This window comes from Desulfosediminicola flagellatus (genome assembly GCF_005116655.2).
Lineage (GTDB): Bacteria > Desulfobacterota > Desulfobulbia > Desulfobulbales > Desulfocapsaceae > Desulfopila > Desulfopila flagellata.
The window spans coordinates 230,687-288,357 of record NZ_CP050698.1; the positions used below are offsets into that span (position 1 = coordinate 230,687).

The 57,671-nt window shown below is 42.6% G+C and carries 50 protein-coding genes and 1 pseudogene (1 of these 51 cut by a window edge); 23 read left to right on the forward strand and 28 right to left on the reverse strand.

Going from position 1 to position 57,671, the window contains the following annotated elements; all coding sequences use genetic code 11:
* Nucleotides 1-1,717, reverse strand: partial view of a PKD domain-containing protein gene (locus FCL46_RS00905; protein WP_176371577.1) — the 5' end (the start) only. 3,563 nt of this gene lie to the left of the window's left edge; the window shows 1,717 of its 5,280 coding nt (coding positions 1-1,717); it begins with the start codon at nt 1,715-1,717; its stop codon lies beyond the left edge, outside the window.
* A 189-nt stretch (nt 1,718-1,906) separates the two neighbouring features.
* On the opposite strand from FCL46_RS00905, the gene FCL46_RS28640 reads away from it, so the two are divergent.
* From FCL46_RS28640 to FCL46_RS28660, 6 genes and pseudogenes are all read left to right on the forward strand, one after another.
* Nucleotides 1,907-2,158, forward strand: a complete 252-nt coding sequence (locus tag FCL46_RS28640) for a hypothetical protein (protein ID WP_136809834.1) — start codon at nt 1,907-1,909, stop codon at nt 2,156-2,158.
* An 89-nt stretch (nt 2,159-2,247) separates the two neighbouring features.
* On the forward strand, nt 2,248-2,526 hold the full coding sequence (gene tnpA, locus FCL46_RS28645) for an IS66 family insertion sequence element accessory protein TnpA (protein WP_420811252.1): 279 nt from the start codon (nt 2,248-2,250) through the stop codon (nt 2,524-2,526).
* A gap of 403 nt (nt 2,527-2,929) precedes the next feature.
* Nucleotides 2,930-3,067, forward strand: coding sequence for a hypothetical protein (locus tag FCL46_RS28650; protein WP_420811253.1), 138 nt, complete (start codon nt 2,930-2,932; stop codon nt 3,065-3,067).
* Between the two features lie 62 nt (nt 3,068-3,129).
* A complete protein-coding gene (locus tag FCL46_RS00915) occupies nt 3,130-3,447 on the forward strand; it encodes an IS66 family transposase (RefSeq protein WP_167506029.1) in 318 nt (105 codons plus the stop codon).
* 173 nt (nt 3,448-3,620) lie between these two features.
* Nucleotides 3,621-3,848 (forward strand): annotated as a pseudogene (locus tag FCL46_RS28655) (IS66 family transposase); the annotation flags it as partial.
* A 33-nt stretch (nt 3,849-3,881) separates the two neighbouring features.
* Entirely contained in the window at nt 3,882-3,971 is a 90-nt protein-coding gene (locus FCL46_RS28660; protein WP_420811258.1) for a transposase domain-containing protein, read from the forward strand.
* Nucleotides 3,972-4,296: 325 nt separating this feature from the next.
* Here the strand turns inward: FCL46_RS28660 and FCL46_RS00930 are convergent, their stop codons facing one another.
* The 17 genes from FCL46_RS00930 to FCL46_RS01005 form a co-directional block, all read right to left on the reverse strand.
* Entirely contained in the window at nt 4,297-5,499 is a 1,203-nt protein-coding gene (locus FCL46_RS00930; protein WP_136809831.1) for a glycosyltransferase family 4 protein, read from the reverse strand.
* A gap of 45 nt (nt 5,500-5,544) precedes the next feature.
* Nucleotides 5,545-6,564, reverse strand: a complete 1,020-nt coding sequence (locus FCL46_RS00935) for a sulfotransferase family protein (RefSeq protein WP_136809830.1) — start codon at nt 6,562-6,564, stop codon at nt 5,545-5,547.
* A gap of 95 nt (nt 6,565-6,659) precedes the next feature.
* Nucleotides 6,660-7,334 (reverse strand): sulfotransferase family 2 domain-containing protein, encoded by a 675-nt coding sequence (locus tag FCL46_RS00940; protein ID WP_167506026.1) that lies wholly within the window; start codon nt 7,332-7,334, stop codon nt 6,660-6,662.
* Nucleotides 7,335-7,544: 210 nt separating this feature from the next.
* Entirely contained in the window at nt 7,545-8,684 is a 1,140-nt protein-coding gene (locus FCL46_RS00945; protein WP_136809828.1) for a glycosyltransferase family 4 protein, read from the reverse strand.
* A 140-nt stretch (nt 8,685-8,824) separates the two neighbouring features.
* On the reverse strand, nt 8,825-10,042 hold the full coding sequence (locus FCL46_RS00950; RefSeq protein WP_136809827.1) for a glycosyltransferase family 4 protein: 1,218 nt from the start codon (nt 10,040-10,042) through the stop codon (nt 8,825-8,827).
* A 653-nt stretch (nt 10,043-10,695) separates the two neighbouring features.
* The gene (locus FCL46_RS28665; RefSeq protein WP_136809826.1) at nt 10,696-10,866 is read right to left on the reverse strand and encodes a sulfotransferase; all 171 of its coding nucleotides are present in this window, start codon (nt 10,864-10,866) and stop codon (nt 10,696-10,698) included.
* Nucleotides 10,867-11,085: 219 nt separating this feature from the next.
* A complete protein-coding gene (locus tag FCL46_RS00960; RefSeq protein WP_167506025.1) occupies nt 11,086-12,201 on the reverse strand; it encodes a glycosyltransferase family 4 protein in 1,116 nt (371 codons plus the stop codon).
* Between the two features lie 12 nt (nt 12,202-12,213).
* Nucleotides 12,214-13,170, reverse strand: coding sequence for an SPASM domain-containing protein (locus FCL46_RS00965; protein ID WP_267313663.1), 957 nt, complete (start codon nt 13,168-13,170; stop codon nt 12,214-12,216).
* Between the two features lie 627 nt (nt 13,171-13,797).
* A complete protein-coding gene (locus FCL46_RS00970) occupies nt 13,798-15,234 on the reverse strand; it encodes a sugar transferase (protein WP_136809825.1) in 1,437 nt (478 codons plus the stop codon).
* Nucleotides 15,235-15,508: 274 nt separating this feature from the next.
* The gene (locus FCL46_RS28395; RefSeq protein ID WP_267313664.1) at nt 15,509-15,634 is read right to left on the reverse strand and encodes a hypothetical protein; all 126 of its coding nucleotides are present in this window, start codon (nt 15,632-15,634) and stop codon (nt 15,509-15,511) included.
* A gap of 50 nt (nt 15,635-15,684) precedes the next feature.
* Complete coding sequence (locus FCL46_RS00975) at nt 15,685-15,909, reverse strand: hypothetical protein (protein WP_136809824.1); 225 nt, start codon at nt 15,907-15,909, stop codon at nt 15,685-15,687.
* A gap of 790 nt (nt 15,910-16,699) precedes the next feature.
* Entirely contained in the window at nt 16,700-18,847 is a 2,148-nt protein-coding gene (locus FCL46_RS00980) for a GumC family protein (RefSeq protein ID WP_136809823.1), read from the reverse strand.
* The gene (locus tag FCL46_RS00985; RefSeq protein WP_167506023.1) at nt 18,847-19,080 is read right to left on the reverse strand and encodes an SLBB domain-containing protein; all 234 of its coding nucleotides are present in this window, start codon (nt 19,078-19,080) and stop codon (nt 18,847-18,849) included. Before FCL46_RS00985 ends, FCL46_RS00980 begins: the two co-directional genes overlap by 1 nt.
* 146 nt (nt 19,081-19,226) lie before the next feature.
* Nucleotides 19,227-20,024, reverse strand: a complete 798-nt coding sequence (locus FCL46_RS00990; protein ID WP_228723304.1) for an SLBB domain-containing protein — start codon at nt 20,022-20,024, stop codon at nt 19,227-19,229.
* Nucleotides 20,025-21,752: 1,728 nt separating this feature from the next.
* A complete protein-coding gene (locus FCL46_RS00995) occupies nt 21,753-23,285 on the reverse strand; it encodes a right-handed parallel beta-helix repeat-containing protein (protein ID WP_136809821.1) in 1,533 nt (510 codons plus the stop codon).
* 29 nt (nt 23,286-23,314) lie between these two features.
* Nucleotides 23,315-23,683, reverse strand: a complete 369-nt coding sequence (locus FCL46_RS01000) for a hypothetical protein (protein ID WP_136809820.1) — start codon at nt 23,681-23,683, stop codon at nt 23,315-23,317.
* 173 nt (nt 23,684-23,856) lie between these two features.
* Nucleotides 23,857-25,308 (reverse strand): PKD domain-containing protein, encoded by a 1,452-nt coding sequence (locus FCL46_RS01005; protein ID WP_136809819.1) that lies wholly within the window; start codon nt 25,306-25,308, stop codon nt 23,857-23,859.
* A 776-nt stretch (nt 25,309-26,084) separates the two neighbouring features.
* Between FCL46_RS01005 and FCL46_RS01010 the strand changes: the two genes are divergently transcribed.
* The 4 genes from FCL46_RS01010 to FCL46_RS01025 all read left to right on the forward strand — a co-directional run bounded on the left by FCL46_RS01010 (nt 26,085) and on the right by FCL46_RS01025 (nt 29,419).
* The gene (locus FCL46_RS01010) at nt 26,085-26,309 is read left to right on the forward strand and encodes a hypothetical protein (RefSeq protein ID WP_136809818.1); all 225 of its coding nucleotides are present in this window, start codon (nt 26,085-26,087) and stop codon (nt 26,307-26,309) included.
* Nucleotides 26,310-26,598: 289 nt separating this feature from the next.
* A complete protein-coding gene (locus tag FCL46_RS01015) occupies nt 26,599-26,790 on the forward strand; it encodes a hypothetical protein (RefSeq protein ID WP_136809817.1) in 192 nt (63 codons plus the stop codon).
* Between the two features lie 21 nt (nt 26,791-26,811).
* Nucleotides 26,812-27,171: a biosynthetic peptidoglycan transglycosylase gene (locus FCL46_RS01020; RefSeq protein WP_136809816.1), complete on the forward strand. Its 360-nt coding sequence runs from the start codon at nt 26,812-26,814 to the stop codon at nt 27,169-27,171.
* Between the two features lie 577 nt (nt 27,172-27,748).
* Nucleotides 27,749-29,419: a bifunctional sulfate adenylyltransferase/adenylylsulfate kinase gene (locus tag FCL46_RS01025; RefSeq protein WP_136809841.1), complete on the forward strand. Its 1,671-nt coding sequence runs from the start codon at nt 27,749-27,751 to the stop codon at nt 29,417-29,419.
* Nucleotides 29,420-29,632: 213 nt separating this feature from the next.
* On the opposite strand, the gene FCL46_RS01030 is transcribed toward FCL46_RS01025, so the two are convergent.
* Nucleotides 29,633-30,478: a DNA ligase gene (locus FCL46_RS01030; RefSeq protein ID WP_217909543.1), complete on the reverse strand. Its 846-nt coding sequence runs from the start codon at nt 30,476-30,478 to the stop codon at nt 29,633-29,635.
* A 604-nt stretch (nt 30,479-31,082) separates the two neighbouring features.
* Here FCL46_RS01030 and FCL46_RS01035 point away from each other — a divergent pair.
* Both FCL46_RS01035 and FCL46_RS01040 read left to right on the forward strand, forming a co-directional pair.
* Nucleotides 31,083-31,346 (forward strand): hypothetical protein, encoded by a 264-nt coding sequence (locus FCL46_RS01035; RefSeq protein WP_136809814.1) that lies wholly within the window; start codon nt 31,083-31,085, stop codon nt 31,344-31,346.
* The gene (locus FCL46_RS01040) at nt 31,343-32,029 is read left to right on the forward strand and encodes a CPBP family glutamic-type intramembrane protease (protein ID WP_136809813.1); all 687 of its coding nucleotides are present in this window, start codon (nt 31,343-31,345) and stop codon (nt 32,027-32,029) included. The genes FCL46_RS01035 and FCL46_RS01040 overlap by 4 nt, the downstream gene beginning before the upstream one ends.
* Nucleotides 32,030-32,071: 42 nt before the next feature.
* Here the strand turns inward: FCL46_RS01040 and FCL46_RS01045 are convergent, their stop codons facing one another.
* From FCL46_RS01045 to pspA, 5 genes are all read right to left on the reverse strand, one after another.
* The gene (locus tag FCL46_RS01045; RefSeq protein WP_136809812.1) at nt 32,072-33,163 is read right to left on the reverse strand and encodes a saccharopine dehydrogenase family protein; all 1,092 of its coding nucleotides are present in this window, start codon (nt 33,161-33,163) and stop codon (nt 32,072-32,074) included.
* A gap of 170 nt (nt 33,164-33,333) precedes the next feature.
* The gene (locus FCL46_RS01050) at nt 33,334-34,167 is read right to left on the reverse strand and encodes an HAD-IIB family hydrolase (RefSeq protein WP_136809811.1); all 834 of its coding nucleotides are present in this window, start codon (nt 34,165-34,167) and stop codon (nt 33,334-33,336) included.
* 239 nt (nt 34,168-34,406) lie between these two features.
* Entirely contained in the window at nt 34,407-34,784 is a 378-nt protein-coding gene (gene pspC / locus FCL46_RS01055; protein WP_136809810.1) for an envelope stress response membrane protein PspC, read from the reverse strand.
* Between the two features lie 71 nt (nt 34,785-34,855).
* Nucleotides 34,856-35,092 (reverse strand): hypothetical protein, encoded by a 237-nt coding sequence (locus tag FCL46_RS01060; protein WP_136809809.1) that lies wholly within the window; start codon nt 35,090-35,092, stop codon nt 34,856-34,858.
* Nucleotides 35,093-35,132: 40 nt separating this feature from the next.
* Complete coding sequence (pspA, locus tag FCL46_RS01065) at nt 35,133-35,804, reverse strand: phage shock protein PspA (protein WP_136809808.1); 672 nt, start codon at nt 35,802-35,804, stop codon at nt 35,133-35,135.
* A 184-nt stretch (nt 35,805-35,988) separates the two neighbouring features.
* Here pspA and pspF point away from each other — a divergent pair, with 184 nt between their 5' ends.
* Entirely contained in the window at nt 35,989-37,041 is a 1,053-nt protein-coding gene (pspF, locus tag FCL46_RS01070; protein ID WP_136809840.1) for a phage shock protein operon transcriptional activator, read from the forward strand.
* Between the two features lie 48 nt (nt 37,042-37,089).
* Here pspF and FCL46_RS01075 read toward each other — a convergent pair whose 3' ends face one another.
* Nucleotides 37,090-39,732, reverse strand: coding sequence for a hybrid sensor histidine kinase/response regulator (locus FCL46_RS01075; protein WP_136809807.1), 2,643 nt, complete (start codon nt 39,730-39,732; stop codon nt 37,090-37,092).
* A gap of 15 nt (nt 39,733-39,747) precedes the next feature.
* Complete coding sequence (locus FCL46_RS01080) at nt 39,748-41,049, reverse strand: ABC transporter substrate-binding protein (protein WP_136809806.1); 1,302 nt, start codon at nt 41,047-41,049, stop codon at nt 39,748-39,750.
* 251 nt (nt 41,050-41,300) lie between these two features.
* Here FCL46_RS01080 and FCL46_RS01085 point away from each other — a divergent pair, with 251 nt between their 5' ends.
* The 8 genes from FCL46_RS01085 (at nt 41,301) to FCL46_RS01120 (ending at nt 54,217) form a co-directional block, all read left to right on the forward strand.
* The gene (locus tag FCL46_RS01085) at nt 41,301-41,711 is read left to right on the forward strand and encodes an iron-sulfur cluster assembly scaffold protein (RefSeq protein ID WP_136809805.1); all 411 of its coding nucleotides are present in this window, start codon (nt 41,301-41,303) and stop codon (nt 41,709-41,711) included.
* Nucleotides 41,712-41,847: 136 nt separating this feature from the next.
* Nucleotides 41,848-42,789: a UDP-N-acetylmuramate dehydrogenase gene (gene murB / locus FCL46_RS01090; RefSeq protein WP_136809804.1), complete on the forward strand. Its 942-nt coding sequence runs from the start codon at nt 41,848-41,850 to the stop codon at nt 42,787-42,789.
* Between the two features lie 125 nt (nt 42,790-42,914).
* Nucleotides 42,915-44,675, forward strand: coding sequence for a cytochrome c (locus FCL46_RS01095; protein WP_136809803.1), 1,761 nt, complete (start codon nt 42,915-42,917; stop codon nt 44,673-44,675).
* Nucleotides 44,675-45,739 carry a hypothetical protein gene (locus tag FCL46_RS01100; protein WP_136809802.1) on the forward strand — a complete coding sequence of 355 codons (1,065 nt, stop codon included), beginning with the start codon at nt 44,675-44,677 and terminating at the stop codon, nt 45,737-45,739. The genes FCL46_RS01095 and FCL46_RS01100 overlap by 1 nt, the downstream gene beginning before the upstream one ends.
* Nucleotides 45,740-46,047: 308 nt before the next feature.
* Nucleotides 46,048-48,705: a pyruvate dehydrogenase (acetyl-transferring), homodimeric type gene (gene aceE / locus FCL46_RS01105; protein WP_136809801.1), complete on the forward strand. Its 2,658-nt coding sequence runs from the start codon at nt 46,048-46,050 to the stop codon at nt 48,703-48,705.
* 29 nt (nt 48,706-48,734) lie between these two features.
* Nucleotides 48,735-50,063 (forward strand): 2-oxo acid dehydrogenase subunit E2, encoded by a 1,329-nt coding sequence (locus FCL46_RS01110; protein ID WP_136809800.1) that lies wholly within the window; start codon nt 48,735-48,737, stop codon nt 50,061-50,063.
* 311 nt (nt 50,064-50,374) lie between these two features.
* On the forward strand, nt 50,375-51,784 hold the full coding sequence (gene lpdA / locus FCL46_RS01115) for a dihydrolipoyl dehydrogenase (protein WP_136809799.1): 1,410 nt from the start codon (nt 50,375-50,377) through the stop codon (nt 51,782-51,784).
* A gap of 123 nt (nt 51,785-51,907) precedes the next feature.
* Nucleotides 51,908-54,217 carry an ATP-dependent helicase gene (locus FCL46_RS01120; RefSeq protein ID WP_136809798.1) on the forward strand — a complete coding sequence of 770 codons (2,310 nt, stop codon included), beginning with the start codon at nt 51,908-51,910 and terminating at the stop codon, nt 54,215-54,217.
* A 26-nt stretch (nt 54,218-54,243) separates the two neighbouring features.
* Here the strand turns inward: FCL46_RS01120 and FCL46_RS01125 are convergent, their stop codons facing one another.
* Together FCL46_RS01125 and FCL46_RS01130 are read right to left on the reverse strand one after the other, a co-directional pair.
* Entirely contained in the window at nt 54,244-54,879 is a 636-nt protein-coding gene (locus tag FCL46_RS01125; RefSeq protein ID WP_136809797.1) for a LysE family translocator, read from the reverse strand.
* A 160-nt stretch (nt 54,880-55,039) separates the two neighbouring features.
* A complete protein-coding gene (locus tag FCL46_RS01130) occupies nt 55,040-55,903 on the reverse strand; it encodes a YitT family protein (RefSeq protein WP_136809796.1) in 864 nt (287 codons plus the stop codon).
* 238 nt (nt 55,904-56,141) lie between these two features.
* Between FCL46_RS01130 and FCL46_RS01135 the strand changes: the two genes are divergently transcribed.
* Complete coding sequence (locus FCL46_RS01135) at nt 56,142-56,678, forward strand: nitroreductase family protein (protein WP_136809795.1); 537 nt, start codon at nt 56,142-56,144, stop codon at nt 56,676-56,678.
* Between the two features lie 169 nt (nt 56,679-56,847).
* On the forward strand, nt 56,848-57,651 hold the full coding sequence (locus FCL46_RS01140) for an endonuclease/exonuclease/phosphatase family protein (RefSeq protein WP_136809794.1): 804 nt from the start codon (nt 56,848-56,850) through the stop codon (nt 57,649-57,651).
* Nucleotides 57,652-57,671 lie beyond the last annotated feature (20 nt).

Here is a 57,671-nt window from a genome sequence, read left to right on the forward strand (position 1 = left end):
AAGGAGATGGATACATACCATTAGTGACGAACAAGTCCAGAAAACCGTCACGGTTATAGTCCGCGGAGACAACACTGTCTCCGGCGCCCAGCAAGGTCCCCTCCGCCCCTCCTGCGCCAGGGACTTCAGTAAAATGACCTGTTCCGTCATTCTCAAAGAAAATATTCGGCGTATTCATGACTCTTGAAGAATTCACCACATAAATATCCAGGTCCATATCATTGTCAAAGTCACCAGCCACAACACTTCTTCCTGGTAAATGTTTATTGATCCCATTTTCTTCTGATGACCATTGTTCCAGCTTGACTCCATTATGTATATATAAGCTATCTATCGCAGCCGGAAACATATTAAGATTCAGAGGGGTTAATTCAGTTATTGTGCTGTCGGATTCGACGATAAATTTGCACCAAAACGATTCAACAAGAGATTGTGAAGATACAATTTGCCATTCACTCAAATCTGCATCAAAACCTATATAAACACCAACATCGACGCCCGGTTCATGGGGGGGAATGCCAGAGACTCTGGGATCGTTAGGGTCTAGCTCTAAATAGAGAGGAATTCGTGGCGAAAATCCCCATATTCGCGGATCATCTGGAGAAATGTAGGATGGAAATGCTTCAGGTGAGAGCCCCGAAGAACCAATAAAGAAAGGGTGGCCTGCAGATTCGATCGGTATTGAGAACAAAATTGTCACATTACCATCGGATTTGAATGTTATTCCTTTCTCACACCCACAGGTCTTCCCAACAATATTCGCTGCCAGTTTAGTGGATGTTACCTGTTCGGCTTCTTCTTCATCTCCGCTTCTTGCCAAATAAAGGTCCGGGAGAAGGTCACCATTGAAATCCGCGAAAGCTGCGTCAGCTATTAATCCAGTATCAGTTGGGAATAATTGCCATCTCGGATACACAGTAAAAGGAATGGTCGTCATGCTATACACAGACGTTGGAAACCATCCACCATCATAACTTATAAGATCCAAAACGCCATCGCCAGTAAGATCGGACAATATGCTAAAGAGAGCACCTTGATCCGAAATCCCAACCACGGAATTTACATTTTCAAAAAAACCGGTTTCTTCATTTTGTTTAAATAAGCGGGCACACCCTTCTGCACCAGAAGCGAACCCATTCATATAAGCATCCAAAAGGCCATCATTGTCGAAGTCCAGCCACAATGTTCCACGCCCACGATTTCTAGGAAATGAGACGCCGTATTCTTCGGCTCTTTCGTAAAGGATTCCATTATCATTTACATAAAATTGGCTGCTCACATAATCGCCACCATCATTGACCAGCACATCCTGATCTCCATCGTTATCAAAATCTGCCCAGCCAGCGCCATGTGTGTCATGGTGTGGCCATGGAGTTAGATCCCAAATGCTATCAGAAATCTGTTCAAATGTTCCATCCCACATATTAAGATATAGGCTTGGCTCTTTCGACTCGTGATTGGTAACCCAAATGTCTGGCCAACCATCCCCATTATAGTCTGTCCATTGTGCACCCCATGTGGGGCCTGTATAGGTTAGGCCTGCTTCTTGTGTGGTTTCAGTAAAGCTTATTTCAGCTCTAGCAAGAGTGGTTAGAGCTGAAATTATGAACACAAAAATAACTATGAGAAATGGATTACGATTATAATCAGAATATTTAAGAAATAAGGGAAAAGATGTATTGACGATTTTTTTAAGACAATTCAAGTTTGGAAGCATCGCTCTATCTCCATTAATGCTTTGAGCAAATTGCCAGTAAGGTTTGTTGTTATGGTTCATCAAATCGTAACGCTAATCTTGAAGAACCGTAAAAAAAAACTATTTCAGCGATCGCGAAAGTCCAACGATTTGAAACAGAAATTCGAAAAACTACACAGAATTATCCTGCATCTGTGTAGAGTAAAGTACATGTATGCCAAAATAAAAAAGGACAGTATTTTCTTTTATTTCATACTCTCCGAGGCCCATTCTCTTCCTGGAAATCACTGCATAATTCTTGGGGCAGGAAAAGGCTATGGCGCCATGGCTTTTGTTGCGGCCCTTCTTCGATTAAAGATAACCCCGCAGGTAGCCCAAAAGAAGCATTTTGCAATTGATGGTCGAACAACTAGACAACTAGACAAGCAGAACAAACGCCTGACTGGAAAATGCATCATATAGCACGTTGATTTATTCTGCTACCATTATTTGTTATGTAAACGCCAATTAAATCTCACCTTCACATGATTACATGAATATGCTTCAGTATATTGAGAATATACAAGGAACTATATATTACAATCAAGCAAGCAGGTAGCAGAAGCGATAAACAACAAAAATGGGCGCAACATGGTCGTGACTGTAAAGAGTGTGGTTTAAGTCAGGAAGACTATTGTGAATCACATGCTATTCCCCTCCAGAGTTTTGGGTATTGGAAACGCAAACTCAAAAAGTTACCTATAACTCAACTCTGCTTTTATCCACTTTCCATCCCAGCAGAATTAAATCAGACTCTGGCAAGAGTCGTTCTGGATTACACCTATTTCTGAATTATGATAGATTTTGTGTAGAGATCAATAATGATTTTTCTGCAGGATTACTGAAAGAACTGGTTATAGTATTGGAACAGGTATAATACACGGTTCTTCCGTCAAAGCACGTGTATATCTTTCCCTTGGCACAACTGATATGCGAAAATTAATCAATGGCTTGATTTGTAGCAAGCTCACACACGATTATCCTGCGATACAATTTCTTGACCAGGCACCTGATGTGTTAGGGTAAATGTTTATTTTTTACCTTGAAATATTGCAGTGTTTGTTCATGTCTAAAGTGAGTAAAAAACTTCCAGATGATTCCGAATAGCTAAAAAAGATTCTTCTCGAAACGCACCGAAAATACGAGAAAGAAAACGAACTGCTACGGGAGCAGATCCGTCTTCTTCAAACCCAGATGTTTGGCAAGAAAAGTGAAAAAGGTATCAAAATAGGACCGCCACCAAAACAAATCATCCAAAAATCCATTACTACCGCAGGACTACTTGTCTACATCCTCAATGAAAAATTCTGTGATGTCTTGCCATTCTGTTAGCTAGAACGCTAATTTGACAGAGTTTTGGCAAAATATCCAGGGCAAATATGTGTAACTGGGCCATGAAGACAGCCGCTACTTGTCAGCCGATTCTTTCTTTGTTGCAACGGGAGATTCACTTTGGACCGCTGATAAATATAGATGAAACAACAGTGAAGGTGCTGCATGAACCTAATCGGGCAGTATCCACCAAATCCTATATGTGGGTGTGTCGCGGAGGTGCGCCTGATCATCCCGCCTTGCTATATCATTATGCGCCAAGCAGGTCCGGTAAAGAGGCGAGAACCCTTGTAGCTGGGTACAGCAGTGTTGTGCAGACAGATGGTTATGCTGGTTATGATTATATTGATCACTCTACAGAAATACAGCACGGTGCATGACTTGTACACGCAAGACGTAAGTTTACAGATGCTATGGAAGCACTGGAAAAATCGAAAAAGCAGGGAGTGTGGATGTTGCTCTGAATTATATCCGACCAATATATGTAGTGAATTAGAAGCAAAAAGGAAGGAGATTTCAGATGATCAACGGTTGATTTTACGCCAGGAAAAAGCAAAACCGATCTTTGATGTATTGTATAAATGGTTCAGTAAAAAAATCACTTCATGTGACGCCAAAGAGCCTGCTATGTAGGGCGGTCAATTATACTTTCAGCCAATGGGAGCGTCTTCTGGTTTATCTCAAACACCCGACGATGACTCCTGACAATAATGTGGCCTAGAATGCTATTCGCCCGTTTGTGATTGGTAGGAAAAACTGTCTCTTCGCAGGAACACCGAATGGAGCAAAAGCCAGTGCAGATATTTACAGCCTAATTGAAACTGCCAAAACCAATAATATTGAGCCCTACAAATACCTACGTTACCTATTCGAAAATATTTCTTTTGCTGTATGCGAAAAGTAGTTCAAGTCACTGCTCCCAATGAATCTTAAGCTAGAGCAGTCGGTACTGCCTGAAAGTCCGATTGGGGTTTAATAAGCGCTTACTTTGTAATGGTGCAAGTGCAATTAATGAATATGGCGAGCCACGGTGAACGCTTACTTCTCACCAAGAAGAAGTGTATAGCAATGATGTTCCAGTTGTCTCGGGTCCGATTGCTATAAAATCTGGTTTCATTGCTGTGTTTATCATAGTTCATCCTAATGTTAGAAGTTACAACAAAATTTTATGATGAGCACAAGACATTTTTTTAGAGTGGTGTGCTGCTAGATACTTTGATGCTTTATGGTCAAGTTGCCAGCAGATTAGAGTATATCCTCAGTAATTGTTGATTATGCTCAACCAGGGAATACTCCTTTTCCAGCTTTTCTCTCGCCGCCCTGCCCATTTGGAAAAGAAGCGTTGAATTTTCTAAAAGAGCGGTCATTGCTTCCGTGAGTTTATGAACATTTCCCATTTCAAATAGAAAACCTGTCTTTCCATCTTCAACCTGTTCCGGAATGCCTCCTATCCTGCTACCGATAACAGGCTTGCCAAAGGCCATGGATTCAAGCACCGCCATGGAGCAGTTCTCGTACCATTCTGAGGGCATAACCACAAAGGCGGCATTGGCAATTACATCATGCAAGGACTGACCACTCTGATAGCCAAGAAATTCAACTGTAGGATAATCTTTTCGCAGTTCTCCTTCCAACGGGCCGGTTCCAACAATTTTTAACGGCAACTCTGCAGCAAGGTGCTTATGGGCCTGTAGCAACGTTGTTATGCCTTTTTCTTTTGATAGCCTGCCAAAATAGAGTGCGTATCCTTGATCAGAAAAATTTGCCTGATACTTGTCTGTATCTATACCATTGTGCAGTATCTGAATCTTGTCAGTGGCAATGCGTTTGGCTGTCACATCTGCTAGAAAGCCACTGGGCGCAAGAAAAAGATCAACCCCGTCGTAGCTCCTCTTCCATTTATGCCAATAAGCCTCAATTGAAAACAGCAATCCTTGCAGACGTGACTCCTGGCAGTTTGAAATAAAAGGGTTCCAAAAATATTTTCCTTGGCACGCATCACATATTTCACCAGCTTTCAATGCAAGATAACTGGGACAGATCAATTTGTAGTCGTGTAAGGTTACAATAACTTTCACTCCATGCTTTTTTAAAACAGGAACGATAGAAGGGGTGAGTTGGTGGTAAATATTGTGTAGATGAGCAATATCAGGTTTTTCCTGAACAATTAACCGTTCAAGTTTACCAACCGCCTCCGCAGAATGAATAAAAGAAATTGCCTGTTGAATCTTTTCTTTCAAGCTGACTCTTTGCTGAAAATCAATTTTATTAATGAAAAAATCAGAATATGGGGAAGTAAGATTTCTCTCATCCTGCATAGAAAAGTCGATAACACGGTGACCGCTTGCAAGGAGGAATTCACGCTCCTGAAAAAAAACAGTTTCAGATCCGCCATTTAGGTGGAAAAATTTATTAACAAGAAGAATTTTCATTCATTAATTGGGATTTTTGGGAGGAATATAAATAATTACACTTTATCAATGGTTGAAAGGGATTAATTTTTTTGAGATATAAGAGATTGGTTTCCTTACACGGTTCATGTTTAAAAGAAAGGCCATCGCTAAATGCAGCGGGAAGTAGCTGGAATAATAAAACAAAGGAAAAACTCCTGTTTGAGCATGAACAAGCTGATAGCCTTCTTCCTCTGCTAACTTTCCATTGATCCTTTCAGAAAAAAATATTTCTGTATCAGATAACCTCTTACGCCAATGATTCATTACCTCACGGCGTATACCTCTTTTGCCTTCATCCGTTTCGTTTGAAGACATAGCTACATCTACATCTAACATGCCGTTTTCAATATCAACTTCTATAAAATTACAGAGTTCTTGTAATACAGATTCAGATTCTTCTAATAACTGTTCGAACTTTACAGTATAAATGGTATTAGGAGGTAAGTCACTTTTTGCTTGTTTCCCTGCTTCAATCCCTTTTTTCCAAAGGACTGATGTGGTGATAGGGTGGTAATTAAAAAATGTTCTTACAACTTCACTGATAGGTTGTCCCATTTTTTTTGCAGCTTTCCACTTGTTTTTTTGAGAAAGAAGTACTGCTCTAGGATCACGAACAATATTGATGAATTTTGCGTTCGGGAATAATTCCAAAATATCTTCAGTATTAAAAACATGAGATGGTGTTTGATCGCCGCAAATAGTTTTGCCATTTTTTTCTGCTGCATATTTAAAAAAATAGGCAAGTAAGGAGGGAAATGTTTTACATTCTGCACAACGAGTGTAGATCTCTTTAGCTTCATCAGAGTAGTTATGATACTCATTCCGATAATTAATTCCTCTGTTTTCTACTGTCAGGAGTAAATTAAGTAAATGTATTTTTTCCTGTTGTTTAAGCTGAGAAAAATATTTGCGTTGCTTCTCATATGAAGCCCAAAAGTGAGTTTCTTTTAATATATGTATCTGAGTATGTTTGCTTAAAATTCGTGCTAATAGTGTGGTGCCACTTCTGGAGTTACCAACTATAAAAATTGGAGAAAAAGTCATATAATCACTTGGTTTTTTGTTTGTGCACTTGGTCGACTGTGTGTGACCATAAAGAGCGAAGAATTTTGCAGCGCACTTTGCCTGCTTGAAATTAGTTATGAATCAAATGAATATCCAAAAAGTTGAATTTCTTCTCTATAGACCCTGCTGATAAGGTCTTTAGTTTTAGAGTCATAAGCGTCCTGGTAATTATTGGTATTCCCTTTAAGTTCATGCGGTAATTCAATAGATTCAATTTCCATCAGGTCACATGCTTTTTCAAAATCGTTAGCCAAATTCTCAAATCGGCCAATATAATCAAGGGGGATATCTCCATTAAAGTTTTTTATCCAAAAAGTTTGAGGTCTCAAACATTTTTTGTACATAAAAAGTTTTAGGAAATCATAGTAACTTATATTTTTGGAGATTTTCATTTTTTCCAAATGAGACTCATCTCTCATTACATTTTTATACCATGAATAAGCTCGTGCCCACGGATTACGAACAATAGTAAATTTAAAATAATTTTCGTATTGCTCTCTGGATACAGTATATCTGTTACGTGGATTTGGTGAAGGTTTAATTTGACTCCAATATCGTTTTGCAAATTCCTTACTATTTTCTTTCGATGCAAAACATTTTGGATTAATAGGTTCTAGCATTCTGATACTTCTATGATCCTGTTTCTTGTCTCCAGAATAATCTTCGAAATGTCCAAATGATTTTTCAATACTCGTACCTGCACATTTGGGAATGTGTATGAATATACATTTATGTCTATGTGAAATCATATTACTATCCTTTCCACCTTTTGTTCCCGTACGGCTCATTAGTTTTGACAATCGAACAGGACATTGGTGGGATGAGCCTCATGTTATCGGAAGGCCTCAGGTTAAGCCCAATCGGAGCGTTTACATAGGAAAAGCCCCCGTGAAATTTTCCGTTCTTCCTCAAATTATAACAGTTTCCATTGTTCAGAATGGAAGGGTTAAGGAAACTCATCAATTAAAAAATTGAAGAAATTGTGCTTCATAACTACTCTTCATTGTTTGTATTGTGAAATTATCCAACAGGAAATCTCTTGCATTGTTCCCCATCTCCTTGGCTTTATCCCGGTTTGTTCCGAGCCATATCAGGTGGTCGGCTAGATCATTTGTCTGACCAAAGGTGTATAGAAATCCGGTTTCGCCATCTTTTACCTGTTCATCGGCACCACCACTTATTGCCATGACAAGTGGTTTCGCCATAGCCATGGTCTCTAAAGCAGCCATAGAAAAAGCCTCGGAAAGTGAGGTGATAGCCATGCAATCACAAATGTCTATATAGGGCCGGATGTCTTGCTCGAAACCAGTGAAGAACACATTATCCAAAAGACCAAGTTGACTGGCAGCTTCTTCAATGTTTTTTCGTTCTGGCCCGTCTCCCACTAACAACCCTTTGATTTGCACACCAGCTTTTTTCACCAGGGCTAATCCTTTCAGAAAATCGATATGGTGTTTAACAGGATTCATTCTGGCGCAGATACCTACTATAAAGTCATCTGTAGAATAATGAAAAGATTCTCGCAAACGGTTTCTCTCTAGTGAGGTGAACCGATCAGGAGTGAATAGCGAGGCATTAATACCGTTGTAGATTACTGTTGAGATAGACTTATTAATGCCAATGTTCAAATACCAGTATTGAGCCTGATTGTGACAGACAAAAATCACTTTGTCGGCATTGTTTACACATGCCCTATAAATATATTTCTTCACTTGTACCCACAGATTAGGCAGATGAAGATTGTGGTGAATAACACTGATAATTCTTGCTGAAGAATTTTTAGATATAAGTCTATACAGGGATGCATAAAGTAAAGGGTATTCCTCTACACATACAACAAGTTGCACGCCATGAGTTAGAATTATTTGCTTAAGTTTTTTCAGGACGGTGAAATCTAACTTTCCTTTTCTTTGAAAGCATTCACAGAGAAATAGATCTTTTGTTTCGAGGCTTGGTTTTAAATGATCGTTTTGGTCAAGGTATACCAATCCGACAGAAAATTTTTCCCTGTTCAATAGATTGAGCAGATGGATAGTCTGACGTTCAGCCCCACCTACCTTTAAGGAATTCATAAAAAAAAGGACTTTTACAGGTTGCATAGTTGTTTACCCGTGAAATATTTGTGTGGATGATATCTGTGAAAGCATGATTAGTCCGAGCAAATTATGAAGTTCTTAATGCCGCGTACAAGACCTGTCTGTTGCCTATGCAAGAATAACACTTAAAGGGGGATATACAGTTATTGACTGTTTCCATAGTTACTTTTTTTCCCCTTTTGCTCAGCAAGTAATTCAGAATAGATTATCACATTTTTATCGGCAACATTCTTCCAGTTACATTCTACCTTTTTCATTTCCTCAATATTCGATTTAGTTTCCTGCTGTGTTTCTTGGTTATCAAGTATTGAGCAAATTGATTTTGAAAGTTGCTGATGGTCACCTGGAGGAACAATGAAGCCGGTCTTTTCCTGCCAGATATATTCCGGTAAACCTCCGGTGTTGGTCACGACAACTGGTTTCCCAAAGCCATAAGCGGTTAATACTACTCCACTCTGCGACGCATCAATATAAGGGCAGGCAACGATGGTTGCCTGTTGAAACAGTTTTGCAAGCAGGTCATTATCAATGTAGGTATCAAACACTTCAAATTTACCTCCATTAGTAAGGGGTGGCAAAATCGGCAGGGTATAGCCAGAGATAGGTCGGCCGGCAATGACAATACGAACATCCTTAACCTGTTGCGCAATAATGGGCGCAGCCTGCACCAGCACTTCAACACCTTTGTAGGGGGATAGTCTACCGAAAAACAAGACTGTTCGTCCATCATCCTGTAAAGGTGTTTTGATCCACTTACTAAATATATTATACGCGGCCAACGAATTATGGACGACCCTCTTACTACTTATTCTCGGATATCTAGTGAGAAAAGTCTCTTGCATAGCAGTGCTATGAAGCAGGAAGCGGTGCACAAATGGATATGATACTTTGCGGGCTAATTCTTTACGCCAGTTTTCTTCTCCAGTATGGCGGATTGGGTCATGGACGGAGGCAACAAGAGGTATTTTCCTAAGTCTCGATATTCCCCATGCTGTTCTGGGAACTATACCGTCAAAATGGATGACATCCGGATCTATTGTACGGCAAAAATTCATTGCCTCAAGGTTGACTCTCCATGTTGTAGGATGGAAACTCTTGGGACAATTATGTACGACGAGTGTAATGCTGGCACATTCAGCTAGGTAGGAAACAAAAAGTTTTGGGAAGTTATGTTTTAAAAACGTTCTCCCGTCAATTACACCTGTTTGCAGCTTTTGATCACCTATATCAAAAATAGAACTTTGCCTGCTTTCCGGCGCTATTTCGACAACAAGGTGTAATTCAACTTGCTTGGCTAATTCAGCAGCATATTCCGTGGCAAGGTCTAAATAACATGGCCTAGTGTAATAAATTACCCTCATACTGGTCTCATTTTCAAGATAGTCAACATGTGTTACCCCATGAGGCAGTGTCAATTTGCATAGTGTTTTTTTGTCCAGTTAAGGTACTTAAATATCATTTGACCCGCAAATTCAATCAATTTCTCTCTCTGTAGCGATACGAAATTAGGGCGCACAGGGCTGTATCCTGATTCCTGCAACCGCATTTTAAAGCAACTTGATATCAGCATTCTTTCCCACCAGGTAACCCTACTCTTCCAATTGCCGGAGTATAATTTTTAGTAATTAGTTTTAGCGGGATCTCAGAAGCAAAACCTGCTCTATTTTATGATTAGTTGTATTATGGGATAAAAAAGGTACGTCCCATGTTAAATTGAAAAATGAACAGACTTTTGTAATTCTTCTCGATGATTTGAAATAATATCTTCATAAAAAAATCAAGGTATCTATTCGCAGGAATATCTTTTGTAATTCTTTTTCTTTTTTTGATAGTGTCATGCCAATGTCTTAAACGACGATAAAATCCTTGTTTTCGCTATATGTCACGAAGTGAAGCGGCAACATCTCTTCCGTCTCTAATAAGTTGGATCAGTTTGCAGAAGGAAATAACAGGTATAGTTATAATGAAGAAGAAATGACCTGCACAATTCCATAATCTTATTTTGAGAAATTCCCTAAGGGGATAGATGGCACCAGTAACCCCCCAAAAAAATAAAATACTTAAAGTTACTCAATAAAAGGTCGCATTCAAGTATCATGCGTAACAATGTTGTTCCAGAGCGCGGTACTCCAATGATAAAAACGTCATTATCATTGTGTGTAATTGAGTTATTGCTCTTTGACATAATTATTTTTCACCTTGAAAAAAAATACAGGCACATCATCGTAATTTGATGGTCTCTTAGAAATATCTTCAAAGCAGTAGCAGGCCAAATAGATGTTGGTTGCGCGATACGTTGAGATTTTTCTCAATGTGAGTGTAATTCTCCAACTGGACAGTACTGAATACAAGTACGTATAACCAAAACTTTTCTTTATAACACAATCGTTGCGATCGAAAACTATCAAATAGCCGTGTGATTTAGAGGAATTTTATTATAAACAGAAACGGTCTGTTTGGCGATCTTCAGCCAGTTGTATCTTTCGTGAATTTGCAGTTCATAACTTTCCTGTTCTTTTTCCGAAAGTCCTTTCTCAAGCAATAGCTCTATTTTTTCCTGGAGTTCCTCTATATCTCCGCATCTAAAAAAACGTTCCGGAGAAAGGGAAACTTCCTTATTAGCCGGAATATCGGAGACAAGAACGGGCAACCTATAACCCATGGCTTCAAGTAGGGCTATGGGTAAACCTTCATGGTAAGAAGGCATGACAAACAATTCGGCATGAGAATATACCTGATTAAGCCCTTCTCCAGTGACATAGCCAGTGAGAATAATCCGGTCATCACCAGCAGCCATTCTCTTTATCTTTCTGCTGTATTCTGTCTCGTGGTCGGCATCGCCGGCAATGACAAGTTGACAACTTCTCCTGACATACTTAAAGGCCTTTATTAGATCAAGAAGCCCCTTTTCAGGCACAAAACGGGCTACAGCCAAAATATAGTTGCCTGGAATGATACTCTGCTGCGTAAGGAAATAGGTGTTTATGCTTTTTTCCGGAACAGAAACTCCATTATACACAAGATTTTGCTCCCGCTTACAACGCCGGGTAATGATTTCGCTTATTACCTGAGAAATCACGATAACTTCGTTAGCAAATTTCCCACCAAGATACTCCCCAAGCCGTAATATGGTCTTGGCCACCATGCCCCATTTCTGGCGATCATAATCAGGGCCATGATTGGTGACAACCACTTTCAGCCCCAAAAGCCGGGCAAAAGGAACCAAGAGTCCCGGTCCAACTGCATGGATATGGACAATATCAACATTTAATAACCTAGCTCTGGTAATGGCAAGAAAGGTGTGAACAAGTGCCTCCAGGTGTTTTTGGGAAGGAGTAAAGATATGCTCGAGAGAGACCCCAGACCATTCCTGCTCTTTCACAGTTACATAGGGTGTCCGGGTCGCCACTATCACCTCGTGGCCCATGGCAGCAATGAGAGGATATAGTTCCTGACAGTGCTTTTCAACACCTCCAGGGATGTTCGGAATTCCTCGCGTGCCAGTGACAAAAATTTTCATGAAGAAACAATCCTATTGTTTCGGCCCGATAGGGTCGAGACAGACATTCTCGTCTTTATTTTTCATGACCTTCAATTTATTTATCGCCACCCATTTTAAGGGTACGAAAATCCTTTTCTTCATGGCAGGAGCTGCAGAACCGATCATCCAGCAGTGCTTGTTGCAGCTTTTTACCATTTGCCGGACTTTTTCAGCCTGGACACTCTTCCAGATGGTATCAAAATCCTGTTCATGCAGATTACCCATAATCATCGGATAGTCAGAACCGTTGCAGGGTAAAACATTACCTCCAGGGTCCACAAAGAACATATCTGTCCCTACCTCGCAGGGAAGGGCCCGATTTTGCCCTCGTGCTTTTCTCGCCAAACCCATATTGAAATATGCCCGGAACCAGTTTTTTGGTTTATTGGTTTTCAGCAGTTCTGAAGCGATATTCTCGAAAGATTTCGCAACATTATTCTGATCTTTATACTGGTTGTCGATTGTATGGAAATAAAACGAATTATGAGTGGTTGCTGTGGCGAACTCCATCCCCATCGCATTAGCTAATCGGTATAATTCGATCATGTCATCGACATTGCGATCCGAAACCGTCATTCCAAAACCGATATCCTTGATTCCCATTCCGTGTAATGTTGTCAGGGTACGTAATCCATTATCAAAGCCATTCTTAATTCCCCGAAGTTCGTCATTGGCTGCTGATAGTCCTTCGATAGATACACGAATACCTATTTTGTTTCCAAACTTTTCAAATAGGGAGGTTATACGTTCTGTGAAGTATCCATTAGAACTGATAACCAACCGTTTGGTCTTAGTGAGAGCTTTGTTGACAATCTTCTCTATGTCTTCGCGTAAAAATGGTTCTCCGCCGGTAATATTTATAAAGTCCAGATCTGTTGGAAGTTTGTCCACCAGTTCGGGTGAATATTCTTCATTTTTCTTGCTCGGATATTTCCAAGTATTGCACATGTAACACTTAGCGTTACATCGGTAGGTGATGATAAGGCAAGCCTCCATAATAACGTTCCTTTTTACAACATATTCGTCAGATGTTACTAAATTGTTCTGATGTAGACGGAATAATTATTTAAATAATGAAAATAACTTGAGGTTTCAAATTACCACCCTAACGGTTGTTTGTTTTTTGTATTGTGACTGAAGGTTTAAAGTTCGCATACTGCTACTTAGAGATGCTTCAAGAGTGTGTTGGGGTCTATTATTCTTGAGATATTTCAATTTGTCAAGCGACATTCTCAACTTTTCATCATTAAAGCCTGTTGCAATAAAAAAGGTTGCAAGGAATTTATATTTTTTTTAACGGAGGGAAAATGACATTTAAAATAGATTTGTTTAACCATCATTAAATGTAAAGCAAACGGTCTCGTAGAAATATTGATTTTCTTGAGTTGGCAAAACAAAAACTTTAAAAAAATGAAACAATATAATTGTTCTTAAGGCGAGATTGTTGAGGAAACTATCCAAGGCGTTCGATGGTTAAACTGTGGGGGAGTTTGTATAGCTTTCGGATGCATCTAGAAAACTATGCATCTTATCACAACAACTTAATTCGTAGTTTCAAATAGATGACGTATTTAGCTATCTTCCTTCAGCAAGGAAAACAACCTTGCAGGTTTTTAATAATATTCTGAAATCGTTCCAGAAGTTCCAATTGTCAATATACGCAAGGTCCAGGCGCATCCATTCTTCAAATGATGTTTCATTTCGTTTGGATTGAGTTTGCCAGGTGCAGGTGATGCCTGGCTTCATGGAGAGGCGGCGACAATGCCAGGTGTCATACTCATTAACTTCAGATGGTATCGGCGGGCGCGGGCCTACTATACTCATTTCCCCACGAAGAACATTGAAAAGTTGGGGGAGTTCGTCTAGCCCGGTCTTGCGAAGAAATTTTCCAATATGGGGGATGATTCTTGGGTCATTATTAATCTTGAAGACCGGCCCATCCGCTTCGTTCAAATCTCTTAACTGATCGAGTTTATTTTCTGCACCTTCCTCCATGGTACGAAATTTATAAACATGGAAGCGTCTTCCATTGAGGCCACAGCGCTCCTGAGTGAACAAAACTGGACCTGGATCTAAAATTTTGATCATTGCAGCGATTATCAGCATCAAGGGACCTAATAAAATTAGGCCAATTGAGGCACTGCAATAATCAAAAACATGTTTGAAAAACAGTTTTAATTTGTTGGGTGGAGTTGTATGCAGGGCCATGGTGGGAATTCCAACGAATTCCTCAAAATGGATGCTGGCCACAGCAGGACGATACATAAGATGATGCAGTTGCCAGTCAGGGATAATGCGAACAGAAACACCCATTTCCTCAGCAAGCGAAATATATCTTTCGCCGTTAAGGATTTTGGAAAGAGGCATAGCAAAGATAATTTCATCGATAATCGTCATTCTTAGGAAAGTCTCAAGGTTTTTAATGTGATCCAATACCTTGACACCTTGCGCAACCTCTGTGCCAATGAGGCCATCCTCTATTTCAATACATCCATGGATAGTCAGGCCTTGTTCATTGTCTGCCAATATCTTGCCGATGACCTCCTTGGCCCTTTCTTTTGCACCTACGACGATGACATAACGGGTATGATTAGGTCTGCCAATACTTCTGAATCTTGCGGTGTAAATAATGACCTTACTCAAGGACAATAAGAAGACATTAATACATATAAAAAGGCAAAGCTCCAGTCGGCTTAAGTCATTAATTCTAAGGAAATAAAGGGCAACGATAAGCATGATTAATGCTGCCAGAATAGCCTTAATAGTCTTCCTGATAGAGACTCCGAGGGAATGACTTAAATCATATACACCCCAGAAACTAAAGGATAGATACCAGCACACTACCACAAGGAGAGTTATGAAGAAATAATTATAGTCTTTGGCATGATCAGAGCAAATGGCAAGGGTACATGATGCCATGAGGGAATGGGCTGCCAAGAAAGACAGGGTAGACAAACAAATATCAATTTGTTTATGCACTCTATCAAAAAATGATGTTTTCCACTTTGTCATAATGATTGTTATCTCCTAACTCAATTTTTCGAGTTGATTTAACATTCTGAATTGACAATCATATATTTTTCTGATTACCACTAAAGCTCAGCTTGGCCCAAATCCTGCTTGGGCTGACGAGCTGATCGATCTGGCCTCAATTTGCAATACAACCTGAAGCCGTCAGGATTTTGGTTGTATTGGGAGCCAAAAAACAGCTCGTCTAAAAGGTGTTTATGCCAGCGTGTTGAGGATTAGTGGTAATCAGATATACTTTTTCAAATGTTTTAATTGTTTAAATGAACTCAACTGCCGTAGTCATGATTGCATCAATTCTCGCAATTTCAATAGCTTCAGCGTACTCAACAGATGAGCGGGCCTTGATGAGTGCAAGCGCCAATAATCTCTGCTGTGCATCCATCAAAGGAACCGAGTGGTCTTATTGTTGGTCAGGCAGGGAGTGGTTTTCACTCATAGTTCTCTGATCATCATTGCGCCTTTTATCAACCGCCAGGAATACATATGGTGTACCATGACGATAGTAGTATGACCAATCAATCTCATTTGTGGCGATGGTGAAGCAAAAACAATCTTTATTTGCTGTTGCTGCCTGGTCTCTACTGCCACACTGGCCAGAATACGTGCCTTGGCGGACATTTTCTGATTCGGGTATACACTCTTCTTAAAGTTATCCATTGAACCTATGCCAGTAAGATACCTTAGGCATATTTTATCAAGACCTTTCCTTGATTTCCCTGCAACCTTTTTTCTTGCCTTTACAGACGAGCAGAGAGCTAAATTCAGAGGCAGAATATTTGCTCCATCAGGCCGCTATGATCAAAATCTTAAAAATCTTTAGAGTTGTGCAGATGTTGTGATCAAAGATCCAGACCAAAAGTTCGACAACCTTCGAACGACCTTGATCGTACGTTCTGTCATCAAATATCAGTACCTTCTACCTCGTTTTACTGGTGTGAGCAGAGAAAAGAAGTTGTAAACCTGAACAGCCACTGACAATATGAAACGAAGCAGATTGTGGTAATGATTTTTTCATAATATCATAAGCTGCTTTCTTCTTGAACGGAAATCCGATCTTGTTGAGAATATCTCGGTAAAAAGTGTTCCCCTTAAAGGGAAGCAAAGAGATATGACACTCTTAGGTGAACGAAGAGTGTCTACGATGCAGCTAATTTTGTTTTTGTTGCTCCTGATGTTGTTTAGTTATATCCATTATCGCGCTTATTTCTTGGTAATATAGATTTTTTGAGAAAAAAACAATATTACCAAGAAGTGAAGCATGTTTCGGCGATTGTTGTATTATTGCAATCATTTGAATGTGATTTTGGTAACTTTGTTCGCAACTCGCAAAGTTGAATACAAAGAATAAAATAGATTCTTACGTATTCCTTTGTAAATGCATAAATCTGTACCAAATTCATACAAGTCTAACGCCCAAAAGGTGGTTTTTTTTGCATATGCACAAATTTTAATAACCGTAATAATGTTGGTATTCCGATTTATTCATATCAATTGCATTTATCACAATCCCAAGGACTGGAGTTTGAATATCCTTATATAATTTCAAGCCTCTTTGTAAGCTATCATAGCTAGTTTTACCGGCCCTGGAGACAACAATAGTTTCATCTACAACCTTACTTAACAATAGGCTATCTGGGATTCCTAATATTGGCGCAGAGTCAATAATGATAAAATCGAATTCTTTTTCAAGTGACAAAATCATGTCCTGCAATCGATTGGAGCTGAAAAGCTCTGATGGGTTGAGCGGATTTGGCCCGGATGGCATGACATACAAAGAGGAATCATCAATCTTGTGAATTAACCCTTCGTTTTCGCTACCCGCAAGATAGGAACTTAAACCTTTTGAATTTGGCAAATCATAGATTGTATGGAGTGACGGTCTCCGCAAATCCGCATCAATAAGTAGCACTTTGTTTGCTATCATGGAAATCGTTTTCGCCAGGTTCAATGCCGTTGTTGTTTTTCCTTCATCTGGCATCATGCTTGAAATTAAAATCTTCTTCGGTGGTTTATCCGGTGAAGATAGCATTATAGAAGTTCTCAATGATCTAAAACTTTCTGCAAAAGCAGACTTAGAATTACTACCGGTAGCAATTTCAATATAGCCTCCATTTTTTAAAGGCTCTACGACACCTAGCACACCTACTCCTGTCCTGCCCTCAACCTCGCCCGGACCCTTTACTGTATTGTCAACATATTCTAGAAAGAGGGCAACGCCTACCCCGCCAAATAGACCCAAGATAACGCCAAGGAGCATGTTCCTCTTCTTGTGTGGTGACACAGGAAATTCTGGCATTCCTGCCTGCTCGGTAACCCACACATTCACCTGCTGAGTATATTCAGTGACACCCTGTTCTTTAATGTGTAAGCTCAAAGCATCGTAGAGAGAACTGTTCATGTCTACTTCTCGTTTGAGAATACCGTATTGGATAAATTTTTCATTCAGGTCAAGAATCTCATTCTTGGTTTGATCGAGTAATTTTCTGATATTCAACTCATTATTCCGTGCCAGCTCATATTCATTGTTAATACTCTGAATACTTTTTCTTATTTCCAGCTCCTTTTTTTGCTCCAAAATCTTTAAATCAGCCCGTGCCTTGATCATGACGGGATGCTTTTCACCGTACTCATGGGAGAGTTCAGTTATGTTTTGCTCTGACTTCAAGATCTGATTTCGTAGCGACTGCAACAGCTTATTTTCTGAGAGACCAGGAATAGTATCAGTATTTTCATTGGTATCTCTCATTCCTGCAATCTGGCTACGTAAGGTTTCCAGTTCAATCCTTTTGGTCTCTGCAGCTGTCATCCTAACATTAAGGTCAGCAAGTTTCTGGGGGAAAATCGCTACATGGTTCTCTACTGTGATTATGTCATGCTTCTTGATGAAAGCCTGAAGGGCTTTTTCGGATTCGAATAGTCTGGTCCTTTCAGTGTCTGCTTTTTTGGTCATCCACTCGATGGCATAGCCGGAAGAGTTGAGCTTAATAGCCATGATCTCTTCCATGTATGCTTGGGCAATGGTATTAGCGATGAGCCTTGCAAACTCTGGATTTTCAGACCTATAACGTATATTCAACAGTCCGCTTTCCGCAACCTGCGAAACAACGATATTCTCTTTTATGATGGTAGCAAAAATGTCTGTCTTTGATTTTTTCCAGCTCTCACCTTTAGAATCAGTTGCCTCATCAGCAGAAACAGATGACGGCGATAGATCGGCAATAAATGATTTTATAGAAGCAACCGTAGCCCTCACAATAGAAGGTTTATTGCTCTCTGCAGGGAAATACGTTTCATAGTTGGTATCCAGCGCCAGAATTTCAACTACCTTTTTGATGACATTATGACTCCTGATTATCTGGCTCTGAGTTTCAAAAAAGTGAGGATCATACCGATTTCCAGAAGACTTCCCGGTCAGCAGTGTAGGATCGCTTCTCTCCACCAATATCTGAGTGGATGCCTCATAGATAGGGGTGGCAGAAAAAGTGCCGATAACCACAACGATAAAGGTGATAAGAAAAAAGGTCGCTATAATAAATTGTCTTTTTTGTATGACCCTTAGAAAATCACGTAAATGTAGTCTCTGTTCTTCTATCATTAGAATATACTCTCCGGAACTAGGATAACGTCTTCTTGCAGTATCGGTGCATTCATTTCAATTTTATCAAAAAACTGCTCACGGCCATTTGATTTGCGAATGATTCTTGCAATGTTTTTTGAGGCATGGCCAGAAAAACCTCCGGCTTTTGTAGTCGTTTTTCTAACTGTCAAATTTTCTTCAAGCTTATACGCATCCGGTTTGTTGACTTCTCCTGATACATAAAATACCACAGCTTCGGCAGTATGGATATTATCGCTATCCAGCGTCTCGATATTATGCGAGGTTTAAACTCTTTTCTTTCAGCTGATTCATGCCAATAGTCAAGACGTTTGGTTATTCCTATGCATTTGGTCCTTGTTTCCTCTAAATCATAGTTTTATCTCCAGCCTCTATACGGAACGAGGATAATGTCTTCTTGCAGTACAGGTTCATTCATTTCGATTTTCTCCAAAACCAGCTCACGGCCATTTGATTGGCGAATGATACTCACACTGCCTTCTTTAGCATCGTCAGAAAAACCTCCAGCCCTAGTAATCGCTTTTATGACAGTCAAATTTTCTTCAAACTTATACGCATTAGGTTTCTTAACTTCTCCTGAGACATAAAATACCCCAGCTTTGGCAATATAGATATTATCGCCATCCAGAGTCTCGATATTCTGAGAGGTTTCGCCCTCTTCTATCAGCTGATTCATGTCAATAGTCAAGATGCTTGGTTCTTTCGATGCATTTGCTCCCTGTTTCCTTTTAATTATGGTTTTATCTCCAGCCTCCTTAGTAAGACCGCCGGCCTTGGAGATGAGCTCAAGGAAAGTAGTTCTGCCCTGCAATTCATATAGACCTGGTTTATTCACCTGCCCCAGAATTACAACCTTTTTACTTCTGAAATCCTCGATGAACACATTCACCTGGGGGTTGACGATATAGCTACCTGCAAGACGTGCGGTTATTTTATCGGAAATCTGAGTGCTGGTGAGGCCGGCAACTTTAACCTTATTTAATAATGGTAGATTGATTGTGCCATCCCCACTAACACGGACCGTTGTCGTCAAATCATTATGATTGTATACAGTTACTTTAAGAACATCATTTTCTCCAACAATGTAATCTTGCCCAACGGCTGGTTCAGCTAATTGAAGAAGAAAAAGAAGACTAAGAAGAATATTTTTTATCATAGCGTTATGTTTGATATAATTAGAATTATTTACAATTCAGGCAAGGTCATATAAATAACGTAACCTCCGTACCGTAATTGTTCGGCAGGGCTCTCCATATCCATGGAGGCTGTCTGGTACTTATAAATTATAACATGCACGTAATACTTCTCTGAAACGATATCTAATAGGGTTTAATGGTAAAGTTGCTATCATCTTTTCCGTTTTTGAGGAAAAATAAAATCGAAAAGATAAACAAATACTTACTCCTGATAAGCTATATATATAATCTATACAGAGAGATATTACACTAACACGTAGATGCTGTCAACGCTAACGCATGGATGCTGTCAAAATATTTTCTTCTGGTGCAGGACTAATTGATCCTGTTCTCTTCATGATATAATTTCAGACAGTTAGATTCATAACAGGACGACATCTCGTATCCGCGGCACAATCCTCAATATTGTACTTATGATCAAATGTAATCAGTTGAGAATTGGAATTATTCAGATTGTAACTTGGCTCAAAGTCGACACAATTTACGCTGCTGAGTGTCATATTTAAAACTATGTCGCCAGAATATTTGCCATCCATTGAGTTTTGTTAAAGTTATCAAGTGCCAAACATTTCCTTCTTTCCATAAATAAATTACATCTTGTTGCTTGATTATGATTCAGCATTGCGTCAGGCATGCAATTGTTCGGCCTTCCTGCCATGATGTTTAGGATGACCATGTTGGTGGCACCATCGTCCTCAGTAAAAGTGAGGCTAACGTTGCAGGTGACAGGTTTGTTCTATGTGTGGCTGGTTCGGATTTCTCATCAACAGAAAGATAAAAAGCCATTTATGCAGACTATTAATTTTATATCGATATGTTATATGGAGACTGTCTCCAGTAGTTGCATGTGTTCATGGCAAATAACCTTAAACCAGAATAGTTGATCTAAGCTATATTGGTTTTTGTAGCGAAGAACTGATCAGCTGGTGCAAAGATTATGATGTTGATTACGTCCTTGGTGTCGCCAGGAACAACCGCCTGAAAATGAATATCGTGGAGGACATTGTGGTGGCCAAAGCCCGGTATCAATGTCTTGATCTTGCATCAATTGTCTGCGTGGAGCTAAGGTGTCGATTAGTGTGGTTGGAAAAGGATGTTGGCTTGACAATGTAGTTGTCGAGCGTTTTTGGTGAAGTATCAGATATAAGGATATTTATCTGAAGTCTTATGAGAACCCGCTTGAGATTTCAATTGGCATTACTACCTACATTTTAAGGTATAACAACGTTCACACACATCAGAATCTAGATGGCGCAGCGCCTGAGGAGTTTTATTCTAGAGAGTTGACGATAGCCGCCTAAACCGCAACTGGTCCAGACTCACAGCGGGGAGGGGACAGTCAAGTAACACTTGGAACTACCCAACATAATGAAACAGGCAGTGTGAGTGTTCCAAAGAACGGGACCACTTCTTTGAAAGAAATGTGTTAAAATGCCTCATGACATAATGGTTAAACGTAGATTGGCATTTTCCTACGTATGAGTTAGTTTACTCAAACGAAGGAAAATGCTATAGCATAGAGGCGTAAAGAATACGCGCCAGAAGAAAAAAATCTTTCTAATACCGGTTGGTTGGCTGACAACGTTTAACGATTCTTTTAACTCTATAAAGGATGTATGATTGAAGCAGCTTGCACGAAAATCAGGCAAAAACCAAAATTAGGACTGCCAAAACCAGAGATCCCACTGCTATTCATAAGCGCCGCAGTTAACTCTTCCGCCAGGGGCAACAATGTTTCCAACCCCGTCTGTTATAGGTATACCATCATAGTCTTTTATATTTGGGATTCCCTGCCACACGGAATTATCACATGCATCTTTTGCCGGTGAACCAGCCTGTAAATGAAAGTCACTGGAGTTGAAAAAGAGGGGATTAGCAAGTATCGCATTGTTACCAGCTACCCCGTCCACACTTTTGACATATGGTGAGTTGATCGTTCCGTGCATAACATTTTTATTAATATTATATCCATCACGATCAGGAATAGACATATCTAGAGTGCTAAAACCAATTTGATAGCCCACATTCTGACTGAAGATATTATTCTTTATATATACATTATTAGCATCAGGATTTCTTATCAAATACCCACCCTGGTAACTTGGTTCTACCGGCCCACAGTTAACTATTGTGTTATTGTATATATAAAGGTTTTGAATAGGATCAACTGGCCCAAACCGACCTGGATGATGAGATATACCTGTTTTTACATTTTTAACGATATTATGGTGTACACGTACATTATCAAGCATGCCGCCTTGCTCAGAGCTCATCATGATACCGGTGCCAACATCAGTGAAGTCATGAATGTAATTACTGTATATTTCAATGTTGGTAGTAGCTTTATCCCACGCATCAGTATAAATCCCATTTTGGCCGTGTATATTATAGACCTCGTTATGGTGAATTTTCCCGTTATAAGAACCTTCTTTCATGTCTATGCCGGAACCACCATTAACAACACTGCCATTGTTGTGTACTTTGTTATACATCACTTCAATATCATGTGAACCGCCTGAAATCGTGATGCTTTCACTTTTGCTTCTCATACAAGCCAGTTCCACTTCGTTTGAATCGATAACGATATTGTTTGCGCCACGAGCACGTATTCCGCCGGCTTCAGTCTTGTAGACCTCGCAGTTTCTAACGGTCCCGTGGTTTGTGCCTATTGTAAAGTTGATACCACTGTTCTCATTCCCGGCAGCAGGATCACCACCAGGAATCACATATCCAACGTTCTGAACACGTAAGTTCTCTATAATGATATAGCTCTTTTTCGGCACTTGTATCAGCCCATCATATTTAGCTAAGGTGACACCAGAACCATCAAATACAGGTTTAGCGCCTGAACCATAGGCGCCAAAAATAATGTAACCTGTAGTATTACCGTTACTTGGAACTACTAACTGTTCATTCCAGGTGTCACCACGGTTGAATAAAATACAGTCCCCAGGCGAAAAAGAAGACCGGTTTACTTTGCTGACAGTCGCCCAGGCAGTATAAGGGGCTAAACCAACAGCAGTATCCTTGCCACTTTTGGAGACATAATAGGTGTTTCCCGTACATATGGTTGAGCTGGAGGTGCCGTCCCCTTGGATGAAGTCTGTTGGAGCTTCTGGGTTAGCTTGGACTGTGGAATATGGGGCGTGGCAGAAAATAATTAGAAATAAAAACTTTATGAGAATTGATTTTTTCATCCGCTCATAATCTTTTAAAAGCATTGTTGTCTCCTTAATATTTCCAAGAGGATCTACTCTGAAATAATATTTTTTATAACCGGGTATGACTCATCGCTAGGAGCAGTGATTAACAGGCCTACCTGAGTTGAATAATCACTTTCCTCACCCACACTATTGTAGGCGGTTGCCACAACATAATAATAATTACCACACGAAAAACTGGGAACTTCCGTTAAAATTCTCCCACCAATAGTAGGTAGTTTACCAACATCCACCGAATGAGTATATGGGCCGCCACTTGTTAAACCATAATGGATTTTATAACCTGCGATATCTGTTTCAGCGTTTGGTTTCCAAGAAAACTGCTCCGTGCAATCCGCTGCAAATGCAACTGTTGCAGAGAAAAAAAATCCAATAATTCCAATAACAAAAACTCTCATGAGATGCCTCCATGTCCTATTCTTGCATAAGAAAAATCAATGGCATATGATTGTTCGATCGATGCAAGGAGTATTGAGAACCATTGTGATAGCAATCTTTCGAATCTAATTAGATGTATGTGAAGAAAAATCATTGTCTGTAGTTTCCTTTTGTTTCATTGTTTGCAGATGTCTCAGTTGGCTGTACCGATACTAAAGTAGCCCATAACTTCTTCTGCATGTGTTATTTCGGTATCATTTGACTGTTCCTCTTCAACCTTTATCTCGGTGCCGGTTGGTGATATATTTGTAGTGCGCACCGCTGCGGTATCATCACCATAGGTGGTCTGCATGCCCGCAAAAAAGAAGGGCTGAGACGAAAAATCAGCTTTGTAAGTCAGGGGGAGCCAGTTGTGGTCGACCTTATTGGGTGTTAGGGAGGTTTCGAGCAATAGGCCGTCCACTTCTTGCCCTATTCCAGGTTCCACAGCGATGTAACCGATGGTCTCAACGGCAGGATGATCAGTCTGTGTTAATTGCTGTTCCTGCAGTTTGTGTTTGAAGGAAGTTTGACCGATATCACTCAGCCTGTTTGTCACCGCATCACCTCCAGTTTCTGTCATAACCTGGGTTATGATAACAGGAGTGAGATTGTATGCCTGCTGCAGGGCCACCTGTTGAAATGATGTGGAGCTATTGAACCTTCCGGCTTCTATCCTAGATCCGTTGTCCAGTGTGTATACACCTTTTTCCATTACCATATAGCTTACAGTTTCGAGGGCATGACTGCCGTCTAAGTAATCCCACTCCTGAATATGTATATCAAAGCCGTCCTGGTTGATGTTGCGGATTCTCACCATGCAAGGATCCCAACCATTAACTGTTGGTGGCCCGGCAATAACAATGGGTTGATTGTAACTGTTTTTAAAGAGCACTCTCACCCAATTATCGTTGATGCTCAGGCTTCCAACTTCAAATTTAGAATGACTTGAAAAAAGGATCGTTTCTGGGATTGTCGTACCACCAATATCGGGGACTGGGTCTGTCGTGCCATCGGCACCGGCAGAGGTGCCTTCGGCCACGACGATGGGGGTAGTTGCACTGTCAGAGAGACCCTGGCTGTCGACAACGGTGAGCCGAGCATCATAAATGCCTGCGGTTGTATAGACGTGGGATGCGGTTACACCGCTAGCCTGAGTGCCATCTCCAAATTTCCAGCTATAACTCACTATAGATGAGTCGGGATCTGATGAATAGCTCCCATTAAAGCTTACTGTGAGCGGTACATAGCCTGCCGCTGTCGAGGTAGACACTACAGCAGTTGGCGTGACGGAGGGTGAGTCAAAAGTCAAAGGAAAAGAGGGGGATGGCGGGCTCTCAGATCCATCGGAGTAGTAGGCTGTAAGGGTAAAGTTGCCTGTGTCGGCTTGCGTACTGATTTGGCAAGTTATCCTGGAAATGGTGGGATCGTTAGTTGAGCAGACTTGTTGACCGTCCATGTAAAGTTGATAGCCCCTCAGCTGTTTTGTCGGATAGTTAGGGGCAGTAAAGGCAAATTGTACATCCAGATTGCGTAGCTCTGCGCCAATTGAAATTGCCGGAGTTAAAAATAAAAAAGATAGTAAAAACAGTGTCTTTTGTCTCATTTTCTTTATTATATGTAAGTGTTTGTGTATTTGGAAAGTGAAACTATTGTTTGAAGAATCTCCTTTCCTTCCTGAATCCTCAGTGGACTAATTTTTACAATTCACGTTACACGAGCAAGCAGCATGCCAAATGCTTATAAATATATTTATCTCCTAGATAGAGTTAATTAGTAAACACGCCAAATGTTTTGACTCCTTTCTGCACCCTGAGAGAGGGTAAAAAATGCACACTCAGTGCGCAAATCTTGTAGTGACTGTCAAGAACCCTGGGTTTCTATGCTGCCTGCATTTCATGCAACTTAAAATAGACTGAATCGACACATGTTTTGCTCAACCTGCCAGGGACCGTAACTGGATTATGTGCATCTGCTCGTAAATGTCCCACCGAAAGGCTCCCCTATGTTTTGAGTGGATTTAGTATATTCCATACACCTTCAAGTACGCTAACAATGCAGCAATTATGAACACTAATGAGACTATGATTTAAATCTTAAGAAGCGGGGGATAAAGGGACTAATGACCGGTTCAAATCATTTATGCAAAGAAAGGGAGGCTTGAGGAAGCAACGTCTGAAAGTTGTGTGTGGTATGTCGCTATCCTTTCTTTCCTGAATTAAAAAACTTTTCAAGAATATTGAGATTACTGTTGATTGGTTTCATACTTTTCAAAAGTTTGTCGTTGCAGCTGACGAAAGACGGAACGTTGAGGGCCATGAAGGTCGTTTACCTAAAGGAACCCACTTTACTGTATTGAAAGAGAATAAAGCATGAACTCAGTTGCAAGCTGCTGCTCCGACCCAGTTGTTTGAAAATACTATAGATACAGCAAAAGAATGTACTGTTAGGGAGGCTCTCAGGTGGATAGGTGGAGTTACAACCCTTGAAGAAAATGAAGAGCGTATAACTGAATTTCTCTACAAGGCATCAGAGTTCATAAAATACCGCATATATATGCCTTGTGTTGCAAGTGCAACAGTCAATGCACATAAACGAGTCCTGTAAAGATAGCAGTCAATCTACACTAAATGGTCACCTGAAAGGAATGAGTAGCCTCTTCCATACCGTATGGGCAAGAACAAATCATATGACTGCACAGCAACATTTAATGCGATCATTTACATGATAGGAAGTTCTATCTGTGAAATCTTCAAATCTACCTGATCAGTCGAAGAACCAAAAAAAACACGTGGCTAAGAAATAAAACAATAATGTGAACTGCATAACTTCGCTATAGACCGTGCTGAATTGATACTTTATGCATGTTTCTGATATTGCGTCGAAAAAAACTAAAATGATCAAGAAGATATTCTGTCTTTTCCTGTTTCTGGGCTTTTCTGCAGCGCTGGCTGCCAGTGGCGATCTCTACTGGCTGATAGTTGTGACCGCCGGAACCGAGATCGAACCCCGCAATATTAGAGTTATTCTCGGTAAAGAAAGCCCTGTGTTTTACAGTGACAACGTGACCAAGCTTGGGGGCTTTTAGGACCAGGCAAATCGCCAGTATGTGAGGTGTGGGGATATCCTGAAAAATTTCGTAAACGCCCTGGTCGCAGTTGAAGATAACAGATTTTTTGCTCATTTCGGTTTCGATGTGATCGGCATTGTCAGGGCTGCAAAAAAAAATCAAGCCGGCAGGGTGGTGCAGGAAGGCAGTATGCTGATCCAGCAGACCGCAGAGAACTTGTTTAAACTTTCAGGGGGGACGTTTAAGAGCAAGGCTAACGAACTGTTGTGTGCCCTCAGGCTCGAATATCGCTACATCAAGCAACAGATTTTCGAATTTTATGCCAATCAGTTTTATGTGAGGGGTAACGGCCACGAGCTCGGTGTGGCTGCACGCTACTATTTCGCTAATACCACGTGAGCTGAGTCTGGTGGAATGTGCGTTTATTGCCGGCAGTTTCAAGCGACCCAACTATTACAATCCCTTTATCAAGACGAATCGGCGGGGAGAGAAGTTTACAAATGATCGACCTGGTGCTTTATACTCAGGCACTGTCTACCCACCCCTCTTGCATTCAGGCAGGAGCAGGTAGGTTATTCGCTTGATTTGCAAGCAAAAATAATTCATAAAACAGATAAATGTGTGATGTGTAAAGTATGCTGTTTTGTGACTGTAATAAATTGTTTTTGCAAGAATTAAGCTTTTAAAGTTTCTATAATCATGTTTACTATCATATTTGAATTGGTTGGTGGATTACCGGTTGGTCTCTATGATATGATCAGGCAGGTTTAAACGACAAGCGAGCAGATGATGCTGTGCAGTATTTTTAGAGATACAATATCAGTTGTTTGTGTCATATAATTTTTTGGAAATGTTTGTCATAGTGCAGCGATTTGGTCACATAACATTAATGCTGCTGCCGTGTGTTAAGGTGAGCAGGATTATTTAACAGCAAAGTTAGGGTTTAAAAGTGAGAGATGATTATTCCGAGAGTCTGATGGTGCATTTCAGGCGGGCTGAAGTACTTCGACAAGAGGCGTTAAGTCTCTATTCCATAGATCTGAATGGCAGACAGTTGTGTGACTTGGAACTGCTGCTGAACCGTGGGATGTATCCATTATCCGGGTATATGGATAGAGCAATGTATGAGTCCGTTCTGGATAGCATGAGATTGCCTGACGGGACAGTATGGCCGATGCCGATTTGCCTGGATGTTTCAGAAGGTATTGCCTCTACTATTACTATTGGAGATCGGGTTGCTTTAAATGACGAGGAAGGATTTCTCCTGGCAGTCCTGACTATATCTGATGTTTGGAAATCTGATAAGAAAAGAGAAGCTGAACAGGTTTATTCAACAGTTGATAGTCAACGCCATCCTGGCGTTAGTCGGCTTTTTGATAAAGTTGGTGAGTATTATGTCGGAGGCGATCTGGAAGGGGTCAGCTTGCCGATTCATTATGATTTTCAACAATTACGCCTTACACCCTCAGAAACTGTTCGTCGGTTTACCATGAATGGGCAGAGGAGAGTTCTTGGGTTTCACACCGAAGAATATCTCCATTGTGCACACCGTGAGATGGTAATTGCCGCAGCGCACGAAGCCGGAGCTGCAATTTTTCTACAGCCAGTTGCGGACTTAAGCCATCCTGGTAATCTTGATTATTACACCCAGATTAGGTGCTACCAGGCATTCACAGAAAAATTTCCCTCAAACATGATTCAGTTGGGTTTAACACCCTTTTCCAGTCGAAAGGCAGGGCCCCGAGAGGCACTCTGGCAGGCAATCATCAGGAAGAACTTTGGCTGCAGTCATTTTATGGTGGCATCCGACCATGCCGACCCATTTGCTGGATTGGAAGGTGGAAAGCGATTTTACAGGCCGGGCGAAGCTCAGAATCTGGTGGCTGAATACGAAGCTGAAACCGGAATCGAGATGGTACCTGAGCAACAGATGGGCTACCATCACGAAAAGAAAAAGTATGTAGTGCTTGATGAAGTAAACGAAGCTGAAGTCGAAACCATTTCGTCAGAAGAACTGCGGCGTAAACTTGTTCAGGGTGAGGATATACCTATGTGGTTCTCATATCCTGAAATTGTTGATGAATTGCATTGTTCCTTCCCACCAAAATCAAAGCAGGGATTTACTATTTTCATGACCGGATATTCCGGTTCAGGTAAGTCAACCATTGCCAAGGTTCTGTTGGTAAAATTCATGGAAATGTGCGACAGGCCTGTGACCCTTTTGGATGGCGATATTGTACGAAAAAATCTTTCATCTGAGCTGTCTTTTTCGCAAGAACATCGTAACTTGAATGTCACACGAATAGGTTTTGTGGCCAGCGAAATAACTAAGAATGGTGGCATCGCTTTATGTGCGCCAATCGCACCCTATGAGGAATCCAGAAGAGCAAACAGGGAATTGATTTCTCAATATGGCGGCTATATAGAGGTATATGTTTCAACACCTATAGAGGTGTGTGAGCAACGTGACCGTAAAGGACTGTATGCCAAAGCCAGGTTGGGAAAAGTAAAGGGTGTTACAGGTATTACCGATCCATATATCCCTCCTGTTAATCCTGAATTAACCATAGACACGAGTAAAATAACCCCATTGGAAGCAGTGCAGGAAATTCTGCTTTATCTGCAACAGGATGGCTATCTTGTCTAAGAATTACAGTTAATGTTGAGATAACGTTCATAAACGTCTGCTTGCTCTTGCTTGCAGGTGCGAATCACCTTGAATGCACAAAGTATAACAGCCACTCAGACTAGTTTCCTGGGTGGCTGTTTGTGTTTGGCCTGGTTACTTCGTTATTGTATTGATCGGTATGCAGTATCTTTTGTTACCTTTTTTGAAAAGGACAAAATAGTACATGTTTGCTTACAGGTTCTGATCGTGCCGGATGCGTAAATAGGATGGGAATTTAGGCGTTCCTGATTGATATTTGCCATAAAATTTGAAGGTAATAACTGAGCCAATAGGAGGGGGCATCGATCTTTCGGCATCACTAAAGCCGCTGCCGATTTTAAATTGTTTTCCGTTATTGAGTTCAACTAAAATCGATCCGAGTCTGCCTTCGTTTTTACCTTTTCCGGGTATGTGAGAGATAACGACTGCTTCGGCATCCTGATAATTTTTAACCTTGAGAACTTCTGTACTCCGTCCTGCAGTGTAGAGGGCTTCCGCTTTTCGAACAATCAATCCTTCCCCACCAAGCTCTTCTATTTTTGACAGTTCCTGCTGTAAGTGGTTGTGGTCAGCAACTCTGGTTTGGGGAATGATGAAAGCATATTGTGAGGGACGAGCTGAAAACCATTCTTCTGCCTTTCTCATTCGTTCAGTAAATCCGCCAGGCGTATTTGGGACATCAAAAATAGCGAGTTTGAGGTGTAGCCAGCCGTCATGAGCCTGTTGCTTCTTGACGATAGAAACGGTTTTTTCAAAACTATTTCTGCCTCCCCATAGTTCACCTTCCAGTGGAAAAGGTGGGAGGTCCTGCACAAATACTTTGGGTGGATGGAGGATGTTTCCATTTTTTGATAGTAGTTGTTTGCCGGTCCAGTAACCGCGAACACCATCAAGCTTTTCACTCATCAACCAACCTGTAACATCGATTTGTTTGTCATAGGCTTTTGCCAGCATTAACCCCGCGGCCTGAGAGGATGTCGTGAGTAGAACGGTGCTACACAAAAGCAGCCAAACAATCTTAAGGTATTTTGAAAACATCTTCATCCTCCAATATACTTTTCATTTACAACCAATATTTCGCTATATTCAAAAGTTTTAAATGATCATAGTCGGGCAATCACTCTATTTTCTTACATAAATACCTGGATGAACAGTGATGGTATGAATCAGTTATGTGGTGTGATTGTCGAAATATCCTAAGGATTGAGGGGCTATTGGGTAGTAATTCAATTTGTGTGAGAGCAATAGTATTCTTGCTAATTCTGAGAGGATACTAAGTCAGGGTAGATATGGTACGGGTTAGAAGTGGAAAATACATTTACTCGACATATTAGTGATGTGTAGATAGTGAATGCAGTCACTGTTTGATAGGTGCTGTGGTGGCGATTGTAATTTAATAATAACGATTTGTGCGGAACATATTGTTATGTCGCTATAATTTTCCTGTTGCCATTATCTTCTGATTTAATAGTATAGGAGTGGTAAACGGCTGATTACCAGTATGTCTGGCGATGGAGCAAATTGCCTCCTTGGGTTTGATATTCACTGGGAATGGTTACTGTATGAATGAGTTGCTGGGGGGGCAAGTCTTTCAAAGGCTGAATGCTTCTATTGTAAATTCTGATACTTCAAGGGATATATAATGATTGAAGAAAAAGAAGATCGGCCGTCACCACCTGAATTTAGTCCGTATGTGTTTCCCGCCATCCTGGCTGTCATGGGGTTATGGTGTTTCTATGACGGCTGGATCACCAATGACCCTGAAATGCTTGAGCATCTTACCTTTAATCGGGTAGGGAGTGTTGTGCTGCTTTTGTGGGCTATAATAGATTTTATCCGCACCCGCCGTTTTGAACAGGCTGAAAAAGCGGAACTTGCCTCCAAAAGTGATAAAGACAACACATGATCAATAACCGTAGGCTTCTAGTTCCTTTCGCTGCACCATTTCTAGCATATGTGTTTATAGCTTCAGCTCTGGGTGATTTTATGCCCATCGAGATGAACTACGGACTGCGAATAGTCGCCTGTGTGGCATTGCTTGTATGGGGCTGGAAGTGGTACATGCCGATGACAGGTCCTAAGTCTGTATCAGGCTCAGTCATAACCGGTGTTGTAACTGGAATAATCGGGCTTGCTGTGTGGATTGTGCTATTGACTCCTTTTGCCGACGCCTCAGAGGCTGAGCCGTGGTCCGGTTCTGCTTTTATGGTGAGATTGCTCACGGCCGGACTGCTTGTTCCTGTATTTGAAGAGATAATGATGCGCGGTTTTGTCTTTCGCCTTGCTCTGCAGTGGTGGGAGGCACGTAAGCGCCATGACAGTGATCCGCTTATAACTGCACTTGATGATCATTCTGTAAATACCGTTTTGCCGGGAGCCTGGTCATGGCCAGCTGTCATTATTTCCACGGTGGTGTTCGCGTCCGGTCACAATACGTATGAGTGGCCAGCCTCAATTGGTTTCGGTTTACTGATGACAGGCTTGTGGATTGTTAGAAAAGACCTGATAAGCTGTATCGTCGCCCATGGCGTGACAAATATCACTCTGGCAATCTATGTTGTTAAAACAGATAGCTGGTTTTTGTGGTAAGTAAATGCCTTATTCGAATCAGTGTTTATTGTTATGTGGCACTTACACCATAATTCCCCCATGTTGAGTACCTGTATATAACCTGCCATTTTTAGTCTTTAGAAAATCTTCCAGCGGGATCTCCTCCTGCTTTATAAAACCTTTCTCAGGTAAAGACCCATTATTGACCATCTCAACGATTGAACATATTGATGCAGCAGTTGTCCAGGATATTGCGCGGCAGTCGATAGTTCCAAGAGTTATGGGGTAGTAGGCCTTAACGAATTCGTCCCGGAACAGTTGGTCGTTTTTCCAGCCTTCTGCAGAAGCGTGTACAAAGACCACATCATCATTAACGGCCGGTTTGGCATTGGTAAGGATTTTGCCTGCAAGCTCACGTTGTTCGCGCATGAGTAATTCATGAAAGAAAAAATTCATCTGCTGTACATGACCGGGATACCTGATAGATTTATAATCCAGATTATCCACTTTATCTAAGAAGGTCTCACACATAGTGCCGAGCCCCCCGGAAGTTGTAAAGGCCTCCAGTTGGATACCATTAATGACCAGCGTCTCATGCCACTCCATGGGAGATACCCATTTATGCTTTCCTTCTTCTATCACTTCACAATCGTTAAGGTACTCATTAACAACACCCTCAGGAGACCAGTTAAATGCGTATCCCAGTAATCCTGTGGGATGCTGGGGCAGAGCACCTACCCTGAGTTTGATTGATCTGATTCTCTCAAAACCGGCAGCAAGCGAAGCTCCGACGATAGCAATAAAACCGGGAGCCAGACCGCATTGCGGTGCCATAACAATTGAGGAGTCTTTGCTCATTTCTATTATGGTTTTGGTGGTGGGTACATCTTCAGTCAGGTCAAAGTAATGAATCCCTTTTTGATGTGCAATTGAGGCGATACCGAGATTAAAATGATATGGCAGGCAGGAAATTACAGCGTCATAGCCATCCAGCTTTTGCTCAATATCTGTTGGGCTAGTGACATCTATTTGTATCGTGTTGTATGGCTTGTGTTTAATAGGGGAAAGGTCTGCCCCGGTAACCTTGAAGCCTGTCAGGTGCAGGAGTTCTGCCACAAGGAACCCTACCTTGCCGAGACCGAGCACGAGAATTGATTGTATACGTCCTCTCATGGTTTATCTCCTGTTTTGATTATTAAAAATCTTCTTATAAGCATGCCGTTTAAATGTGCGTAATGCAAATGTCAGGAGTGTTTTTGTTGCTGTGATTGCCAATAATCAACAATGATTTGCTGCAATTTCATAGAGTAAACAATAGTACAGAGTTGAATGTCTGGCGAGTATTATGTGTTGGCAAGCGCGTGACGGACGGAGTTGCTAAAGCCATTTTCATCATTGGAGCTACTGTTCAGGTAGTGAGCATGGAGTTCCCGGGGGCCATTCGCCAGCATATAGCTGCGAGAGGTAAATTCGAGTAGTTCTATATCGTTATAGTCATTACCTATGCCGATAGTTGTATTCGGGTCGATTTGCAGGTGCTGGCAGAGCCAGGAGGCTGCGCTGCCTTTGTGAACATTTTGGGGATAAATTTCGAGCCAGATAGAGCTGTGATCAAGTGGAGATGTTGCCCTGGTAATCTGGAATCCGTTCAAAGTGGATTTTAAGGCAGTAAATCTGTCAGGATTATCGGTCAGAATAGCTATGACCTGCGTTGCTTCTTTAGGATAGTTACCAGTAGATTCGACATTACATGCAAATTCTTTATAGAGGTCGATTCGGCGATTGAAGTCTGTGTTGTTTGAACTGTTTCGGCGATATGTGAATCGATGATTTTCCGGGATGGGGTGATGTACCATGAAGTCTGCTTTCTGCGATTCCAGTGAGGCAGTGATATCACCAATCTCTGGAGCAGAGAGGCTCGCTTTCTTCAGGAGTTTGCCGTTTCGCAGATCGACAATGCCTGCCCCTGAGGAAAAGATCAAAAAATCCGCAGGGAAATCAGATGCGATAACCTGTCTAAATGAATACCAGGATCGGCCGGTAGCTATTACTCTGACAGTCTCTTGTTGACCAAGCAGTTGTAAGCAGGCGAGGTTAGCTTCACTTACTTTCCGTGCTGAGTTAAGTAAAGTGCCGTCAAGATCTGTAAATACTGCGCTTAATGATGTGCTGTTCATTGGTAGTCCGGCGCCTTTCCTGTTTTCTTTTTTTGTGTAGCTTTCGAGTTGCTTACTGCAATCTATTCTCTACACTAAAGCTGTTGAAAAACAAAGCAAGACAGGTTGGGTGGTCTGGCTGGAATAACGACCAGGAAGAATAGCAACAGGCAGCCTGCATATAAGCAAGCTGCCTGTCGTTTGGGGAGGCCGGGGGGCGTAAATGTTATAGCCCTGTCATTGGGTGGCGGTCATTCAGCTTACGAATTGAATTTCCTTTCCCACTCAAAATCACTACCGGTGACCTTGTCTTCCATGCGTCGTATACGTCGCTCCAGGGTTTCGTATTTTCGTCGTAAGCGTTGGGCGGCGCTGCGTGGGGAGTTGACATAGCTGTCGTAAAACTCCTGCTCGTCATCAGATTGTATCGGTTGTACTGGTCGTGGTTTCATTAACAGTGCGGCCACGATGTAGATTCCGATTACCGGCCAGAAACCGCTTAGCATGAACACTATAACCAGGCCGAAGCGAACCCAGAAGATTGACAGGTCATAATGGTCGGCGATTCCCTGGCAGACGCCGAGTAGAACTCCCTCACGAGAGCGGTAAATGCCGTTTTTTCGTATGCTGTTGCTCATTTTTTTATCCTCTATTTAATGCCCGACAGAAAACCGCTGATTTTCTCAATTTCCAGGTTTTCGTTTAGACACTATTTATCCTGTTTGTCCATCAGGATTGTCTCCAGAGCGTCGATACGTTCTTCCATGCGTGAAAGGCCCTGGTAAATTTCCTGGATCACCCGGGCCTCTTCGCTCTGGTTTTTGCCAGAGCCGCCCGTGAGGCCTGAGCGTCGCGTTTTTATTATGGCAAGTACTGTGCCGCAGACAATAGCGACAAAAGTCAGTATAGATCCAAAAACGATGGCCACTATGAATACTGAAGTCATTGTTGGTTAGCTCCGTCTGCAGTCTGAGTTACCAGACGTCTTAGTGTTTGTTTGCATTCTGTTTCGCAGCTTTGAGCTTCTCAAGTTCGTTTTCGATATCATCGTCTGTAGCGAGGTTTTCGAATTCTTCATCAAGAGTCGGTTGCTTGCCGAAATTTACCATATCTGCTTCTGCTTCCATATGATCAATTCTGCGTTCCAGGCCTTCAAAGCGTGCCATCGTTTCAACGCTGTCCATTCGTCGAATATCTTGCTGAGCCCTTTTTTTACCATTAGCCCGCTTGTGTCGCTGAACCAGCATTCGTTTCTTTTCTTTGGCGCTGTTGAGCTTAATTTCAAGCTCACGAATGTCACCCTGGTACTGATCAATCAGGCCACCATGATCTGAAATTTCTTCAGAGATCGACTCTGCAAGTTCGGCGAATCGACGTTTTTCCATAAGTGCTTCACGTGCTAAATCATCTCTTCCTTTTTCGACAGCAAGGTTGGCACGATCAGACCAGAGTGAGATTCCTGATTTGATTTCGTCAAGTTTTCGTTCGAGTTTTTTTCTTTCAGCTATTACGCCTGCACAGGATGATTTGAGTTCAACCAGTGTGTCTTCCATTTCTCTGATCATCATCTTGATCATTTTTTCCGGATCTTCTGCTTTGTCGAGCATGGAACTCAGGTTGGAGCTGACTATATCGCGAAAGCGTGTGAAAATTCCCATTGTATCCTCCATTAGTATTGATAGTTGTAATCTTTGAATCTTTTAAAGCACAAGGCGTGCCGGAATGTGATTAAAATGCAAAAGAATGGGATTACAGCAAGATAACAGTTTGACTGCAGTGGTGGCTAGGTGGTATGATTTGCCATATAGTAGTTTTAAAAAATACAATACGGTTAAATACGCCATGAGTGAATCCCGGCAGGATAGAGAATATACCCCCAGAACCGCCTCACCCGGCGAGGCAATTGGAGAATCTGAGCCCTTTTTGTTGTTTCAGGAGCGCCTTTCTAAAGTAGCAGCGGTAGAAAGACCTGTACTGTTGATAGGTGAAAGGGGTACAGGAAAGGAGCTGGCAGCCAAAAAGCTTCATTATCTTTCCAATCGATGGTCAGGGCCATGTATTACTCTGAACTGTGCTGCACTTTCACCTACACTTATTGAATCTGAGCTTTTCGGATATGAGAAAGGCGCTTTTACCGGGGCTGAGTCACGTCGAACCGGTCGCTTTGAAGCTGCTGACGGTGGCACGCTATTCCTTGATGAAATAGGCAATATCCCAATGGAGGCTCAGGAAAAGATTTTGCGAGTTGTGGAATACGGCTCATTTGAGCGGGTTGGCTCGACCAGTCAGGTTGAAGTAGATGTACGCATTGTCGGCGCTACAAATGCAAATCTGCCGGCTATGGCGGATAAAGGTGAATTTAAGCGTGATTTGCTTGATCGACTTTCATTTGAAGTATTGTTTCTGCCGCCACTGCGCGTTCGTGAAGAAGATATAATGGTGCTCGCACGCCATTTTTCCGGTCGTATGGCCTATGAACTTGGTTGGGACCATGTTCCTGAATTTAACTCAGAAGCAGTTGATGCACTTGAGAATTATAGCTGGCCTGGTAACATTCGCGAGTTGAAAAATGTCGTAGAGCGGGCAGTTTACTCAGCAGAAGATGATCTCATTGATCAGATCATGTTTAATCCTTTTACCTCGCCATACGCAGATATTGAAAATCCAGATCTAAATGAAAAGGTGAGGCAGGAACAACAGAGACAAACGACAACACTGCCGACAACCAGACGTTCATTGAAGGATGCTGTTAAAAACCTCGAAATATCAATGGTACATGATGCACTGACCTTGTGTCGCCACAACCAGAAGGCAGCAGCAAAGCATCTTGGGCTTACGTATGATCAATTCAGGGGGCTGGTGAAAAAATATGGCCGTGAAGTGCTTGATCTATAGTGAATACCAGAGGAATAACAAACGTACATATATGCTGGTGAGTTGCGCTTAATCGATAGTCGTTGGAAACATCGGCTTAAGTACACTTTGTAACTCACTGAGTTGATATGGTTTGCTCAGAAAATTCTGAAATCCGAATTCCCGGTAATTGGCCATTATCGGATCATGAGAATATCCGCTTGATACAATGAGCTTTGCCTCAGGGTCTAGAGCGAGAATCTTTTCAGCTGTCTCCTTGCCTCCCATACCTCCAGGAATGGTGAGATCCATAATCACTAAATCTATCGGCTTATCGGTCTTCATGCTTTTGGTGTACTCACTAATGGCTTCGTTTCCATCTGCTGAGGTGATTACAGAAAATCCAAGATGTTCAAGAAGGCTGCATGTTATTTCTCTCACCTGTAAATCATCATCCATTATCAAAATTTTCCCTGATATTTTAGAAATCTGTGTATTTGATTGTACTGATGGTGGAGGTATTTCAAGAGGAGTATCAATTGCTGGCAGCAGGATTGAGAATGTAGTTCCTTTAGAGGGGGATGAGCTCACGGAAATGTTGCCATCATGTTTGGCAATGATTGAGTGGGTTATGGCAAGCCCAAGACCACTGCCATCAGTTTTAGTAGTGAAATACGGGTCGAATATTCGCTCAATAAGGTGTTTTTCGATTCCACAGCCCTGGTCGGAAATTGTAATTTCCAGACATCGTTTATTGGCTAAATTCTCAGCCTGGCTGAAGGTGGGGATAACATTACGACACGTGATGGTTATTACTCCGCCATCGGGCATTGAATGCTGTGCATTAATGACAATGTTCTGTATTACCTGACTTATCTGGCCTGCATCCACTTCAGCGACCCATGGATTGCGATCAAAAAGATAATCACATCGAATATTAGTGCCACGCAGGACAAAACTGGCTGATTCCTTAATTATCTGAGCAACAGAGGCAACCTCTTTTACCGGTTCTCCACCTTTTGAAAACGTCAGTAGCTGCTGGGTGAGATCACGTGCTCTCAATGAGGCTGTTTCTAATTGTTTAAGGAGTTTAAAGCGTTTATCGTTTTTGTCAGTGAGTACGAGCAGTAGACTGACATTACCGAGTACTGCTGCTAGAATATTGTTGAAATCATGCGCAATTCCCCCGGCAAGAACCCCGACTGATTCTAATTTTCGTACTTTGAGGCGCTCTTCTTCAGCCGCTATTCTCTCTGATATGTCTCTAAAACAACCAAGCATAAACTGCTGATCACCTATTTCGATGATTGTAGAGCTTATTTCTGCAGGAAATGTCGATCCGTCATTTCGAAGCATCGGTACGCTTTTGGCGATAGTACCTTTACCGATAGCCATTTCGTCGAAGGTTTTCATGATGCTGGGAAGAACGTTCTTCGGATGTATAGCATCAACTGAGAGCGAGGTTAATTCCTGTTCGGTATATCCAAGCAAAGAACACATTGCATGATTAGCAAGTACAAATGAACGGGTTGAAGGATTGGCAACTAGAATTGGGTCGGTTGAATTATCAAAAAATGTACGAAATCGCTTCTCGGATATCTGTAATTCTCTCTCAGTATTTTCACGTTCGCTGATTTCGATTTCGAGTTCCCGGGTACGTTCTTTGACGAGCTCTTCGAGATGATCTCTGTATTTTTCAAGTTGATGAAAACTGGACCTCAACTCATGGGTCATATGATTAAAGAGTATTCCAAGATCACCTATTTCGTCTGATGATTGTATTTTTACAGAGGTATTCAGATCACCCTCCACGATTCGCTGGGCTGATTGTTTGAGCAGGTTAATAGGCTGGGTAATAATTTTTGAGAGGATGAGTGTTGCTATCAGGCTAAGGAGTACGGCAACTATTACGATAGTGATGATAAGTCGTTGCAGGTACAAGACATGTTCATTGGCTAATTGAAATTCAATAGCTATTGACCTGCTTAGTTCCTGTCGGAGTTCAAGAAATGCTTCCCGTAATTTCTGTTGTGCTTCATTGAGCGATTTTTCCTGTTCGACGAAATGTAGAAAAACAGTTTCAAACGATGTTGCTGCTCTGTCAATACGATATACCTGCAGTTTCTGTTCATCTGACTCTATGTTTTCACCCAAGGTCAGAAGAGTGAAATGGAGTTGATCAAAATATCGGGTTGCTTCTTCTCTATGCTTTACACTTCCTGTGTGAGTAAAATTGCTTTGTCCAATGATAGCTCTTGTAGCCGCAAGGTATATTTGCCGGCCGGATTCCGGATGTCTGGTATATTCTTCTACTCGTCGCTGAAGTCTTTCAGATTCAGTAACTAACCTGCTGTTGAGAGTTTGTATATCCAGAATGTGTTGCACATATCTTGCAAATTTCTTTTCATAACTATCTAGAACGCCAATGAGATTGGATAATTGTTTCTGGCGAATCTGTTCTCTGGCCTGCTTTTTGAGAGTATGAATCTGGTTTCGGATTTCTGCTATATAAGAATGAACCTGATGAGAATGGCTGATAGCTTCTTCTTTACTGAATTCCTGTTCCTCCAGCGTCATTGCATGAAACACCTGCTCAATATAGTTCTGGAAGACATAGCCTTTTTTCTGACTTCCCAGAGCGCTACGCATTCCAAACCAGCTCGTTATTGCAATACCAATGGCGAGGATAAGGACAAGAGAGAATGCTATGAAAAGCTTACTTCGAAATGACATAAGATAATTCGGTAATTATTCTAATTCCTGATCAATTTCTTTTTGCAGGTTCTTAAGGATGGCTGAGTATTGAAGTGGAAATTCAATAAGTTCATTAAAACTGTCCATTCCCTTATCAGCTATTGTATCCGGGGTTGCCAGATCATAATTAAAAACCCAATGAGATGAAGTGCTAATCTCCTCGCGTAGGCGTTGTTTAAAAGGTGAGTAGAAATTCGTGTTAATTGACACGTTCGGGGCAAGAGCTCCGGAACCGGTGCTCATTATTTTTTGCGATTCCTGCTCGGCGAAATATCCGAGCACTTCTTTTGCAAAGACGTGATTTTCTGATTCTCTACTGAGAATTATCCCGTCAATCGGGCCGACGGATGCGTGTGGAATGTTTTCGCCCATTGTTGGGAAAGGGAAAAAGTCATAATCCTCACCAGGCTTAAGCGCAAAGGGAAGATCTTCAAATGTTTGTGTAGCCCAGGTCCCCATAAGAGTCATTGCGGCTTTTCCCTGGCGAACAAGATCAGTTGCCTCTGCCCAGTCGAGTTGATTGGCGTTGGGATTAAAGTAATTATCCTGAAGCAACGAAGACCAGATTTTGTAAACATGAACAACTTCAGGAGATGTATAGGTGCTTTCACCCGCCATCAGTCTTGCCCTGTATTCAGGGCCGGCAGTACGAAGCAGCAGGTAATCAAACCAGAATTGGGCAGGCCACCGTTCTTTGGCACCAAGTGCAATGGGGGTGATGCCCTTTTTATGCAGTTTCTCACAAATGTTAAGGAACTCCTGCCACGATTGTGGAGGCATGAGATTCTGAGAATCGAAAAGTCGCTTGTTGTAGAAGAAAACGACGAGATGCTGAGTGATTGGCAACAGATATTTTTTTCCGTTATAGGTCACGGCAGATTCGATAATTTCAGGTGAAAAGTTTTCTGAAAGATGAAGATCTTCCCATAAATCATCTATCGGCATGAGTTGGTTCCTATCTACGAGCTGCTGAACGCGTTCACCTGCCCAATAGGAGAACAGCTCTGGTGGATTCCCGCGATCAAGCGATGTGTGAATCATCGATTTAAATGCTTCATGGTCCAGGCCACTGGCAAGTATCAGGCGACTGGGATTGCTTGTATTGGCAGTGGCGACCATCTCATCAATGCCGCCACTAAGGTTTCCCGAGAAGTAATGAAAGAAACTTATCTGCTTAACAGGACCAGCTGGGCTGTTGAGTCCGTTTTTTGATGTATCCTGTTTGAAATAGACGAAAGCTACGAATAACAGTATGGCGATGAGAGCGATTAGAACGATTGGCAGAAACTTTTTCATTTACTGGCTCATAAGAGAGGTGCTGGGAATTGATCCCGGAGGTTGGTGATTATCTGTACTTGAAAGTGTATCAAATGCGTTTCAAGGATAGAAATTTTTTTAAATAAGATTTACTGGATACTGCGGAATTGTTAAGTGTGTTTACCGAGCGGTAGACCAGGACGGCTAAAAGTCCTTTTCATTTCTGGTACATTCGTTAGGATGTGCGCCGAGAGCTGGTTACAGAGAATTATCGAGAAAGGATTGAGGATATGGAATTGTCGGGCATTCTGATGGCGTTTGTAATATTGTTATTTCTTGTTGCAGGTTGGTTTGGGTTATATTATCTCGGCAATCCTCCATTAGAAGACGCAGATTCAACTGTTAAAATCACCGGTAATTGCGGTGATACAATGGAGCTGGCTCTGCGATTCAAAGGCGATACTGTACAGCGGACCAGGCACTGGACCGATGGATGTTCGGTGAGCAATCAATGTATCGAAGCAGCAGCAATGCTGGCTGGTGGTAAAACGATTTCTGAGCTGAAATCAATTAACATGATGCATATAATGGAGATTACAGGGCAGCTTCCTGAGTCTCATCTGCACTGTGCCCAGTTGGCCGAAACCACACTGCAGCTTGCGGTGAAAGAGTATCTGAAAAAATTAGGGGCACAATCCTGACATAATAGTTGATGCCGGTCCGGCATTAAAACAAACTGCTAAGTTGCAAGGTTGCAAGGTTATAATGTAGATTGAGTGAAAAATTTTCAGAACGTGTTTTACGCTGAATAGTTTCAAGGGAAGTAATCCAAAAAATATGAATCAGTTGCAGCAGCTTATCAAAAGTATATTACCATCCGCACTTGTCAGTTATGATGAGCCGATGGAGAAGCACACCTCCTTCCGTATCGGTGGACCTGCCGATGTGTTTTTAACACCAGGTTCTTACCAGGAGTTACATAGATGTCTGGTAGTTGTACAGGAACACAATCTCCCGTTTTTTATGTTGGGTGGGGGGACGAACATTCTTGTGTCTGATCGTGGAATACGTGGCGTCGTCATAAGTATGGCACGATTATCAGGTGTGACGATATCTGGAGACTCATTGGTTGCCCAGGCAGGCGCGACGGTTGAAAATGTCTGTAACGCTGCTGCTGCCAAGTCGCTGTCAGGAGTTGAATTCATACACGGCATGCCGGGAACTATTGGTGGAGCTGTCTGGATGAACGCCAGATGCTATGGCGCTTCTATTGCTGATGTATTGGGGTATGCTACTATTATCGATGACGATCTGTCACTCACCACTGTTCTCAGTGATCCTGAAAAATTCGGTTATAAACGTTCTCCATTTCAGACAATGTCAGGGTGTATTTTTGAAGTGAGTCTTAACCTGCAACCGGGTGAGGAGCACGAAATCAGGCAGAAGATGCAGCAAAATCATTCTGACAGGGTCGATAAAGGCCATTTCACGGCACCATCAGCTGGATCTCTCTTTAAAAATAATCGTGAATTCGGAGCACCGACTGGTCGTATTATTGATGAACTCGGCCTTCGAGGGGCTGTTTCAGGGGGAGCCGCAATAGCACCTTTTCACGGGAATATTTTTATCAATCAGGACAACGCCACAGCAACTGATGTCTTGTCACTTATCCGACTGGCGGTGAACACCGCTGAGCGAGAGCGCAATATCCGGCTTGAGCCTGAAGTACGATTGGTTGGTGAGTGGAATGCCGAGGAGCTTTCGTTTCTCGTCCAGTAGTTTTCATTGTATGGAACTTCACACGAACATGCCTGCACTACTACCATGTCGTAATTGCATCTGATTTATCTTTTTAGTACTATTTCTCCACCTGATAATCCATCAGTATTCAAATTGGAGAAAATATGAACTACCCTGTATGGTTTTTGCCTGAGATTGGTGGTGGAACGCTTATTGCGATAATCGCTGTCTTTCACGTCTTTATCTCACATTTCGCCGTAGGTGGCGGGCTTTATCTCGTCATGGCCGAGAAAAAGGGGCTGCGTGAGTTTAGTGAACCAATAATGGAGTTCACGCGCAGACATGCTCGTTTCTTTTTACTTGTTACCATGGTGCTTGGTTCCATAAGTGGTGTCGGGATCTGGTTTATCATTGCGTTGGTTAATCCTGCTGCAACGTCCTATCTCATCCATAATTTTGTTTTCGGCTGGGCGGCTGAATGGGTCTTTTTTATGGTGGAGATAGCTGCTGCATTTGTCTATTTTTATATGTTCGGCAGAATGGACTCAGAGACTCACATTAAGGTTGGGTATCTCTACTTTTTTGCTGCCTGGATGTCATTGTTTCTTATTAACGGAATAATCGGTGTGATGCTGACCCCGGGTGAATGGGCAACGACCGGTAATTTCTGGCAAGGATTTTTTAATCCGTCATTCTGGCCCTCGTTGCTGTTTCGTACCTGTGTCGCCATACTGCTTGCAGGGTGTTACGGTTACCTGACTGCCTCATGGTCCGAAAATGAAGAAGTACGGAAATCCATGACCAGATTCTCCGGCCTCTGGTCATTGGCTGCTTTGGTTTGTGCGGTACCAGCTGCTTTCTGGTATATGGCAACGTTACCTGCAGCATCTCAAAAACTGATAATGGGTAAATCGCCCACAATCGTTCTTGCTCTGCAATATGGTTTAATCACAGTTGTTGCTTTACTGGCAATCACACTGATTGCCGGAATTATTCGACCAGGCCTAAACAACAGATTCGTTGCCATTGTCTCGCTTATTTGCGCTTTTGGAGTGCTCGGTTCATTTGAATGGACCCGCGAAGCTGCCAGGCGTCCGTATGTGCTTAATGAAGTGATGTATTCCAATTCTATCCCTAAAGATGCTCTGGAAGATCTTAATACAACGGGTTTTCTTAGTTCGGCTCTGTGGGTTCAGCATCATGAAATAACCCCAGAGAATAGGTTGGATGCAGGGCGGGAGCTTTATATCCAGCAATGTTATAGCTGCCATACCATTAATGGTGAGAATAATGATCTGGCTCTGCTCACTGAGAAAATGAGCTATCAGGCACTGACCAGTTATATTGGCAAAATTCATTCTGTGCGATATTTCATGCCGCCGTTTGCAGGAACTGAAGAAGAGGCAAAGGCGCTCGCTGCCTATCTCGTAGGTGGACTACACGGAAAAGATGTTGTTGATGTTAAGCCTGTCAGCGATATCCCAGGTGATATTGGGATGGCACTGTTTGAAGAGAATTGTTCAGTTTGCCATGCACCGGAAGACATAGCAGCTGCTTTTGAGGGAGACGAACCCGAAGCCATAAGTGATGCACTTCTGACTCTGGATACGATCTCCGATGAGATGGAGCCGTTTTCAGGTACTAATGAAGAGCGCGCTGAACTGAGTAAATATATCTATTCCCTTAATGCTGCCGAACCTCTTATGGCTGATGGTGATGGCGCGTCAATATTTGAAAATCACTGCTCTGCCTGTCATGAGATAGAAGACGTGGTTGAAAGGATGTCAGCATGGGAAAAAGATGAGATATATGCCAATCTCAACAGGCTTGAGGAGCTCTCGGAAGAAATGCCGCCCTTTGAAGGCACTGATGAAGAACGTGAAAAGCTGGCACTCTATATTGACAGCCTCAAAGGAGAAAAATAATGGAAACACTACTTATTCCACATGCTGACACAATTCCTGTAAGTTGGGGCTGGTTCCAGTTTTTACTCCTGCTTACTTTTCCTCTGCATCTTCTGGCTATGAATGCCATGTTCGGCGGACTTGTGCTGGGAGTAATACAGCATTTCAAAGGAGGCGATGTACAGCGTCGACTGGCTCATCGAATTGCTGTGGTCACACCTTTGCTTGTTGCTGTTACTGTCAATCTCGGTGTTGCCCCATATCTATTTATTCAGGTACTTTACGGCCAGTTTATCTACACCAGTTCTATTTTGATGGGGATGTTCTGGATTATGATAGTCCCTCTATTGATGCTCGCCTATTATGGAACGTATCTCTATGATTTCGAGTTCAAAAAGTTAGGCCTTAAAGGAGCGTTCATCGGTGTAATAGCATCTATGATTTTCTTTACGATAGCAGCATTTTTTACCAACAATATGCTGCTTATGGTATTGCCGGATCGGTTTGGTGAGTATTTCAACCATATGAACGGAACGTTGCTTATAGTTGACCACCAGACCTTTTTACCACGTTACCTGCATATGGTGCTGGGCGCTCTCGCTGTAGGCGGTTTGTCAGTTGCTCTTCTTGGTCGATTTCAGTCTGATCGAGATATTGAGCTTGCTGATCACGCGCAGGAATATGGAATGCGCGCTTTTCTGTTATTTACTGTAATCAATATTGCGGTAGGAGTTGTCTACCTGATGAGCTTACCCCGTGAGCAGATGCTGCTTTTTATGGGAAAAGATATGGGGGCGACCATAGCTTTTACTTTTGGGCTTCTTTTAGCTGCAAGTGTTATTTGGACTGCTATTAAAAGAAAACTGTGGCTTACAGTTGGCCATATTATTGCACTGATCTTTGTTATGGCTTTTATGCGGGCCTGGTTACGTTCAGGATATCTCCGTGATTATTTTACTCTTGATCAACTCCAGGTGGTTGAGCAATTGAGCCCGATGATATTTTTCTTTGTGACACTGCTGTTTGGGATAGCCTGTCTAGGCTGGCTCTGGCGAAAAACTTCCAAAACACTCGCGACCACTTGAGCTTGATGTACTCGGATATCCGTATAACCAGTTAACAGAGAGCGGAAAGTAAATACCTCTCTCTGTTAACTGGTAACGTTCATAATGCAGTATCTTCTTTTTTCTTTCATTTCTCATTTATTCTGGTGTTGCTGCTGATCCTGTTTGTCTTTCTTTGACTGGTAGATTCATGGCATAGGATACAACACATCTTCATGATTTTCTTGCAAATGTGAAATCAATGATGATACTTTTATAATTGTACCCGAACCACCTTTTATCAGGCCATGAGAATACATGGGTAACGTAATCCTTTTTAGAGGTAGCGTATGAGTTCATATTATAATGATCCTGATCCTCAGGAAACCAGAGATTGGCTGGAATCCCTTGACGGAGTCATAAAAAATGAAGGTGATGAAAAAGCGGATTATCTTCTTCGTGAATTAACCGACAGGGCCCGGGAAAAAGGTGTTTCAACCTCCCCGGGAATCCTGACGCCGTATGGCAATACGATTCTTCCGGAAGAGGAGGACTCAATTCCTGATGAGTCATTTATCGCTAGAAATGTTTCAGCCTTTGTACGCTGGAATGCGATGGCGATGGTTGCGCTGGCCAATAAAGACGGTAAAGGTCTAGGCGGGCACATTGCCACGTATACCTCTGTTTCCTCAATGTATGAAGTAGGTTTTAACTGGTTTTTCCGCGGGCCTCAGGCTGAGTTCGGTGCGGATATGATCTACTTTCAGGGGCATAGTTCACCGGGTATATATTCGCGTGCTTTTGTTGAAGGGCGCCTGGATGAAGAACACCTCAGAAATTTTCGGCAGGAGGTTGGTGGTCATGGTTTACCATCCTACCCGCACCCATGGCTGATGCCAGACTTCTGGCAATTCCCTACTGTTTCCATGGGCCTTGGGCCTATGGCGGCCATTTATCAGGCCCGATTTATGAAATATATGGACAGCCGGGAGCTGAAAAAAGCTGGTGATCGCAAGGTCTGGGTATTTATGGGAGATGGTGAATCTGATGAGCCGGAATCCCTCGGGGCTTTATCTCTGGCCGCCCGTGAGAATCTCGATAATCTCATTTTTGTCGTCAACTGCAACCTGCAAAGGCTGGATGGGCCTGTGCGCGGAAATGGAAAAATTATTCAGGAGCTTGAAGGCCGTTTTCGCGGTGCGGGCTGGCATGTGATTAAACTGCTCTGGGGCAGCGAATGGGATAAAATCTTAAAGAGAGATACCGAAGGGCTATTGCTTAAAAAATTTGGCAGCATGGTGGATGGTGACTTTCAGACTATTCGGGCCCGTGGTCCGGAATATCTTAGGGAACTGGTGTTTGGCGATGATCCACGCTTACTGGCGCTTGTTGAAGATATCAGTGATCAAGAACTCTGGCAGATGACCAGAGGCGGGCATGATCCGAGAAAAGTCTATGCAGCATTTTCAGCTGCAACCAAGTTTAAGGGGAAACCGACTGTACTGCTGGTGAAGACCATCAAGGGCTTTGGTATGGGCCAGGCAGGTGAATCAGTAATGGTTGCTCATAATGTTAAAAAGATGGATATTGAGTCACTTAAGGCTTTTCGTGACCGGTTCCATGTCCCTCTTGAAGATGATCAGCTAGAAGACCTACCGTTTATCAGACCCAAAGAGGGGAGCTCCGAGGATACGTTCATTAAAGAGCGCCGAAAGGCTATGGGCGGCCCTGTTCCGTATCGTGAGACTGAACACATCCCGCTTGAAGCACCGCAATTATCAGCGTTTAAAGGGGTGCTTGGTTCTTCAAAAGGACGCGAGTTGTCAACGACCATGGCTTTTGTCAGACTGCTCAGTTCTCTTGTTAAAGACAAGGCGATTGGCAAGAATATCGTGCCGATTATTCCTGATGAAGCCAGAACCTTCGGCATGGAAGGCCTTTTCAGGCAACTGGGTATTTATGCACCTACCGGACAGCTTTATGAACCGCAGGATTCTGAGACTATCTCTTGGTATCGTGAAGACCCCAAAGGCCAGATTCTTGAAGAAGGGATAACCGAAGCAGGGGCAATCTCTTCCTGGCTGGCAGCAGCCACGGCACACTCTAATTACGGCGTCCCGATGATCCCGTTTTACGCCTTTTATTCAATGTTTGGTTTTCAACGAATCGGTGATCAGCTATGGGCTGCAGGTGACAGCAGGGCTCGAGGCTTTTTGATGGGTGCAACAGCAGGGCGTACTACCTTAAATGGTGAAGGCCTTCAACATCAGGATGGACAGGCTTTGCTCTTTGCCTCAACATTCCCTACCTGTCTGGCCTACGATCCTACTTTCAGCTATGAGGTTGCGGTTCTTGTTCAGAAGGGCATCGAGCGCATGTATGTTAATGGTGATGATATTTTTTACTATATCACTCTATTAAATGAGAATTATGAGCATCCCGAGATGCCTGAAGGGGTTGAGGAGGGTATCAACAAGGGCATGTATCTCTACCGAAAGGGTGGTAAAGGGAAATTACGCGTGCAACTTATGGGCAGTGGTTCCATTCAGCGCGAAGTTATTGCTGCAGCAGATCTGCTCAAAGCCGATTTCGACGTTGAAGCTGATGTCTGGTCGATTCTGGGCGTTAATCAGCTGCATCGTAATGGTATGGAGGTTGAAGACTGGAACCGCAATCACCCTGAAGAACCTTCTAAAACATCGTATGTTGAAGAACAGTTGGCAGGTTTTGATGGGCCGGCAATTATCAGCACAGATTATGTCCAGGCATACAGTGAGCAGTTACGCAGACTTATTCCAAACAAACTCACGGTTCTGGGCACAGACGGCTATGGCCGCAGTGATGCCCGGGAGGTGCTGCGCGATTTTTTCAAAGTAGATAGATACCATATCGTTGTGGCAGCCCTTAAAGCGCTGGCTGATGAAGGAAGTCTTGAGCTTTCAACTGTCTCAGCAGCAATTAATAAATACCCAATTAATCCGGATGCACCTCATCCGATAAACCGCTAGTCTTGTACGTAAAAAACACGGAGGGAATAATGGCTGTTGAAAAGATAGTGGTGCCTGATTTCGGTGATGTTCAGGAGATTACTGTTGTTGAGGTGTATATCAGTGCAGGTGATGTCGTTGAAGTGGAAAGTCCGATAATTGCTCTTGAGAGTGAAAAAGCGGTAATGGATATTCCGTCACCACTTGCCGGTGTTATAAAAGAAGTGCATATAAAAGAAGACGATACGGTCAGTAGCGGTGATCTTATAGCTACAATCGAAACAGAAGCAGTCGCTGAAGAACCTGCTGAACCTGCTGAACCTGCTGAGCCCGCTGAATCTGTTGCTGAAAAAGCTGCTGAACAAAAGGACGATGAGCAAACAGAGGCGAAATCTGAGCCGGTTAAACCTAAGGCGAGTCAGCCAGTCACACCGGAAGTTGCTGAATCTCCCGAAGCGGCTGAGTCGGGGGCGTTTCACGCAACACCATCGGTACGTGCCTATGCTCGGGAGCTCGGAGTCGAGCTTGGTAGCGTAACTGCAACGGGACCTAAGGGCAGGATTGTTAAAGAAGATGTGCAGGCTTTGGTGAAGAAGGCGATGAAAACCGCCACTGCACCGGGCTCGGGTAGCATGCTTGCTGTAGATGAACCACCACTTGAAGATTTCAGCGTTTATGGAAACGTGGAAGAGGTGGCTCTTGGCCGCATCAAAAAGATATCCGGACCACATCTGCACAGAAGCTGGGTAACAATTCCTCATGTAACGCATGCCGATGAGGCGGATGTTACAGAGCTTGAGGCGTTTAGGAAACAGATAAATTCGGAAGCAGGGGATGATGATATCCGGTTCAGCCCCCTGGTTTTTATTGTAAAAGCGGTGGTGGCAACGCTCAAGGAGTTTCCGCTGGTTAATTGTTCTCTGGTGCCTGGTGGTGCAAAAGTCATTTTAAAGCATTTTTATAATATTGGTATCGCAGTAGATACACCAAATGGTCTTGTGGTACCGGTAATTAAGAATGCAGATCAGAAAGGGATGCGTGAGATCGCAACAGAATTGAAAGCACTCAGTATAAAGGCACGGGACGGAAAGCTTGCCATTAACGATATTCAGGGTGCGACCTTTACCATTTCGAGTCTAGGCGGGATTGGTGGAACCCACTTTACACCTATTGTTAACAGTCCGCAGGTGGCAATCCTTGGCTTATCACGAAACTTTATGAAGCCTGTATGGGATAAAGAAGAACAGCAATTTGTACCGCGTTTGACGCTTCCGTTCTCATTGTCCTATGATCACAGAGTGATTGACGGTGCGGATGCAGCCAGATTCTGCAGGTCTCTGGCTGTGTCTATTGAAGATCTCAGGAGGGCATTGCTCTGAAATTAACGATATCAACAAAAAAGTGTGAATAATTCTTCGTTTTCTGTAGAATGTGCTTTGGTTGCTGTTGAAGTTGGTGCTAGGAGGCTGTCCAACAATAGAAATTTTCGTTCAAATCGAGGCAAACTCGAAAAATTACCGCAGGCATATATATAATATCTCAATGTCTCGTTCCTCGCTTATCGGAGGATAATTTTTCGAGTTTAACGAAGATATGGGCGAAAAGACCATTGTCGGACAGCCTCCTAGGCAGTGTGTTGAGTGTCTACAGTTAATGAGTGGATTTTTCTACGTCGCTTTAAGGAGAAACTATGTCTACGGATACTAAATATGATGTTGTTGTTCTCGGTGGGGGCCCTGGTGGCTACACAGCCGCATTTCGTGCCGCCGACCTCGGTCTTTCAGTCTGCCTGGTAGAACAGGCAAACCGACTTGGAGGTGTCTGTTTGAATGTCGGTTGTATCCCTTCAAAGACGCTTCTTCACGGAGCAGCTGTAATTGAGGAGGCCGAAGAAGCTGCCGAGTTTGGTATTACTTTCGGTGCTCCTCAGGTCGATATCGACGCCTTTCGAACTCACAAAGAAGGCGTAATTGAGAAACTCACAGGTGGTCTGGATCAGCTTGCCAAAGCGCGTAAGGTTACCCGTGTTGTCGGTAAAGGGGCATTTAAGGATACAACCACCCTTACCGTTGAAGGTGATGAGGGCAGTAGTGAGATATCATTTACAAACTGTATTATCGCCACCGGTTCACATCCATTTATGATCCCCGGCTTGCCGGAAGACGAACGTATCTGGGATTCCAGTGATGCGTTGGCGCTGAAGTTTGTACCAAAACGGTTTCTTATTATCGGTGGTGGTATCATCGGTATGGAGATGGCCCAGATTTATAGTGCGCTCGGTTCAGAGATCACTATCGTTGAGATGCTCGATCATATTATCCCGCCAGCTGATAAGGACCTTGTTCAGCCTCTTTTCCAGAAGTTGAAAAAGAAGTATACCATTCTTACCAAGACAAAAGTAACAGAGATTGTAGCAAATGATAGCGGTATTCAGGCAAGCTTTGAAGGGGCTAAGGCTCCTGAGGGCGGCGAATATGATGCAGTTCTTGTAGCAGTTGGCAGAAGACCGAATACAGAAAAATTCGGCCGCGAAAATATCGGTCTTGAGTTAAACGATAAAGGTTTTATACCTGTAAGTGAGATGCAGAAGACCGCCATTCCTAATATCTATGCGATCGGCGATGTCGTTGGTGAGCCGATGCTGGCCCATAAAGCGACCCATGAAGGAAAGGTAGCCTCTGAGGTTATAGCAGGTCATAAATCGGCATTTGACCCGATGACAATTCCTTCGGTTGCCTATACGCATCCTGAAATTGCCTGGATGGGGCTGACCGAGAAAGAGGCCAAGGCCCAGAAAATTGATTATAATAAAGGTAAATTCCCATGGGGAGCCTCAGGACGTGCGCTCAGTTCCGGAGCTGCAACAGGTGTTACTAAAGTGTTGTTTGATAAGGAAACCGGGCGTATCTTAGGCGCAGGAATCTGCGGTCAGAATGCTGGAGAACTTATCCATGAAGCGGTCTTGGCGCTTGAGATGGGTGCTGATGCTGAGGATATCAGTAAAACTGTCCATGCTCACCCGACGCTTTCTGAAACTTTCGCCTTTGCAGCGGAAATAGTTGACGGCTCTATCACAGACGCGTTACCTTCCAAGAAATAATTTATTTATACGTTTATATTTTGATATTGAAGCGGATTGCCTGTTTGTCAGGTAGTCCGCTTTGCACGTAATCTGTATGAGTAACACAGATAATTCTTTATTATTTCTTATGCTTTCCCCACCTTGATTCAAATCACTAAAGAACAGCACAATATTGTCCATCACAAAAACGGACATGCTCTTGTCAGCGCCGTTGCCGGCTCAGGTAAGACTACCACCATGGTTGCGCGCGTTCATCATCTGCTCAAGGAAGGTTGTAAGCCTGCAGAATTGATGGTGCTTATGTTTAATCGTTCGGCGCGGGACGGATTTGCAAGGGCACTTAACACCAAACTTGCTGGAACGCGCTTATCGATTCCGGAAGTGAGAACATACCACTCCCTCGGTCTTCGCCTGGTCGAGAGTTTTACCCGAAAAGGTGTTTTGCCAGCTCGTAAATTGATTACTGATGAGCATATAAAAGAAAAGCTGGCCAAACAGGTCCTGAACTCCGCCTATAAAGAGGAAAACGGTAATCATGCCTGGGTGAGTAAAGAGGATCTCGAAGAGTTTTTGCGCTTTATCGATCTGGTAAAATCAAGTACCGAGAGCGGTTCAGCATGTTTTGAGCGAGAAGGCTTTCGTAAGAAATATGCATATTTCATAGATGGATTCAGCGTGTTCGAAGAAGTGCGTGAGCAACAACGCATTCGCTTCTTTGAAGACCTGCTCCATGAACCGCTGATGGCAATGCTCGATAATAGTGATCTTGCAGAGTGGGTGAGCAACAGGGTTGAGCATATCATTGTTGATGAGTATCAGGATATCAACGAGGTCCAGCAGCAGTTACTTAAAATACTCGCGGGTTCACGGGCAAAAGTCATGGTGGTCGGCGATGTCGATCAGTGCATTTATGAGTGGCGCGGCGCGCGGCCTGAATATATCACCAACCGTTTTCAGCACGATTTTCAAAAACCTCGAAACTATACCCTGTCCTATACCTTTCGTTATGGACACAGGCTCTCACTGGCTGCAAATCACCTGATCAGTAACAACAGGATGCGGGATAGAAAACTTTGCATCTCAGCTGACGATAACTTTGATACCAGAATTATCAGATACGAAGAGAAAACGATTCATCCGATTCTGAAAATTATCCAGAGATGGCAAAACGAAGGGCGGTCATTGTCTGAAGTTGTTGCGCTTGTTCGTTTGTTCGGCCTGAGTGTGCCTCTTGAACTTGCTCTTTTAGAGGCGGATATACCGTATCGGCTTGAAGGACACGAGCAGGTGTTTGAGTGCCGCGAAATCCTGGCACTTACAGGATATCTCAAGCTCTGTTCAGGCACATTGCAGGATGAAGAACAACAACTACAAAAAGATCATCTGATAGCGATGCTCTCACAACCCCATCTGGGAATTCGTCAGGAAGAACTTGAAAAGCTGGCGACCGAGATCAGTACCAACCTGTTAGAAGCACCGGATCGTATATTGTGGACAATCCACAGTGATATGCCAGCGTTTATCAAAAAGAAAATAGTCAAAACTGCTGAAGACTGGGAGTGGCTGATGCGTAAATCAGCCAATAAACGTGCTGATCTGCTGCTTACTGAAATTATCTCATATCTTGATTTGTATGAGTTTTATGTGAAATTCTCTTCGCGACTTGCGACTGCCGAAAACAGAATTGAGACCTGCAGATCCTTTGTAGAGTTCGCCTCCCGTCAGAAGCTGTCGGTTAATGAGTTTTTAGCTAAACTGGATTCGTTAAAGCGTCCGGTAGAGGCTGAAGTAGAGAATTCCCTGCTTATAACCTCGGTGCATAGGGCCAAAGGACTTGAATGGCCATTAGTGATAATTCCCGGTTTAAAAGACGGTTCTTTTCCGTTTACTGCAGAAGCTGGAGATGGGAAAGGGAAGGATACGAACAATCTGGAAGATGAGCGACGGCTTTTTTATGTCGCGATTACCAGAGCAATTGAACAGGTAGCCTTAATTCATCCACCCGATCATGTACTCAAAAAACGTGCAGAAATGGGGATGGGGGTAGCGCCTGTAGATTTCAGCCAGGCAAGTCGGTTTTTATTCGAAGCGAATCTATGGCTAAGTGACAAGGTGGGGGAACAGATTGTTACAAAAAACGTTGCTGATGCTAAAAACTTAAATGTTGTGGATATCAGTATTGCAAATGATTACTTAAAAAAAATCAACGCAGCAGTTCCACAGATAGAAAAGAGAAAAACACCAACAGAAAAAAATACCGTAGTACGAAGAACCCACACCTTACGAACTTCAGATCTCGCCAAAGGATTAAAGGTAGAACATAAAAGCTTTGGCGAAGGAAAAATTGTGGAAGTACTGGACCGAAGCCAGGGGAGGATACGTATTGCGTTCACCGATCATGGCGAAAAAACGCTCCTGCTCTCGTTTGCCCCGCTAGCCGTGATAGTATAGATAGTAATCTGCGGTATACAATGTGTTTAATCATCAAGTGCCAGTCTGGCGCCGATATAGATCATCACCGAGCCGGTGAGTGAATCAAAGATCCTGCCGATTTTTGGCTTTTCAAGCCAGTTTCGCGCTTTATCAATCATTGACGCAAGCAGACATTGGTAGACCATTGCGACCGTGAAATGAATTGCGGCAACCATCAGTGCCTGACCAAGCGGCTTTTGGACCGGGTCGATAAACTGCGGTAAAAACGCCATATAGAAAATTATTGTCTTAGGGTTTAAGACATTTGAAAGGAATCCTTCGCGAAACGAGCGCCAGCTGCTAAAGCTTGCCTGAGCTATTTCGGGGGAGGCAAATTGAAATCCTCCACTGTTCCCAATAACTTTTCTCCAACTACTGATTCCAAGCCATATAAGGTAACAGGCACCGACGGTTTTAAGCGCAGTGAAAGCCCATGCGGTCTGGAGCAGGAGGAGAGAGATACCAAGGGCCGAGATAGTGGCATGGACAAACAGGCCGCTGCAGATTCCAAGACTGCTCACCGCACCGTCCCACCAACCGCCTCGTGCGCTGTTTCTGATTATCAGCATAGTATCAAGACCCGGGGTAAGGGTTAGCAGGGTCACTGCAATTAGGCAGGTGAGAAAGGTATGTAAATCCATGGTCACAACTCCGAAAACAGGTGGATTGAAAAATATACTATTATAATTGAATCAATTTACAATACCTCCAAAACCTGCTCCGGAAAAGCAAAAAACCGGCTGAAGAATGGTAGTTTCTTCAGCCGGTTTGTACTTCGAATAGCTCGATATAAGGTAACGCTTAGTAGATCTTTCGTTTGTTAAAGTTTGATCCGATTACATCATAACTGTTTTCCACAATGAAAAGTGCATCTTCATCGATGGTGAATACAGCTTCTTCAAGACGTTTCAACAGAATATTGTTTGTTATGGTCATTAGAATTTCCTTATCCTGACCAGAGTATGCTCCCCTGCCTTGAATCAAGGTCGAACCAAGCTTGAGTGTGTCGCTGATTGAATCAGAAATCTGCTGCGACTTCTCGCTGATCACATAGACGATCTTTCTCTGGTTGAACATTGTCAGACAATAATTCAGTGATGTTGATGTAACTGCGGTCAGGATGACGGATGCAATAAATATATCGGCTCCATACTGGGATATGACCAGTGAGAAGAGCAGCATGTTGAAGAGCATAAAGGTTTTGCCGATCCCGAGATTAAAATATCTATTGAGAATGATAGCAATTACATCAAGTCCGCCAGCGGACCCGATTGAGCGTAAAAGCACTCCACTTCCAGTGCCTATTATCGCACCGCCGGCAATTGCTGCATAGAGTTGGTCTGTTATACCTAAATCAACTGTAATCAACTCAGAAGCGACAGTAATGAGTAAAACAGAATAGATTGTATACAGTATAAATCTGCGACTTACGTATATCCAGCCAAGAATAAGCAGCGGGACATTCAAAACGAGATACCAGATACCCGGAGATAGCAGGTCAGTTTTATAAAAAATAAAGAGGCATAAACCGTATAGGCCGCCGGGAATAAAATTATGATGAACAACAATGCCGTTCATACCGACAATGTAGATGAGTGACCCAACGGTGAGCAGCACGAGATTCCATGCTACGGAGTATTTTAAGTCGTTTAATTTAGAACCCATGGCTTTTAAACAAATGTATGTGTAGAGTTTATTGATTGTTTTTGCGTGATTTTTTATAGCCAATCACTACTGAAAGGGGACGCTATATAAAGGAAAATTACAATCAGGTCAATTGTTTTTTTTGTCAGGATGGATTTTTTACGATACAACACATATTCACGATGTTGATGGGCGTACTCGAATAGTAGCAAATTATACAGGTTACAAAAAAAATATTGAGTTATCAAAGGAGAATACCATGCTGCTTGACATACTTAAGAAGCGTAGATCTATTCGGCAGTTTGAATCAAAAGCGATAGAACAGGATAAGATCGATTATCTGGTTGAGTCGATGTTGCGTTCGCCGTCTTCAAGGAGTCTTAACCCCTGGGAGTTTGTAGTGGTACAAGACAGCAAAACACTTGAAGCATTATCTAGATCAAAGCCACATGGAGCAGCATTTGTAAAAAATGCGCCATTGGCCATTGTCGTCTGTGCTGATCCGCAAAAATGTGACGTATGGATTGAGGACACTTCTATTACTTCTATCATGCTTCATCTTGCTGCGACTGATCTCGGCCTTGGTAGTTGCTGGGTACAGATACGGCTTCGCGAACATGATTCATCAAAAATGGCTGAGGAGTATATTGCAGAGTTGCTGGGGCTCGAAGAAGGGATGGTGGTTGAGGCAATTATCCCTATAGGTTATCCCAAAGAAGAAAAAAGTGGTCATGCAACAGAATCACTGTTGTATGATCGAGTGCATTATGAGAAGTTTGGCAAAAAAAATAGTTGATTCTTTAGGTGCGCCAAGCGATTTTCTATTTGTCACCTCATGGTAATACCCTTGCTGTGAGGTGTTTTGTTGTGTTAAATTTGAAACAAGCAGTGCCTGACTGATAGATAAAGTATTTTCTGCGTTCGGATTGAGTGAACTTTGTATGAACCGGGAGGTATCATTACTTATGATCACAGTTCAAAAGACAACAGCAAACATTGCCGCATGGAACTTGAAAGGATATCACGGAATCACTGATGACCGGATCGAGAAACAGATAAACGGGCTGGCCATGCTGGATGCTGAGGTTGTAGCTCTGGTTGAAATTAATCCGTTGGCAACTCTGGAAAAAATTCAATCCGGCCTCTCAAAGCTCGGGGTAAATTATCAGAAAGCCCTGCTACAACAATCAGGAAAACTGCATATTGGTGTGCTCTATAAAGATGGTATTGAAGCATCTAATCTGCGCTTGGTGGAAGGTTCAGATCTTGGTGATCCAGAAAAGCGAAAGGCGTTAGTCGTTGATCTGAAAATCGGAAAATTTGATTGCACATTGATTGTTGTTCATCTGAAATCCGGTAGAGAAAAGTCTTCGCAAAGACTTCGGGATGAGCAGGCAAAGGTGATTTGTAAGTATATAGAGGAGTGCAGAGTCAGCGGACGTGAAGATATTATATTAACCGGTGATTTTAATATGATACCCGGCCAGGATATTAGTAATTTCCATTACCTCGGCGGGGATGATGTGATGGACTTCATATCTTCCTGGGACTTGCAGGAACGCTTTTCACATATCATGGAGAAGGGCAGGGCAAACCTGTTGGACGGATTTGCCATTACCCGTACCTTCAGCAAGGAATATATACGTGGGAGTCTCCGGGTGTTTCCGATGCATTGGAGTATGGATATAGGCAGAGAGCATTATAAGGATGAAGTTTCAGATCATCTGCCTTTTGTGGCTACTTTCAGGGTTGACCGGGATGCTGATTAGTATGCATGAGTAATTCAGAT

What these genes read in the sequence shown, in the direction of transcription:
- FCL46_RS28640 (WP_136809834.1), top strand. Translation starts at nt 1,907, where the DNA reads ATGTATGCCAAAATAAAAAAGGACAGTATTTTCTTTTATTTCATACTC.
- FCL46_RS28650 (WP_420811253.1), top strand. Translation starts at nt 2,930, where the DNA reads ATGTTTGGCAAGAAAAGTGAAAAAGGTATCAAAATAGGACCGCCACCA.
- FCL46_RS00915 (WP_167506029.1), top strand. Translation starts at nt 3,130, where the DNA reads ATGAAGACAGCCGCTACTTGTCAGCCGATTCTTTCTTTGTTGCAACGG.
- FCL46_RS00930 (WP_136809831.1), bottom strand. Translation starts at nt 5,499, where the DNA reads ATGAAAATTCTTCTTGTTAATAAATTTTTCCACCTAAATGGCGGATCT.
- FCL46_RS00935 (WP_136809830.1), bottom strand. Translation starts at nt 6,564, where the DNA reads ATGACTTTTTCTCCAATTTTTATAGTTGGTAACTCCAGAAGTGGCACC.
- FCL46_RS00940 (WP_167506026.1), bottom strand. Translation starts at nt 7,334, where the DNA reads ATGATTTCACATAGACATAAATGTATATTCATACACATTCCCAAATGT.
- FCL46_RS00945 (WP_136809828.1), bottom strand. Translation starts at nt 8,684, where the DNA reads ATGCAACCTGTAAAAGTCCTTTTTTTTATGAATTCCTTAAAGGTAGGT.
- FCL46_RS00950 (WP_136809827.1), bottom strand. Translation starts at nt 10,042, where the DNA reads ATGAGGGTAATTTATTACACTAGGCCATGTTATTTAGACCTTGCCACG.
- FCL46_RS28665 (WP_136809826.1), bottom strand. Translation starts at nt 10,866, where the DNA reads ATGTCAAAGAGCAATAACTCAATTACACACAATGATAATGACGTTTTT.
- FCL46_RS00960 (WP_167506025.1), bottom strand. Translation starts at nt 12,201, where the DNA reads ATGAAAATTTTTGTCACTGGCACGCGAGGAATTCCGAACATCCCTGGA.
- FCL46_RS00965 (WP_267313663.1), bottom strand. Translation starts at nt 13,170, where the DNA reads ATGTGCAATACTTGGAAATATCCGAGCAAGAAAAATGAAGAATATTCA.
- FCL46_RS00970 (WP_136809825.1), bottom strand. Translation starts at nt 15,234, where the DNA reads ATGACAAAGTGGAAAACATCATTTTTTGATAGAGTGCATAAACAAATT.
- FCL46_RS28395 (WP_267313664.1), bottom strand. Translation starts at nt 15,634, where the DNA reads ATGGATGCACAGCAGAGATTATTGGCGCTTGCACTCATCAAGGCCCGC.
- FCL46_RS00975 (WP_136809824.1), bottom strand. Translation starts at nt 15,909, where the DNA reads ATGGATAACTTTAAGAAGAGTGTATACCCGAATCAGAAAATGTCCGCC.
- FCL46_RS00980 (WP_136809823.1), bottom strand. Translation starts at nt 18,847, where the DNA reads ATGATAGAAGAACAGAGACTACATTTACGTGATTTTCTAAGGGTCATA.
- FCL46_RS00990 (WP_228723304.1), bottom strand. Translation starts at nt 20,024, where the DNA reads ATGATAAAAAATATTCTTCTTAGTCTTCTTTTTCTTCTTCAATTAGCT.
- FCL46_RS00995 (WP_136809821.1), bottom strand. Translation starts at nt 23,285, where the DNA reads ATGCTTTTAAAAGATTATGAGCGGATGAAAAAATCAATTCTCATAAAG.
- FCL46_RS01000 (WP_136809820.1), bottom strand. Translation starts at nt 23,683, where the DNA reads ATGAGAGTTTTTGTTATTGGAATTATTGGATTTTTTTTCTCTGCAACA.
- FCL46_RS01005 (WP_136809819.1), bottom strand. Translation starts at nt 25,308, where the DNA reads ATGAGACAAAAGACACTGTTTTTACTATCTTTTTTATTTTTAACTCCG.
- FCL46_RS01015 (WP_136809817.1), top strand. Translation starts at nt 26,599, where the DNA reads ATGATCAAGAAGATATTCTGTCTTTTCCTGTTTCTGGGCTTTTCTGCA.
- FCL46_RS01025 (WP_136809841.1), top strand. Translation starts at nt 27,749, where the DNA reads ATGGTGCATTTCAGGCGGGCTGAAGTACTTCGACAAGAGGCGTTAAGT.
- FCL46_RS01030 (WP_217909543.1), bottom strand. Translation starts at nt 30,478, where the DNA reads ATGTTTTCAAAATACCTTAAGATTGTTTGGCTGCTTTTGTGTAGCACC.
- FCL46_RS01035 (WP_136809814.1), top strand. Translation starts at nt 31,083, where the DNA reads ATGATTGAAGAAAAAGAAGATCGGCCGTCACCACCTGAATTTAGTCCG.
- FCL46_RS01040 (WP_136809813.1), top strand. Translation starts at nt 31,343, where the DNA reads ATGATCAATAACCGTAGGCTTCTAGTTCCTTTCGCTGCACCATTTCTA.
- FCL46_RS01045 (WP_136809812.1), bottom strand. Translation starts at nt 33,163, where the DNA reads ATGAGAGGACGTATACAATCAATTCTCGTGCTCGGTCTCGGCAAGGTA.
- FCL46_RS01050 (WP_136809811.1), bottom strand. Translation starts at nt 34,167, where the DNA reads ATGAACAGCACATCATTAAGCGCAGTATTTACAGATCTTGACGGCACT.
- pspC (WP_136809810.1), bottom strand. Translation starts at nt 34,784, where the DNA reads ATGAGCAACAGCATACGAAAAAACGGCATTTACCGCTCTCGTGAGGGA.
- FCL46_RS01060 (WP_136809809.1), bottom strand. Translation starts at nt 35,092, where the DNA reads ATGACTTCAGTATTCATAGTGGCCATCGTTTTTGGATCTATACTGACT.
- pspA (WP_136809808.1), bottom strand. Translation starts at nt 35,804, where the DNA reads ATGGGAATTTTCACACGCTTTCGCGATATAGTCAGCTCCAACCTGAGT.
- pspF (WP_136809840.1), top strand. Translation starts at nt 35,989, where the DNA reads ATGAGTGAATCCCGGCAGGATAGAGAATATACCCCCAGAACCGCCTCA.
- FCL46_RS01075 (WP_136809807.1), bottom strand. Translation starts at nt 39,732, where the DNA reads ATGTCATTTCGAAGTAAGCTTTTCATAGCATTCTCTCTTGTCCTTATC.
- FCL46_RS01080 (WP_136809806.1), bottom strand. Translation starts at nt 41,049, where the DNA reads ATGAAAAAGTTTCTGCCAATCGTTCTAATCGCTCTCATCGCCATACTG.
- FCL46_RS01085 (WP_136809805.1), top strand. Translation starts at nt 41,301, where the DNA reads ATGGAATTGTCGGGCATTCTGATGGCGTTTGTAATATTGTTATTTCTT.
- murB (WP_136809804.1), top strand. Translation starts at nt 41,848, where the DNA reads ATGAATCAGTTGCAGCAGCTTATCAAAAGTATATTACCATCCGCACTT.
- FCL46_RS01095 (WP_136809803.1), top strand. Translation starts at nt 42,915, where the DNA reads ATGAACTACCCTGTATGGTTTTTGCCTGAGATTGGTGGTGGAACGCTT.
- FCL46_RS01100 (WP_136809802.1), top strand. Translation starts at nt 44,675, where the DNA reads ATGGAAACACTACTTATTCCACATGCTGACACAATTCCTGTAAGTTGG.
- aceE (WP_136809801.1), top strand. Translation starts at nt 46,048, where the DNA reads ATGAGTTCATATTATAATGATCCTGATCCTCAGGAAACCAGAGATTGG.
- FCL46_RS01110 (WP_136809800.1), top strand. Translation starts at nt 48,735, where the DNA reads ATGGCTGTTGAAAAGATAGTGGTGCCTGATTTCGGTGATGTTCAGGAG.
- lpdA (WP_136809799.1), top strand. Translation starts at nt 50,375, where the DNA reads ATGTCTACGGATACTAAATATGATGTTGTTGTTCTCGGTGGGGGCCCT.
- FCL46_RS01125 (WP_136809797.1), bottom strand. Translation starts at nt 54,879, where the DNA reads ATGGATTTACATACCTTTCTCACCTGCCTAATTGCAGTGACCCTGCTA.
- FCL46_RS01130 (WP_136809796.1), bottom strand. Translation starts at nt 55,903, where the DNA reads ATGGGTTCTAAATTAAACGACTTAAAATACTCCGTAGCATGGAATCTC.
- FCL46_RS01135 (WP_136809795.1), top strand. Translation starts at nt 56,142, where the DNA reads ATGCTGCTTGACATACTTAAGAAGCGTAGATCTATTCGGCAGTTTGAA.
- FCL46_RS01140 (WP_136809794.1), top strand. Translation starts at nt 56,848, where the DNA reads ATGATCACAGTTCAAAAGACAACAGCAAACATTGCCGCATGGAACTTG.